This is a genomic window from Pseudomonas sp. NPDC087697, assembly GCF_044743155.1.
Taxonomy (GTDB): domain Bacteria; phylum Pseudomonadota; class Gammaproteobacteria; order Pseudomonadales; family Pseudomonadaceae; genus Aquipseudomonas.
Genome location: NZ_JBIUVW010000004.1, coordinates 57672 through 115342, shown reverse-complemented (window position 1 = coordinate 115342; position 57671 = coordinate 57672). Strand labels below are relative to the sequence as shown.

At 59.4% G+C, this 57671-nt stretch carries 46 protein-coding genes (2 of these 46 cut by a window edge); 19 read left to right on the top strand and 27 right to left on the bottom strand.

Annotated elements, in window-relative coordinates; all coding sequences use genetic code 11:
• The 10 genes from ACIPIN_RS04940 to ACIPIN_RS04895 form a co-directional block, all read right to left on the bottom strand.
• Positions 1–1893: the 5' portion of a multidrug efflux RND transporter permease subunit gene (locus tag ACIPIN_RS04940; protein WP_401116086.1), read on the bottom strand. 1134 nt of this gene lie to the left of the window's left edge; the window shows 1893 of its 3027 coding nt (coding positions 1–1893); it begins with the start codon at positions 1891–1893; its stop codon lies off the left edge, out of view.
• A gap of 13 nt (positions 1894–1906) precedes the next feature.
• Positions 1907–3058 (bottom strand): efflux RND transporter periplasmic adaptor subunit, encoded by a 1152-nt coding sequence (locus tag ACIPIN_RS04935; RefSeq protein ID WP_401116083.1) that lies wholly within the window; start codon positions 3056–3058, stop codon positions 1907–1909.
• A 256-nt stretch (positions 3059–3314) separates the two neighbouring features.
• Entirely contained in the window at positions 3315–4412 is a 1098-nt protein-coding gene (locus tag ACIPIN_RS04930) for a DUF1513 domain-containing protein (RefSeq protein ID WP_401116081.1), read from the bottom strand.
• Between the two features lie 14 nt (positions 4413–4426).
• Complete coding sequence (locus tag ACIPIN_RS04925; RefSeq protein WP_401116078.1) at positions 4427–5491, bottom strand: imelysin family protein; 1065 nt, start codon at positions 5489–5491, stop codon at positions 4427–4429.
• Between the two features lie 44 nt (positions 5492–5535).
• Positions 5536–6963 carry a di-heme oxidoredictase family protein gene (locus tag ACIPIN_RS04920; protein WP_401116076.1) on the bottom strand — a complete coding sequence of 476 codons (1428 nt, stop codon included), beginning with the start codon at positions 6961–6963 and terminating at the stop codon, positions 5536–5538.
• 253 nt (positions 6964–7216) lie between these two features.
• Positions 7217–8557 (bottom strand): imelysin family protein, encoded by a 1341-nt coding sequence (locus tag ACIPIN_RS04915; RefSeq protein ID WP_401116073.1) that lies wholly within the window; start codon positions 8555–8557, stop codon positions 7217–7219.
• A gap of 290 nt (positions 8558–8847) precedes the next feature.
• Positions 8848–10899 carry a putative bifunctional diguanylate cyclase/phosphodiesterase gene (locus ACIPIN_RS04910; protein WP_401116071.1) on the bottom strand — a complete coding sequence of 684 codons (2052 nt, stop codon included), beginning with the start codon at positions 10897–10899 and terminating at the stop codon, positions 8848–8850.
• A gap of 331 nt (positions 10900–11230) precedes the next feature.
• Positions 11231–11827 carry a superoxide dismutase gene (locus ACIPIN_RS04905; RefSeq protein ID WP_401116069.1) on the bottom strand — a complete coding sequence of 199 codons (597 nt, stop codon included), beginning with the start codon at positions 11825–11827 and terminating at the stop codon, positions 11231–11233.
• Between the two features lie 186 nt (positions 11828–12013).
• The gene (locus ACIPIN_RS04900) at positions 12014–12616 is read right to left on the bottom strand and encodes a LysE/ArgO family amino acid transporter (RefSeq protein WP_262113419.1); all 603 of its coding nucleotides are present in this window, start codon (positions 12614–12616) and stop codon (positions 12014–12016) included.
• A 5-nt stretch (positions 12617–12621) separates the two neighbouring features.
• Positions 12622–13023 carry an ACT domain-containing protein gene (locus ACIPIN_RS04895; RefSeq protein WP_401116066.1) on the bottom strand — a complete coding sequence of 134 codons (402 nt, stop codon included), beginning with the start codon at positions 13021–13023 and terminating at the stop codon, positions 12622–12624.
• A 96-nt stretch (positions 13024–13119) separates the two neighbouring features.
• Here ACIPIN_RS04895 and ACIPIN_RS04890 point away from each other — a divergent pair, with 96 nt between their 5' ends.
• The 3 genes from ACIPIN_RS04890 (at position 13120) to ACIPIN_RS04880 (ending at position 16057) form a co-directional block, all read left to right on the top strand.
• Complete coding sequence (locus ACIPIN_RS04890) at positions 13120–14019, top strand: LysR family transcriptional regulator ArgP (protein WP_401116063.1); 900 nt, start codon at positions 13120–13122, stop codon at positions 14017–14019.
• Between the two features lie 96 nt (positions 14020–14115).
• Positions 14116–15114, top strand: a complete 999-nt coding sequence (locus ACIPIN_RS04885) for an NAD-dependent epimerase/dehydratase family protein (RefSeq protein ID WP_401116060.1) — start codon at positions 14116–14118, stop codon at positions 15112–15114.
• A 100-nt stretch (positions 15115–15214) separates the two neighbouring features.
• The gene (locus ACIPIN_RS04880; RefSeq protein WP_401116057.1) at positions 15215–16057 is read left to right on the top strand and encodes an ATPase; all 843 of its coding nucleotides are present in this window, start codon (positions 15215–15217) and stop codon (positions 16055–16057) included.
• A 136-nt stretch (positions 16058–16193) separates the two neighbouring features.
• Here the strand turns inward: ACIPIN_RS04880 and ACIPIN_RS04875 are convergent, their stop codons facing one another.
• Complete coding sequence (locus ACIPIN_RS04875) at positions 16194–17711, bottom strand: MDR family MFS transporter (protein ID WP_401116054.1); 1518 nt, start codon at positions 17709–17711, stop codon at positions 16194–16196.
• 79 nt (positions 17712–17790) lie between these two features.
• Complete coding sequence (pobA, locus tag ACIPIN_RS04870) at positions 17791–18984, bottom strand: 4-hydroxybenzoate 3-monooxygenase (RefSeq protein WP_401116052.1); 1194 nt, start codon at positions 18982–18984, stop codon at positions 17791–17793.
• 177 nt (positions 18985–19161) lie between these two features.
• On the opposite strand from pobA, the gene ACIPIN_RS04865 reads away from it, so the two are divergent.
• A complete protein-coding gene (locus ACIPIN_RS04865; RefSeq protein ID WP_401116049.1) occupies positions 19162–20058 on the top strand; it encodes a helix-turn-helix domain-containing protein in 897 nt (298 codons plus the stop codon).
• Between the two features lie 9 nt (positions 20059–20067).
• On the opposite strand, the gene ACIPIN_RS04860 is transcribed toward ACIPIN_RS04865, so the two are convergent.
• Together ACIPIN_RS04860 and ACIPIN_RS04855 are read right to left on the bottom strand one after the other, a co-directional pair.
• Entirely contained in the window at positions 20068–20241 is a 174-nt protein-coding gene (locus ACIPIN_RS04860) for a hypothetical protein (protein WP_020723547.1), read from the bottom strand.
• Between the two features lie 199 nt (positions 20242–20440).
• Positions 20441–21346 carry a LysR family transcriptional regulator gene (locus tag ACIPIN_RS04855; RefSeq protein WP_401116046.1) on the bottom strand — a complete coding sequence of 302 codons (906 nt, stop codon included), beginning with the start codon at positions 21344–21346 and terminating at the stop codon, positions 20441–20443.
• Between the two features lie 115 nt (positions 21347–21461).
• On the opposite strand from ACIPIN_RS04855, the gene ACIPIN_RS04850 reads away from it, so the two are divergent.
• From ACIPIN_RS04850 to ACIPIN_RS04835, 4 genes are all read left to right on the top strand, one after another.
• Positions 21462–22346 carry an MBL fold metallo-hydrolase gene (locus tag ACIPIN_RS04850; protein WP_401116044.1) on the top strand — a complete coding sequence of 295 codons (885 nt, stop codon included), beginning with the start codon at positions 21462–21464 and terminating at the stop codon, positions 22344–22346.
• 155 nt (positions 22347–22501) lie between these two features.
• A complete protein-coding gene (locus tag ACIPIN_RS04845; RefSeq protein ID WP_401116042.1) occupies positions 22502–23116 on the top strand; it encodes an NAD(P)-dependent oxidoreductase in 615 nt (204 codons plus the stop codon).
• A gap of 477 nt (positions 23117–23593) precedes the next feature.
• Positions 23594–24832: an alpha-xenorhabdolysin family binary toxin subunit A gene (locus ACIPIN_RS04840; RefSeq protein ID WP_401116039.1), complete on the top strand. Its 1239-nt coding sequence runs from the start codon at positions 23594–23596 to the stop codon at positions 24830–24832.
• Positions 24833–24865: 33 nt separating this feature from the next.
• Positions 24866–25888 (top strand): alpha-xenorhabdolysin family binary toxin subunit B, encoded by a 1023-nt coding sequence (locus ACIPIN_RS04835; protein ID WP_401116036.1) that lies wholly within the window; start codon positions 24866–24868, stop codon positions 25886–25888.
• A gap of 70 nt (positions 25889–25958) precedes the next feature.
• Here the strand turns inward: ACIPIN_RS04835 and ACIPIN_RS04830 are convergent, their stop codons facing one another.
• The gene (locus ACIPIN_RS04830; protein ID WP_401116034.1) at positions 25959–26858 is read right to left on the bottom strand and encodes a LysR substrate-binding domain-containing protein; all 900 of its coding nucleotides are present in this window, start codon (positions 26856–26858) and stop codon (positions 25959–25961) included.
• A gap of 159 nt (positions 26859–27017) precedes the next feature.
• Here ACIPIN_RS04830 and ACIPIN_RS04825 point away from each other — a divergent pair, with 159 nt between their 5' ends.
• From ACIPIN_RS04825 to ACIPIN_RS04800, 6 genes are all read left to right on the top strand, one after another.
• Entirely contained in the window at positions 27018–28655 is a 1638-nt protein-coding gene (locus tag ACIPIN_RS04825) for a 5-guanidino-2-oxopentanoate decarboxylase (protein ID WP_401116032.1), read from the top strand.
• Entirely contained in the window at positions 28652–30100 is a 1449-nt protein-coding gene (locus ACIPIN_RS04820) for an aldehyde dehydrogenase family protein (protein ID WP_401116029.1), read from the top strand. The genes ACIPIN_RS04825 and ACIPIN_RS04820 overlap by 4 nt, the downstream gene beginning before the upstream one ends.
• 217 nt (positions 30101–30317) lie before the next feature.
• Positions 30318–31421 carry an ABC transporter substrate-binding protein gene (locus ACIPIN_RS04815; protein WP_401116026.1) on the top strand — a complete coding sequence of 368 codons (1104 nt, stop codon included), beginning with the start codon at positions 30318–30320 and terminating at the stop codon, positions 31419–31421.
• 194 nt (positions 31422–31615) lie between these two features.
• Entirely contained in the window at positions 31616–32524 is a 909-nt protein-coding gene (locus ACIPIN_RS04810; protein ID WP_401116023.1) for an ABC transporter permease, read from the top strand.
• Positions 32521–33369 carry an ABC transporter permease gene (locus tag ACIPIN_RS04805; protein WP_401116020.1) on the top strand — a complete coding sequence of 283 codons (849 nt, stop codon included), beginning with the start codon at positions 32521–32523 and terminating at the stop codon, positions 33367–33369. The genes ACIPIN_RS04810 and ACIPIN_RS04805 overlap by 4 nt, the downstream gene beginning before the upstream one ends.
• 158 nt (positions 33370–33527) lie before the next feature.
• Positions 33528–34583 carry an ABC transporter ATP-binding protein gene (locus ACIPIN_RS04800; protein WP_401116018.1) on the top strand — a complete coding sequence of 352 codons (1056 nt, stop codon included), beginning with the start codon at positions 33528–33530 and terminating at the stop codon, positions 34581–34583.
• Between the two features lie 134 nt (positions 34584–34717).
• On the opposite strand, the gene ACIPIN_RS04795 is transcribed toward ACIPIN_RS04800, so the two are convergent.
• Positions 34718–35647: an AraC family transcriptional regulator N-terminal domain-containing protein gene (locus ACIPIN_RS04795; protein ID WP_401116015.1), complete on the bottom strand. Its 930-nt coding sequence runs from the start codon at positions 35645–35647 to the stop codon at positions 34718–34720.
• Between the two features lie 338 nt (positions 35648–35985).
• Here ACIPIN_RS04795 and ACIPIN_RS04790 point away from each other — a divergent pair, with 338 nt between their 5' ends.
• A complete protein-coding gene (locus tag ACIPIN_RS04790; RefSeq protein ID WP_401116012.1) occupies positions 35986–36351 on the top strand; it encodes a putative quinol monooxygenase in 366 nt (121 codons plus the stop codon).
• Between the two features lie 9 nt (positions 36352–36360).
• Positions 36361–36624 (top strand): hypothetical protein, encoded by a 264-nt coding sequence (locus ACIPIN_RS04785; protein ID WP_401116009.1) that lies wholly within the window; start codon positions 36361–36363, stop codon positions 36622–36624.
• Between the two features lie 9 nt (positions 36625–36633).
• On the opposite strand, the gene ACIPIN_RS04780 is transcribed toward ACIPIN_RS04785, so the two are convergent.
• From ACIPIN_RS04780 to ACIPIN_RS04740, 9 genes are all read right to left on the bottom strand, one after another.
• Positions 36634–37266 carry a flavin reductase family protein gene (locus ACIPIN_RS04780; RefSeq protein WP_401116006.1) on the bottom strand — a complete coding sequence of 211 codons (633 nt, stop codon included), beginning with the start codon at positions 37264–37266 and terminating at the stop codon, positions 36634–36636.
• A gap of 211 nt (positions 37267–37477) precedes the next feature.
• Positions 37478–37843, bottom strand: a complete 366-nt coding sequence (locus ACIPIN_RS04775; RefSeq protein WP_401116003.1) for a hypothetical protein — start codon at positions 37841–37843, stop codon at positions 37478–37480.
• A gap of 388 nt (positions 37844–38231) precedes the next feature.
• Positions 38232–39551, bottom strand: a complete 1320-nt coding sequence (locus ACIPIN_RS04770) for an MFS transporter (RefSeq protein WP_401116000.1) — start codon at positions 39549–39551, stop codon at positions 38232–38234.
• Between the two features lie 322 nt (positions 39552–39873).
• Positions 39874–41208 (bottom strand): sigma-54-dependent transcriptional regulator, encoded by a 1335-nt coding sequence (locus ACIPIN_RS04765; RefSeq protein ID WP_401115997.1) that lies wholly within the window; start codon positions 41206–41208, stop codon positions 39874–39876.
• On the bottom strand, positions 41202–42968 hold the full coding sequence (locus ACIPIN_RS04760) for an ATP-binding protein (protein WP_401115994.1): 1767 nt from the start codon (positions 42966–42968) through the stop codon (positions 41202–41204). Before ACIPIN_RS04760 ends, ACIPIN_RS04765 begins: the two co-directional genes overlap by 7 nt.
• 120 nt (positions 42969–43088) lie before the next feature.
• On the bottom strand, positions 43089–43313 hold the full coding sequence (locus ACIPIN_RS04755; protein ID WP_401115991.1) for a hypothetical protein: 225 nt from the start codon (positions 43311–43313) through the stop codon (positions 43089–43091).
• Positions 43310–45850, bottom strand: coding sequence for an RHS repeat-associated core domain-containing protein (locus tag ACIPIN_RS04750; protein WP_401115988.1), 2541 nt, complete (start codon positions 45848–45850; stop codon positions 43310–43312). Before ACIPIN_RS04750 ends, ACIPIN_RS04755 begins: the two co-directional genes overlap by 4 nt.
• Positions 45847–50376 (bottom strand): SpvB/TcaC N-terminal domain-containing protein, encoded by a 4530-nt coding sequence (locus tag ACIPIN_RS04745; RefSeq protein WP_401115985.1) that lies wholly within the window; start codon positions 50374–50376, stop codon positions 45847–45849. Before ACIPIN_RS04745 ends, ACIPIN_RS04750 begins: the two co-directional genes overlap by 4 nt.
• Before the next feature lie 224 nt (positions 50377–50600).
• A complete protein-coding gene (locus ACIPIN_RS04740; protein ID WP_008156025.1) occupies positions 50601–52124 on the bottom strand; it encodes a fumarate hydratase in 1524 nt (507 codons plus the stop codon).
• 495 nt (positions 52125–52619) lie between these two features.
• Between ACIPIN_RS04740 and ACIPIN_RS04735 the strand changes: the two genes are divergently transcribed.
• The 3 genes from ACIPIN_RS04735 to ACIPIN_RS04725 are packed head-to-tail and all read left to right on the top strand — an operon-like array spanning position 52620 to position 55429.
• Positions 52620–53726, top strand: a complete 1107-nt coding sequence (locus ACIPIN_RS04735; protein ID WP_401115981.1) for a diguanylate cyclase domain-containing protein — start codon at positions 52620–52622, stop codon at positions 53724–53726.
• Positions 53719–54654 carry an iron-sulfur-binding ferredoxin reductase gene (locus ACIPIN_RS04730; protein ID WP_401115978.1) on the top strand — a complete coding sequence of 312 codons (936 nt, stop codon included), beginning with the start codon at positions 53719–53721 and terminating at the stop codon, positions 54652–54654. The genes ACIPIN_RS04735 and ACIPIN_RS04730 overlap by 8 nt, the downstream gene beginning before the upstream one ends.
• 28 nt (positions 54655–54682) lie before the next feature.
• On the top strand, positions 54683–55429 hold the full coding sequence (locus ACIPIN_RS04725) for an enoyl-CoA hydratase-related protein (RefSeq protein WP_401115975.1): 747 nt from the start codon (positions 54683–54685) through the stop codon (positions 55427–55429).
• Positions 55430–55471: 42 nt separating this feature from the next.
• Here the strand turns inward: ACIPIN_RS04725 and ACIPIN_RS04720 are convergent, their stop codons facing one another.
• Positions 55472–56695, bottom strand: a complete 1224-nt coding sequence (locus ACIPIN_RS04720) for a hypothetical protein (RefSeq protein ID WP_401115972.1) — start codon at positions 56693–56695, stop codon at positions 55472–55474.
• Between the two features lie 329 nt (positions 56696–57024).
• Positions 57025–57671: the end of a pyruvate kinase gene (gene pyk, locus ACIPIN_RS04715; protein ID WP_401115969.1), read on the bottom strand. The gene runs 805 nt beyond the window's last position; only the last 647 of its 1452 coding nucleotides appear in the window; its start codon lies beyond the right edge, outside the window; its stop codon occupies positions 57025–57027.

Genomic DNA, 57671 nt, shown 5'->3' with positions numbered 1-57671 from the left:
CTTTTTCTGCACCTCCGGCAGAATCTGCATCTGGGTTCGTTTGCGCTCATTCCAGGGTTTGAGCAGGAAACCGCCAATACCTGACTGCACGCCGTTGAATCCGTTGATCTGGAAGGATGAGTAGTACTCGGGAAACGCCTTGAAGATCGCGAGGAATTCATCGGTGTAGGTATTCAGGTAGTCCAGGTTGGCCGGTTGCGGAGCGTTGGCCAACATGAAAATGATGCCCTGGTCCTCATCCGGTGCCAGTTCCGATTTGGTGAACTTGAGCAGCACCGGGATCAGGCACAGCACGATCACGGCAAACACCAGCACCACCGGCCGGGTGTTGAGTGTGCCGTGCAGGACGATCTGATAGCGACGCTTGAGCCCCTCGAAAATCAGGTCGAGTCGATGGGCCAGGCCTGACGGGTTTTCATCGTGGCGCAAGAGCAGGGCGCACATCATCGGCGACAGGGTCAGGGCGACGATCCCGGAGATCACCACGGCACCGGCCAGGGTCAGGGCGAATTCCTTGAACAGGGCGCCGGTCAGGCCCGTCAGAAAGCCGATGGGCGCATAGACCGCCGCCAGGGTGATAGTCATCGAGACCACCGGCATCGCGATTTCCTGGGCGCCTTCGAGAGCCGCATCCAGCGGCGTTTTACCCTCTTCGATGTGTCGGTGAATGTTTTCCACCACGACGATGGCGTCGTCCACCACCAGGCCGATGGCCAGCACCATCGCCAACAGGGTCAGCAGGTTGATCGAGTAGCCCATCAACTGCATGAAGAACATCACGCCGATCATCGACAATGGAATGGTCACCACCGGGATCACCACCGAGCGCAGCGCGCCGAGGAACAGGAACACCACGACAATCACGATCATCACGGCTTCGAAGAGGGTTTTCACTACTTCGTTGATCGAGGCCTGAATGAACAGCGTGGCGTCGTAGGCGATTTCGGCCTTGAGGGTGGGGGGCAGCTGGGATTCCAGCTCCGGCATGAGCTTGCGCACTTCCTTGATCACGTCCAGCGGGTTGGCGGCCGGTGTGGCCTTGATCCCGATGTACACCGACGGTGTACCGCCGAAGGAACTGACGGTGTTGTAGTTCTCGGCGCCCATTTCCACACGCGCCACGTCGCTGAGCAGCACCCGGCTGTCACCTTCGGTTTTCAAGGGGATCGCGGCAAAGGCTTCGGCGGTCTTCAAGTCGGTGTTGGCGTTGATACTGGTGACGACGTACTCGCCTTTGACTTCACCGGCGGCGGACAGAAAGTTGTACTGGCGCACGGCGTTGGTGACGTCACTGGCGCTCAGGCCGAAACCGGCGAGTTTCACCGGGTCGAGCCACAGACGCATGGCAAACACCTGGTTGCCGAGAATGGCAGCTTCAGCCATGCCGGGCAGGGTGGCCAGCTTGGGCTGGATCACTCGCGACAGATAGTCGGTGATCTGTGGGTTGTTCAGCTCCTCGCTGAAGAAGCTCATATACATCAGCGCCGAGGCACCTGCGGCTTCTTTGCTCAACACCGGGTCTTCAGCGTCTTTGGGCAGCTTGTTCTTGACCTCGTTGGCCTTGGCCAGCAACTCGGTGAACAACCGGTCGCTGTTGGAACCGATACGCGCATAGATCGAAATCACCGAAAAGTTCTGCCGGCTGACCGAGGTCATGTAGTCGATACCTTCGGCACTCGCCAGGCTTTGCTGCAAGGGTTGGGTGATGTAGCCCTGAATGGTTTCGGCGTTGGCGCCTGGGTAGGCGGTGGTTACCGTGATCAGCGCGTTCTCCATCTGTGGATACTGGCGCAGCGGCAGTTTGCTCCAGGCCTGGAAGCCCAGCAGCACAATCAGCAGGCTGACCACGGTGGCGAGCACCGGGCGGCGGATGAACGGATCGGTAAAAGCCATGGGAATTCCTTGATCAGTTCGTGCGCGGTTGGCTGGTCTGTTCGGCTGGCAGGTTCTTGTCGGGGCTGATGACAATGTGCGTGCCGTTGTCGAGTTTGATCTGACCGGCGCTGACCACTTGCTCGCCGTTCTGCAGCCCTTTGTTGATCAGCACCATACCGTCGCGGCGCTCGCCGGTTTCGATGAAGCGTCGCTCGGCAATCAGGATGGGTTGGCCCTTGTCGTCCTTCTCGACGTTGCCGTCCGTAGCTTTCTTCTGGGCGACCACGTAGAGCGAGTTGCCATAGAGGGTGTAGGTGATCGCGCTTTCCGGTACCACGATCTTGGGTTGTGGGTCGGGCAGCATGACCAGCAGGCTGGCGAACATGCCTGGCAGCAATTTGCCGTCCGGGTTGGCCAGGGTGGCGCGTACCAGAATGTTACGCGTGCTGTTTTCGACCTTGGGGTTGATCGCGCTGATGGTGCCTGGGAAGTTCTGTGTCGGGTAGGCCGAGACGGTGACCTGTACTGGCTGGCCGAGGGCGATTTTCGGTACTGATTGTTCCGGTACATAGAAGTCGACGTAAAGGCTGCTCAAGTCCTGCAGGGTGGCAATGACCGTGCCGCTAGGGAGGAAGTCACCGACGTCCACCTGACGAATGCCGATGGTGCCGCTGAAGGGCGCGACGATGTGTTTTTTCGCCAGCGCCGCCTTGAGCTGGTTGACCGTGGCCTTGCTCTTTGCAAGCACCGCGGTGAGCCGGTCGAACTCGCCCTTGGAGATCGCCTGACTGCCGACCAATTGGCTGCCACGACCGTAATCCAGTTGCGCCAGGCCTAGGTCGGCCTGCGCGGTTTCCAGCAGGGCACTTTCAACCGCGCTGTCGAGTTGCACGATCGGCTGGCCGGCCTTGACCTTCTGCCCGGACTCGAACTGCACGTCCTTGACCGTACCGGCGATTTCCAGACTCAGATTGACCCCTTGCAATGCCTTGAGGGTGCCGACCGTGGGCAAGCGGGTTTGCCAGGGCCGTTCGGTGGCGGTGGCCACGGCAACGCTCACCGCTGGTCTTGGCACAGCGAAGGTCTGGACCATCTTGTAGATGGAGAAGGCTTTGTAGCCTCCCAGCATCAGGACGATCAACAGGACAACACCCAACATGATCAGCATGCGGCGGCGCAGCATATTCCACTTCCTTGGAAAAAAGCCGAGGAAAAATCAGGTGAGACAGGCCGAACATTACTCCGTGTGTGCCGGTGATTCCAGATAGCATTTTTCGGCGATCCCGCCTGATCCGTAGCAGCTGGCGCAGCCTGCGTTCGAGCGCGAAGCGGTCGTAAATCCTGCCGTCACGGTTAATCTGAAACACCGCGGCGCATGATTTTACGACTGCTGCGCAGCCGAACGCAGGCTGCGCCAGCTGCTACGGGGATTGCGTGATTCAGACCAGATGCAGATGGTTATCCCAGAGCCCGGCGGGGAGTTCGAGGGGCTTGGCCAGCAGCGGTGTCTGGCGACAATCATAGAAACGGCAACGCCCTTGCCCCGAGGTCACGACAAAACCATCGGCCACTGCACCGACACCGGCGCAGTCGGGCAGCGGTGCATCGAGGCGCACTTCGCCGCTGTCCATGTCCCAGATGAAAAAGCGGTTGCCGCGCGGTGCGGTGAGCGCCACCAGCCGCAAGTCACTGTGCACCGCGACGCTCGCGGTGTAGTGCCCCATGGCCTGCAACTGGTGCTCGGCGACCGGGAACGCGACAAAGGGCTGGCCGGGACGCTTGATCGCCAACAGCTCGGATGATTCGTGCGCGGCCCCCATGAACTGCTGGCCGGTGACGATGGTGCCGTCGCTGGCGATCCCCATGTGGCGCACGCTGTTCATCTGCTGGGCCAGGGTTTCCTTGCTCAGCAAGGTGCCGTCACGCTGCATCAGTACCAGGCTCGGCTCCATGGCGTTGAGGTTCATCTCGACCCGGCTCTCGGCTTCGGTACGAATCCCGCCGTTGGCCACCACCAGGGTTTCACCGTCAGGCATCCACGACACCTGATGCGGGCCGATACCGTGGGTAGAAATCTCACCGCTGTGAACCAACCGTTCACCCTCGAAACGGTACACCCCGAGCAGGCCGCGACCTGGCTCGGTGGTGTCGTTTTCGGTGGCGTACAGCCAGTCACCGCTTTTGTGAATGACCGCGTGGCCGTAGAAGTGTCGGTTCGGTTGCGACACCACGGTTTGCAGCAGTGTGCCGTCACGCAGATCGACCAGATAGCTCTCGGTGCCCGGCCGGCGGGCGACGAACAGGGCAATCGGCAGCGTCGGGTGGTTGATGATGTCGTGGCAGCGCTGGCCGACTTCGGTGGCGAATACCCGAGTGCCGTCCAGCCGATAGCCGACGGCGTAATGTTTACCGTCGCTGTCGTCGCGGGCCGAAAGCAGCAAAGGACCGTGGTCCTTTTGCTGGAACAGCTTCCAGCCGCCCAGCGTCACGGCGCCCAGCAATAAACTGCCTAAAGTCAGAGCCTGGCGTCGCAGCATGGAGCTAACCCTCATCAGTCACCGTCGTTGGCGTTGAAGCCCAGTTGGATGCCCAGCGCCTTGGCCAGATCACTTTCGTGCAGGCGATGGACGACGTTGAGGCTGTCGTAGAGGTCGTTCAGTTGCTGGCGACCGGCATCGTCCGTGAGCATTTCGGTCAGCGAGCGCTGGTTGCTTTCGAACAGTTTCAGTGACGCGGTGTAGGCAGCATCGATCTTGTCAGCCAAAGGCTTCTGCGCGGCCGGCAACAGACCACGCAGGCCCTTGTTGTCGACACCCACCCAGACCGTCCGGGCGGCAGCCAGACTCGCTTCCATGCTTTGCAGCGACGTATGACTGCGCCATGCGTCCGCCTGGAACGGCTGAGGGATGCCCTTGGTCTGACGCCCCATCGGCGTGCCGAGTTTTTTCTTCAGGGTATCGAGTGCCGTCACTTGAGCGCGCAGCAGATCGGCGATGGCTTCGTGGGAGTCGGCGTAACGCTGGTTCGGGAATTTGCTCAGTTGCGCGAGCATGCCGTCGTTACTGTTCCAGCTGGTCAGAATCTCTTCGGCCAGCTGTTTCTGACGTTCGCCGATGGCGGTCAGCAGTGGGCAGTAACGGGCTTTTTGAGCCGCGTCGGCAACGTTGGTCTTGTCGTCGAACAGAATGTACTCATAGGCCGAGAGGCCCTGCACGACGACGCTGGATTTAGCCAGCGCAGCGGCATCGATCTGAGGTTGTGCGGTGACCAATTGCTCGACTTGACGGCCGACCAGGTTTTTCTTGTCCGGCCAGAACTGCACCTGCCAGGAGCGATTGCCCTCGGCCAGCGGGCCGACGAGCAACGGCTGCAACTCGGCCCAGGCTTTTTGCGCGTGAAGGAAGTCGGCGCGAGCGGTTGCAAGGTCTGCCTTGCCTTCGCAGTAGGCCAGCGCACTGACGGCCAATTGGCGGTCGGCTTCAACCCAGCGGCTGTAGGTTGGCAGGATCACCTGTTTGGCGATGGCTGCCGACGTGACGGCTTGAGGATCCTGAGGCGAACAGGCACCCAGGGCGAGTGCGGCAAGGCTGGTGAACAAGAACTTGGGACGGAACATGTCGGGCTCCCTTTTTATATGGGCAAAAGCTTATGGGAAATGCGTTAAAGAGAGTTCAAAAAGGCCAGCAACGCAGCGCGCTGTTCGGTATTGAAAGCTAAAACCTGCTGCTGCGCCGCGTGTGCTTCACCGCCGTGCCAGAGCACGGCTTCGAGCAGGTTGCGGGCGCGGCCGTCATGCAGAAACTGAGTGTGGCCACTGACCGTCTGCGTCAGGCCAATGCCCCACAGCGGCGGTGTGCGCCAGTCGCGGCCAGAGGCCTGGAATTCGCTACGGTTATCGGCCAGGCCTTCGCCCATGTCATGCAGCAACAGATCGCTGTAGGGGCGAATCACTTGATTGGCCAGTTCAGGTTCTGCGGCATTCGCGGCGGTGGTGAATTTCGGTGTGTGGCAGGACTGGCAACCGGCCTGATAGAACAGGTTTTTGCCGGCCAGGACCTGCGATCCATTGACGTCACGGCGGGCAGGAACAGCCAGGTTACGGCTGTAGAACAGCACCAGGCGCAAGATGTTGTCGCTGACTTCCGGCTCGCCATTCGGACCATTGCCATTGGGCGCCTGCAGGCAGTCAGTCTGGGCCTGGGTGCAGTCATCAAACGGTCTCAGGCTGGTCGTGAGGCCCATATCACCGGAAAACGCGTGAACGTTTTGCTGATTGAGATTCGGTTGCCCGGCTTTCCAGCCAAAGCGGCCCAAAACGGTCTTTTGCTGCGTGTCATCCCAGACCCGGTTCGGACGTCCGGCGATGCCGTTCTTGTCTTTAGCCTGCGCATCGGCATTGGCCAGGATATCCGCGTCGGAGATGGCTTCGAGTAGCCCGAGGCCAATCATCGGCGGAGCGACTCGTGCGGAAAAACGCGTGTCGGGATGCATCGGGCCGTAGCCCAGTTGGGTGATCAACAGTTTGGGTTTGCGCAGTTCGACTTCGGTGCCATCGGTAAAGCGCACAGGGACCGGATCGTAGTCGACGCGAACCTTGCCTTCGGGAGCGACGCCGGGCACGGCCATGTCCTGAAGTTGCCCACCGTAGACTGGCTCAGGCACCACCCCCATTTGTTCGATGACCTTTACATAGGCCGCAGCGTTGGGGATCGACAGACGCACCAGCATCGACACGGCGTTATCGGCGTCGGCAGTCGGCGGATGACCACGCCCGTCCTTGATGTGGCAGTTCTGGCAGGCGTTGGTATTGAACAGCGGGCCGAGGCCGTCGCGAGCGGTGGTGGTCGACGGGGCGATCACCCACGGGCTGCGGAAGAAACTGTTGCCGACGCTGAAGTCCAGCCGACGGGTCGGCGAGAGGTTGGCTGAAGGCTGGGAGAATGCGTTCCGGTCGGTCTTTCTGACGGTCGCCGCGCCGCCGGAGCGAGCTTCACCGGGTTCGGCCTTGGTAAAACGCGGGGCGTCATCGCAGGCACTCAGGCCCAGGGCCAGAATCAGTGCAGACAAACGAAGAGGCAGCGAGGGCATCAGCAATCCTGAAAGACGGGCAAAACAAGGGCGCAAAGTCTAACAGGGCAGGGGAGTTTGAATAAGAGGAATTATCGTTTGCTTTCATCTGTAGGAGCAAAGCTTGCTCGCGATAGCGGTAGTCTGTTCAAAATAAATGTTGGCAATGATGGCCCCATCGCGAGCAGGCTCGCTCCCACAGGGAGTTGCATTCAGGCAGGTATTAAAAAGGCGACCCGAAGGTCGCCTTATTCATTCACTCAGCCAGCGCTGATCAGAACTCGTGATCAGCGTTGTCCGGGTTCAGGTCGCTGATCCCCAGTTTGCCGGCAGCCTGTTCGATCGAGGTGGTCTGCTTGACCAGCGCCGCAATGGCGTCACGCACAATCTGCTTACCCGCGGTGTTGCCGGCAGCGATCAGTTGGTCGTAGTGCTCACCCTTGTTGGCGTGATCAACCATGACCTGCATCCTGGCTTCGGTGGCGGCCAGGTCGGCCTTGAGCGCAGCATCGGCAGCCGGGTCGGCTTTGGCCACCAGCGACGACAGGCTGGCACCGGTCATCTTGGTGCCGTCTGCGCGGGTGTATTCGCCCAGGTACACGTTACGAATGCCCTTGGCATCGTAGAAGTGCGAGTTGTGGGTGTTGTCGCTGAAGCAGTCCTGTTCGTCTTCCGGGGAGTTGGCTTCCAGGGAAACTTTCATGCGCTCGCCCGCCAGTTCGCCCAGCGAGAGGCTGCCCATGCCGAAGAGCATCTTGCGCAGACCGCTTTCAGCTGGTTCTTCTTCCAGCTCGGCGCGGTAGTTGTCGGGCACGTTCGGCTTCCAGTTGCCGACCATTTCTTCCAGGTCGCTGACCAGCAGCTGGGTCACGGCTTTGAGGTAGGCGCGACGACGATCGTTGTGGCCACCGGTAGCGCCGGCGCCTTCCAGGTAGTCCGAAGCAGGGCGGTTGCCGGCACCAGGGCCGGTGCCGTTCAGGTCCTGACCCCAGAGCAGGAATTCGATGGCGTGGTAGCCGGTCGCGACGTTCGCTTCGGAACCGCCCAGCTCGTTCAGGCTGGCGAGTTTTTCCGGCGTGATGTCGGTCACGTCGATCTTGTCTTCGCCAATCTGAATAATCGGGTTGGCGATGATGTTGGCGTTGGCGCCCGGGTTACCCAAGGCGGGCTCGTAACTCTTGTCGACGTAGTCGATCAGGCCTTCGTCGAGCGGCCAGGCGTTAACCTGACCTTCCCAATCGTCGATGATGGTGTTGCCGAAGCGGAACGCTTCACTCTGCAGGTAAGGCACGCGCGCGGCGACCCAGGCAGCACGAGCGGCTTTCAGGGTTTCGGCATTCGGCTTGGCGAGGAAGGCGTCGATAGCGGTTTGCAGGGTTTTCGCGGTGGATTCGGCATCGCTGAAGACCGCAAAAGCCATGTCGGCGTAGTGCGCGACAACGGCTTTGGCAGCGGCTTCATCGACTTTGCCAGTGTCAGCAGGCGCAGCAGGTGCTGCGGTGCTGGCGGCCGGAGTAGGTGCTTGAGAAGCAGCCTTGTCTTTGCCTTCGCCGCAACCGGCGAGGGAAATAGCGATGGCCAGCAAACTGGCGGTAGCCAGAGGCATACGAATCATGGCGAACATCCTGCTTCGGTAAATAATGGACAGGCGCGGGGGTGCGCAAATCATGCGACATGATGCGAAAGATTTGCATTATGTGTAAAGGGCTGTGATTGGAAATATTTCTTGTTTACGAGGTAGTTGCGCCTGCACATGACCTGTAGCAGCTGGCGCAGCCTGCGTTCGGCTGCGAAGCAGTCGTGAAATCAGGCACTGCGTTGTGTCAGGCTAATCGCGGCGTCAGTATTTACGACTGCTTCGCAGCCGAACGCAGCCTTCGGCAGCTGCTACGGGACAGAGTCAGATCACAGGATAGCGGCGTTACTGCGTTGGGCCTGTTTCAAATAAGCGCTCAGTTCTCGTGCAGGCAGCGGTTTGCTGTAGAGATAGCCCTGACCTTCGTGACAGCCTTCGGAGATGATGTAAGTCTCTTGCTCGGTGGTTTCCACGCCCTCGGCGATCACCTGCATGCCAAGGCTTTTGCCGAGCTGGATGATCGCACGAACGATGGTTGCATCGTCGTCGTCATCGAGCAGGTCCTGAACGAAGCTCTTGTCGATCTTGATCTTGTCCAGCGGCAGGCTTTTCAGGTAACTCAGCGATGAGTATCCGGTCCCGAAGTCGTCGATAGCGATCAATGCCCCCGAACGGCGCAGGCTGAGCAGGTGCTGTGCGGCGGTGCTGATGTCTTCCATCAGGCCGGTCTCGGTGACTTCCAGCTCCAGGCTGCGCGGCGGCAGGCGATACATTTGCAGCAGGTTGTTGACCACCCGCGGCAGCTCGGCGTGGTGCAGTTGCACGGTGGACAGGTTGACCGCCATGCGCAGGTCGCTGAACCCCTGGTCGTGCCATTCGCGCAGCTGTCGGCAGGCCTGGTCCAGCACCCATTCGCCGATGGCGATGATCGTGCCGTTCTGCTCGGCCAGCGGAATGAACAGATCCGGCGGCACCAGTCCGTGTTCCGGGTGTTGCCAGCGAATCAGCGCCTCGACCCCGACCACCCGGTGATCGCGGTAGCTGATCTGCGGTTGGTAAACCAGATAGAACTGATTGCGGGTGAGGGCGTCGCGCAGGTCTTTTTCCAGTTCACGGCGACGGCGCATTTCGCTGTCGACACTGGCGATATAAAACTGATAACGGTTGCGCGAACGGGTCTTGGCCAGGGTCATGGTCTGTTCGGCTTTCTGCAACAGCTTCTCGGTGCTGTCGCCATCTTCCGGGAACAGGGTGATGCCGATAGTTGCGCGCAGGCGGATTTCCTGATGATCGAGGGCAAACGCCGCTTCCAGATCATCAAGGATGCTTTGCGCCAGCTCGGCAGCTTCGTAGGGTTGCTCGATATCGGCCTGAACCAGCGCGAACTGATCGCCTCCGAGGCGGGCGAGCGCGCCGAGACGACCGCTGTGGGCACGCAGACGGTCGGCCAGGGCCAGCAGTAATTGGTCGCCGGTCTGGTAGCTGAACTGCTCGTTGATGCCCTTGAAATCGTCCAGGCCCACACATAACACCGCGACCCGTCGCTGCAAGCGGCCGGCGTCGACCAGAATCTTGTCCAGTTGCTGCTGCAATTGCTGACGGTTCGGCAGGCCGGTGAGGAAATCGTATTGAGCCATGCGCAACAGGCTGTTTTCGGCTTCGTGGCGCAGATGGGTATTGCGTTCGATGGACTCAAGCAACTGGTTGGCGGTGTTGATCCAGATCCCCAGTTCGTTCTTTTCGTGGCCCTTGAGCTGCGGAATCTTGTGTTCGCTGGGGCGGTCGGGGTTGACGTTGGTCAGGTGTTCGATAATCCGCGACAGCGGTTTGGTCAGCAGCCAGTGATAGACCAGGTACAGCACCAGGCCCATGGCCATGGCCCGAAACACGCCGGAAATGAAGATGATCACCGAGCTGACAATAAAGCCCTGGCCGTAGGTGGCGGTGTCGAGGGTGATGCTGAGATCGCCGTAATATTCGCTGTAGGGGCCACGACCCACCAATTGTGTGGTGAACGTGCGCTCCTGACCCAGAATAAGGTCGGTCAGCCAGCGGCTGCTGGATTGCTGCAAGTCACGGGATTTTTCCGCGAGCATGGTTTCGTTGGGATGGCCGATGGAGGCCATACGCACGGCGTCGTCCTGGAACAGGCCTTCGATAACCTGCATACCCATTTCCCGATCGAGGCTGTATACCGCCTGGGTCGAGGGGTCACGGAACATGTCGAGGATGCGCTGGGCATCATTGGCCACGGCCTGGCGTGTTTTATAAGCATCGAAAACGATCTGCGCGCAGCTCAAAACTACGCCGACGATCAATGCCGACAGGAGCACGACCCGGAGCAACTTCACCGACAAGCTGTTTTTGAGTTCCAGCTTCAAAGGGTAATTCCTTGTTCCGTGCGGGTAACGTCAAGTTGCCATGAGTATTGGCAATCCCGTGATGGCAGTCAAAGGGACAATCAAGCCGTGTAGATTTTGTCTGCCGGCTTGGCCGCATTTCCGGGTAACCGGCAATTGGAGCCCATTAGTAGTGTTTCGGTAGGCACCTCCTGCAACTTGAGGGGCAGGGGAGAATATTTGTGTCTGGTTGATGGTAGACGGCTATGGCGTTGGGGCAAGGGAGCGCTTGTTTTCGGAGGGGCAGGTGACGTTGACTTTGCACAGATATAAAAAAACCCGGCAATGCCGGGTTTTTTCACTGCAAGCAGGCTTAAGCAGTGAAGGTTTTGCCTTCGAACTGCTCAGCCACGAACTTCCAGTTGACCAGGTTCCAGAACGCTTCAACGTACTTCGGACGCAGGTTGCGGTAGTCGATGTAGTAAGCGTGTTCCCAGACGTCGCAGGTCAGCAGCGGGGTGTCGCCGCTGGTCAGCGGGTTGCCGGCGCCGATGGTGCTGGCCAGGGCCAGGGAACCGTCAGCTTTTTTCACCAGCCAGCCCCAACCGGAACCGAAGGTGCCGACCGAAGTCTTGGTGAACTCTTCTTTGAACTTGTCGAACGAACCGAAAGCAGCGTTGATCGCTTCAGACAGTGCGCCGGTTGGTTGACCGCCAGCGTTTGGCGCCAGGCAGTTCCAGTAGAAAGTGTGGTTCCAGACCTGAGCGGCGTTGTTGAAGATGCCACCCGAAGAAGTCTTGACGATTTGTTCCAGGGTCTTGCCTTCGAACTCGGTGCCTGGCACCAGGTTGTTCAGGTTCACGACGTAGGTGTTGTGGTGCTTGTCGTGGTGATATTCCAGAGTTTCCTTGGAAATGTGCGGCTGCAGTGCATCGTGTGCGTAAGGCAGTGGCGGCAATTCGAAAGCCATGATGATTCTCCTAATCAGGTCAGTTGCGGTGAGCGCAAGGCCGATCACGGGCGGCCAGACAAGCGCCGGGGAGTTTGTACTCTTTGCGGCGCAGGTGTCGGATCATAGCACCGGGGGTGCGGCTTAACCACGCAACAACTGTGTGGAATAGAGGTTCCAGAGCTGTTTGGAATTATCAGGCGTAGATCAGGCGGCGGTGATTAACTGAAATGCCACTGTGAACATCATCACGGCCACCAGCAGGTCGAGAATCCGCCAGGTGCTCGGGCGTGCCAGCCACGGTGCCAGCCACGCGGCGCCCAGCGCGAGGGTGAAAAACCACAGCAATGACGCACTGGCCGCGCCCACCACATAAGCGCCCGGCACTGTTTGTTGTGCTCCGAGAGAACCGATCAGTAATACGGTGTCCAGATACACGTGAGGGTTGAGCAGCGTCACCGCCAATGCGCTGAGCATCACCGCTCGCAACGAACGTACCGTCTGATTCTCGCCCTGTTGCAGACTTTGCTTCGAGCAGGCGCGACGCAGTGCCAGGCTGCCGTACCAGAGCAGGAAGGCCGCGCCGCCCCAACGGGCGATGGCCAGCAACAACGGGTTTTGCGCGAGGATCGTCGCCAGCCCGAACACCCCGGCGGCCACCAGTAATGCATCACAGGTCACGCAGAGCGCGGCCACTGGCAGGTGATGTTCGCGGCGCAAGCTTTGCGCCAACACGAACGCATTTTGCGTACCGATCGCCATGATCAGTCCCGCAGCGACCAACAGGCCGTTCACATAGCTTTGCCACATAAGGTTTACTCCGCGTTTGCCGCGAGTTGGCGCAGTACTGATATCGCGCGTTGGGCGTCGGCCTGGCCGACAAACAAATGGTCGTGGTAATAGCCGGCAATCACGTTGCAGCTGATACCGGCCTGGCCGAGGGCTGTGGCGAATGCGGCGGTCAGGCCAACGGCTTCGAGGGCCGAATGCACGTTGAGGGTGATCCACGCCGCCAGGTAATCGAAGCTGAGCCCGGCCTTCTCGGCTTGCGAGCGCTCAAGGATCACCGTCAGGCCTTCTTGTTCACGGAAGCTGCCGATGATCTCGCAGTCCTTGGGCAGATGGCCGTCGCGAATCGTGCAAAACACGTATTCGCCGTCGTTGAGCTGCGGGCTCATGCTGCGCAGCAGGGTGTTCAGTGAGGTTTCGCCAGCCATGTCGCTGATCCTTGTTCAAGAGTTCGTGCTGGTCATTCTCCTGTTCCTGGATGTATAAGAAAAACCAATATTACTGATCGCTCATTAGGAAAACTGATGTTCGACTATAAATTGCTGTCCGCCCTTGCTGCGGTGGTTGAGCAGGCCGGGTTCGAGCGAGCCGCTCAGGTGTTGGGGTTGTCGCAATCGGCGATCTCCCAGCGCATCAAGTTGCTCGAAGCGCGCATTGGCCAGCCGGTGCTGGTGCGGGCCACGCCGCCGGCGCCGACCGAGATTGGCCGGCGTCTGCTCAACCATGTGCAGCAAGTGCGTTTGCTGGAGCGTGACCTGCAAAGTCTGGTGCCGGCGCTGGACGAAGAAGGCTTGCCGGAACGCCTGCGCATCGCCCTCAATGCCGACAGCCTGGCCACATGGTGGGCCGACGCGGTGGGCGATTTTTGTGCCGAGCAACATCTACTGCTCGACCTGATAGTGGAAGACCAGACCGTCGGCCTCAAACGCATGCGCGCCGGTGAAGTGGCAGCGTGCGTCTGTGCCAGCGAGCGTCCGGTCGCAGGCGCCCGCAGCGTGTTGCTGGGCGCCATGCGTTACCGAGCGTTGGCCAGCCCGGCGTTTATTGCCCGGCATTTCCCCCAAGGGGTCAGAGCCGATCAGTTGGCCCGCACACCGGCGCTGGTGTTCGGCCCGGATGATTTTTTGCAGCACCGCTACCTGGCGTCATTGGGCGTGGACGGTGGTTTCGAACATCATTTGTGCCCGTCATCCGAAGGCTTCATTCGCCTGGCTGAGGTCGGTCTAGGCTGGGGGCTGGTGCCGGAGTTGCAGGTGCGCGAACAACTGGAACGCGGTGTGCTGGTGGAGTTATTGCCAGATAAACCGATCGATGTGCCGTTGTACTGGCATCATTGGCGCAATGGTGGCCAGTTACTGGGGTTACTCACCGAGCATCTGGTGCGTTTATCTAAACAGTGGCTGGTGCCCTGGGAGCAGCGGTAAGCGTCAAGCTGCAAGCCGCAAGTAAAGAGCTTGCGGACCGGTTTTAACTTGCAGCTTGTAGCTTGTCGCTAGGAGCTGCATCTGTAGGAGCAATGCATGAAAATTCTGGTCACCGGCGCAAGCGGCTTCATTGGCGGGCGCTTTGCGCGATTCGCCCTGGAGCAGGGCCTGGACGTGCGGGTCAACGGCCGTCGGGCCGAAGGCGTCGAACATCTGGTACGGCGCGGAGCGGAGTTTGTCCAGGGCGACTTGAGTGATCCAGAACTGGTTCGCGAGCTTTGCGCGGACGTCGAAGCCGTGGTGCATTGCGCTGGCGCAGTGGGGCTTTGGGGGCGTTATCAGGACTTTCATCAGGGCAACGTGCTGGTCACCGAAAACGTCGTCGAAGCTTGCCTGAAGCAAAACGTCCGGCGGCTGGTGCACTTGTCGTCACCCTCGATCTATTTCGATGGCCGCGATCACCTGGGGGTGACCGAAGAGCAGGTGCCCAAGCGCTTCAAGCATCCTTATGCGGCGACCAAATACCTGGCCGAGCAAAAGGTCTTCGGTGCTCAGGAGTTCGGCCTCGAAGTACTCGCCCTGCGTCCGCGTTTCGTTACTGGCGCGGGTGATATGAGTATCTTTCCGCGTTTGCTGAACATGCAGCGCAAAGGGCGTTTGGCGATCATTGGCAACGGCCTGAACAAGGTCGATTTCACCAGCATGCAGAACCTCAACGAAGCCATGCTCAGCTGTTTGCTGGCGGCAGGGTCCGCGCTTGGCAAGGCCTACAACATCAGTAACGGTGCGCCGGTGCCGTTGTGGGATGTGGTCAATTACGTGATGCGCCAGATGGAAGTCCCACAGGTGACTCGCCACCGCTCCTACGGTTTGGCCTACAGCGTTGCGGCGCTGAACGAGGGCTTTTGCGCACTTTGGCCGGGGCGTCCGGAGCCGACGCTGTCACGCTTGGGCATGCAGGTGATGAACAAAAACTTCACCCTCGATATCAGCCGCGCCCGGCATTATCTCGACTACGATCCCAAGGTCAGTCTGTGGACGGCGCTCGATGAATTTTGCGGCTGGTGGAAAGCCCAGGACCCGGGCACAAAATAAACACTGAACCGAGCCAGCGGATCAAGGTCGATCAATGCGGCGAGTTCAGGGTTTATACTCGTCGCATTTAGCCATTATTGTGGTTCAGAAAGGTTACCTCATGTCCATGCGTAACGATGCCAACGACGACTTCGATGATGTACCGAGCCTGCGTGCCGACACCCTCGATGACGACGATTTTCCGATCACCGCCTCTCCCCGTGAACACACCAGCGTGCATGCGCGAGCCGCGACCAAGGTCAAAGGCCCGAGCACTGGCCCGTTGTGGGCGTTGGTCGGCGCATTGGTTTTCGCCTTCGCCGGCCTTGCCTGGTGGAGTTTTCAGCAGATCTCGCTGATGGAACAGCAATTGGTCGCGACTCAGGAAAGCTTCGCACGTATCAGCGAGGAAGCGGCGGGGCGCTTGCAGGACATTTCCGGCAAAGTGGTCGCCAGTCAGTCGAACGTCACCAGCGACAGCGAAGCGCTGAAACTGCAAATCAAGCAACTGGAAACCAGGCTGCTGGAGCAGAACCAACAACAGCAAGGCGTGGTCGGTCAGACATCTGACCTGGACAAGCGCCTGGCGCAGATCGCTGCACAGAGCGTTGAGCAGCACGCCGTCAACACACAGTTGCAAACCGAGCTGAAAGCCCTGAGCGCTGACCTGACGACCCTGAAAAACACCCCGACCGACACCAACAAGTTCGACGCCCAACTGAAAAGCCTAAGCGCCGATATCGCCGCCTTGAAGAAGCAGGGCAACCCGAGCGCGGCCATCGACCGTCTGGAGCAAGAGCTGGTGGTGATCAAAAGCCAACAGGACAACCGCCCGGCCGCAGCTCAAGGCAGCAACGCCAACGTCGCCGAATTCGACGCCTTCCGCGGTCAGGTCACGCGCAACATCACTACCTTGCAAAGCCAGATTCAGAATCTGCAGCAGCAGATCAGCGCTCGACCTTGATATTGTGATCTCTGACCGACCGCATTCGCGAGCAAGCCCGCTCCCACATTAGATCAGTATTTGTCCGAGATTTGGCGAACATAGACGATCAAGTGTGGGAGCGGGCTTGCTCGCGAATGCGGGCGACTCGGTCTTTCTACCGGACCTTATCTTCCCGCCCGCGCAGCAACATGTTCGGCATCGAGATGGCCGCTGCCAGACCCAACAACGACACCGCCGCGCTGACCATCAGCAAATGCCGGAAGGTCAGCAGCAGCTCGGCGCGCAAGGCGTTTTGCGCGTCGCCCGGTGCCGCGTTCAGACCATCGAGCAGCACGTTCCCGGAGCTGCCCTCGGCGATCAGCGACGAGCCGGTCAAATGGGCGAAGCTCGAATCCTGCAACAGCGCCAGTAACAAGGCCGACATCAACGCCACTCCCACCGCGCCACCGAGTGAGCGAAACAGGTTGGTGGTGCTGGTGGCGACACCAATGTCCCGTTGTTCCACCGAATTTTGCGTACCGACCAATGAGGTCGGAAATTGCATGCCGGCGGCGATGCCGCAGAGCAACATGAAGAAGCTGCTGATGATCATCGCTTGCGGCGGGCTGAACGCCATGCCGAGAATCGCGATCGGGGTGAGCAGGGCGCCTGTCAGGATCATCGGTTTGTAGCGACCGGTCACCGAGGTCCGGCGACCGGCGAAATAGGCACCCATCGGCAACCCCATCGCCAGCGGCAGCAGGTGCAGCGCCGCACTGTCGGCCCCGGCCCCGGTGACGCTCTGGAAGCGCAACGGCATCAGTACGATCAGCGAAATCGCCTGGAAACTGGTGAAGAAAATTGTGCACCAGCAGAGGATCGCGTTGCGATTGGCGAACAAGTGCATCGGCAGCAATGGCTCGCGCGCCCGGCGTTCATGCCAGACGAACAGCGCCAGGGTCAGCACCGCACACGCCAGCAACCCGAGCACTTCGCTGCTGCGCCACGAATGTCCCTGGCCGATCTGAGTGATGCCCAGCAGCAACGCGGTCAGGCCGATGATCATCAACAGCGTGCCCAGGTAGTCGATGATCGGCTTGCGCTGCGGCACCGGCAAACCCACCAACGTACGGTTGGCCACCAGCCAGGCGCCCAGGCCCAGCGGGAGGTTGATCAGAAACACCCACCGCCACGACAGGTACTCGGTCATGTAACCGCCGAGCACCGGCCCGGCCACGCTGGCCATCGCGTACATGCTGCTGAAATAACCCTGATAACGTCCGCGTTCGCGGGGCGGCACGATGTCGCCGATGATCGCCTGGCTGACCGAAATCATCCCGCCAGCGCCGATACCCTGAATGATCCGCGCCAGCACCAACTGCTCCATGCTCTGGGCCATGCCGCAAAACACTGAGGCCAAAGTGAACAGCCCCATGCCGAACAGCATCAGCCGCCGACGGCCATAGAGGTCGCCGAGCTTGCCGTAGATCGGCACTGCCACGGTCATCGCCACCATGTAGCCTGCGATCACCCAGGCCAGCAGGCTGACATCCTTGAACTGGGCAGAAATCGCCGGCATCGAGACGGCGACGATGGTTTGGTCCAGCGCGCCGAGAAAGATCGCCAGCATCAAGGCGATCAGCACGCTGCGGATGGCCGGTTTGGTGGAGTCAGGCTGGTTCAGATTGGTCACGGGTAAAACCTGTGGGCAGTGATTAACCCGCAAGGAGCAAGGCGAGCGGGGATGCTCGCCAGTGTAAGTCGATAGCCTGCTATTCGATAGCCTCGTACGGAAGCCCGACGTAATTTTCTGCAATGGTTTTTCGCCCGGCTTCGGAGTCGACGAAATACTCAAGCTCCGACTCGCTGATGCGCTGGCTGAAGGCATCGCTGCCTTCGAAGGTGTGCAGCATCGAGGTCATCCACCAGGAAAAACGTTCGGCCTTCCAGACCCGGCGCAGGCAGATTTCGGAGTACTTCTCCAACAGTTCGGTGCGGCCATCGCGGTAGACCTTGAGCAGGATGTTGAACAAGGTACTGACATCGCTGGCGGCCAGGTTCAGGCCTTTGGCCCCCGTGGGCGGGACGATGTGCGCGGCATCGCCGACCAGGAACATCCGCCCGTACTGCATCGGCTCGACCACAAAACTGCGCAGCGGCGCGATGCTCTTTTCGATCGACGGTCCGCTGACCAGCGTGTCGGCAAGCGCCTGCGGCAGGCGCGATTTCAACTCCTCCCAAAAGCGCTGATCGGACCAGTCTTCGACCTTCTCGTCAGAGGGCACCTGCAGGTAGTAACGGGTACGTGTGGTCGAGCGCATGCTGCACAACGCAAAACCGCGAGCATGCCGGGCGTACACCAGTTCATCGTGGACCGGTGGGGTGTCGGCGAGAATGCCCAGCCAGCCGAACGGGTAGACCCGTTCGAAAACTTTCAGCGTGTCGGCGGGAATCGACTGCCGCGCCACGCCATGAAATCCATCGCAGCCGGCGATGTAATTGCAGTCCAGGCGCCAGGTTTCACCGTCCTTTTCAAACGTCAGGAATGGCTCAGCGGATTTCATCTCGTGGGGCACCACGTTACGGGCTTCGTACAGGGTCGATGCACCGGCCAACTGCCGGGCGGCCATCAGATCACGGGTGACTTCGGTCTGGCCGTAGATCATCACGGTTTTGCCGCCGGTCAGAGCCTGCAGGTCGATGTGTACCTGGCGTCCACCGAGGGCCAGCTGGAAGCCGCCATGCACCAGACCTTCAGCGTCCATGCGCTGGCTGACCCCGGCCTGGCGCAACAGATCGACCATGCCCTGTTCCAGGACCCCGGCGCGGATTCGTCCCAGTACATATTCGGGCGTCTGTCGTTCGACAATGACCGTGGCAATGCCGGCGTTGTGCAACAACTGGCCGAGCAGCAGGCCAGAGGGGCCGGCGCCGATTATAGCGACTTGGGTTTTGAGGATTTTCATTGTTGTTATGGCTCGCAAGCTTCACACGGACAAAGTCGGTGAATGGTTTTTATGAATCGAGTGCTTGCATTTTTCTCTTGTGAGTCTGTCAATTGAAGGTGAAAACTGAGCCGATACCTGTACATTTCGCCAATCGGGGCGATTATCGCCCGTTACGCTGAGGCCTGGACTGAAGTTATGAACAAGCCTGCCCTTCCTTCGATTCCTGTATTCAAACTCTATGGCGAGAGCCTGGACTGGCCGACCCCTGACTTGTTGCATTGCGAAACCATTTCCAAACGCAGCCGCGAACACCAATGGGAAATCAAACCCCATCGGCATGCCGATTTATGCCAATTACTGTTTGTGTACAAAGGCCAGGCAGAGCTTGAGATCGAGGGCCAGCGTACGCAGCTGGGCGAAGCCGCGATCCAGATCCTGCCACCGCTGTCGGTGCACGGCTTTCGTTTTTCCGAAGATGTGGAAGGGTTTGTGGTAACGCTGGCTGCACCGCTGGTGGCTCATCTTCAAGCGCAGCTGGGCAATTCGGTGAATGCCCTGGCGATGGCGGAGAGTTACTCGGCCGGTAGCGACGCGGACTACCTCAACAGCCTGTTTTCAGCCCTGCAGAATGAATACGTCGGGCACCAGCCCGCACGCGAAATGCTCATGCATTCTCTGGTCAGCGTGATCATGGTGTGGGTCAGCCGTCAGGTGATCCAGCGCCGCGCCGCCAGTCAGCGACCACAGCGCGCGCGGGAATACCTCAACGGGTTTATTCAACTGGTGGAAGAGAATTATCGCCAGCACGTGAAGGTCGAGGATCTGGCACACCGGCTGGGGATTTCCGTGTCGCACCTCAACGGCACCTGCCGCGAACTGGCCGGGCAACCGGCGTTGCAGATCATGCACGAGCGTCAGTTGCTGGAGGCCAAGCGGCTGCTGACCTACACCAGCATGACCATTTACGAGATGTCCGATGTGTTGGGTTTCTCCGACCCGACCAATTTCACGCGCCTGTTTCGGCGCCGCGTCGGGATCTCTCCGAAGGCGTTTCGCGATCGCTTGAAAGCCGATCAGGACAGCGAGGACTAGGGGCCCTCGTTACTTGAGGTTCAGGGTCGCGGTGTGTGGAATGCAGCGCTCGAAGTTGCAACTGGCGTACTCGCGCGGCAACTGCCGGGCCTGTTCAACGCGGTAGGCCGCGGTGCCATACAACGCCAGCGCGGCGGTGCAGGTGATAAAGATCGCGAGATACCTTCTGGTTTTGACGTTCATGGCGCTGACCTCTGAACCAGTACCCCTTATTTTTCAAGGGGTACTGATATCAGCATAGGTCAGCGGTGGTGAGTTGCCATAAACCCCCGCGACAACCACCCATCTGTGCGCCACCCCTGGAATCGTAGGAGCATGGCTTGCCAGCGATGGCGCCCGTGAGATCGCCATCGCCGGCAAGCCGTGCTCCTACGGGTTGTGGTTACAGCCCCACATCCCACGCAGGTTCTTCGGGAAATCTCGATACCAGAAAATCCAGCATGCTGCGCAGCGCGGCCGGCATGTGTTTGCGTGAGGCGTACACCGCGTACATGTTCATCTGTCGCGGTTCGGCGTCAGGCAACAGGCGTACCAGTTCGCCGCTGTGGATATGCACGCCGGCCTGGTAGCTGGGCAGCATCGCCACGCCGGCACCGGCCATTGCTGCGCGCAGCAGAGTGCTGGCCTCGTTGGCGCTGATGTTGCCTTGAACCGGCACCGAAACCTGCTCACCGTCCTGCTCGAAATGCCAGAGGCTTTTGCCAAAGTAGGAGTGGGTCAGGCAATTGTGCTGGCTCAAGTCTTCCACCCGTTGCGGCGTCGGATGTTCGCGCAGGTAGGCGGGGGAGGCGCAGATCACTGAGCGACAAACCGTTAGCCGCCGAGCGATCAGGTTCGGGTCCAGGTCGTTGCTGGTTCGGATCGCCAGATCGATACGCTCGTCCACCAGGTTCACTGTGCGATCGAGCATTTGCAGGTCGATGCTGACCCCGGGAAAACGTTTGACGTAAGCCGCCATGGCGTCGGCCAGTTGCGCCTGACCGAACGAGGTGCTGACGCTGATGCGCAGCAAGCCGCGTGGCGCGTCGTCCGGTTCACTGACGGCGGCCTGCATGTCGCTCGACAGATCGAGCATCTGCCGGCAGCGCGGAAGGATCTCGGTGCCGGCGGCGGTCAGGCTCAGCTTGCGCGTGGTGCGGTGCATCAAGCGCGCCCCGACCCAGTCCTCCAGTTCAGCCAGGTAGCGCGACACCACCGGGCGCGACAGGTCCAGATGATCGGCCGCGGCTGACTGGCTGCCGAGGTCGACGACGGTGACGAACACCCGCATTGCTTGAAGACGATCCATGATTTGCCCGCTTTCAGAAACAAACTATGTTCAAGCATCGCATTTTTTGTAGCGAGTCAGGCAACTAAGCTCTGTCCCATCGTCAAACACGGCCTACGGAAAACGGAGCAACACCATGATCGGCTTCACTTCACTCAAGCGTCTGTTACTCGCCAGCGCCACCCTGGGCTTTGCCGCTCATGCGGCCGCCGCCACCCCGGCACTTACCCTGGATGTCTATAACCCAGGCACCGCCGCTATTTTTCCGGTGACCTCGGTACTGGTCAGCGGCGAGAAAGAAGCGATTCTGGTGGACGCGCAATTCGGCAAATCCCAGGCCGAGCAAGTGGTGGAAAAAATCCGCGCCAGCGGCAAGCAACTGACCACCATCTACATCAGCCACGGCGACCCGGATTACTACTTCGGCCTGGACACCCTCACCGCCGCTTTCCCAAAAGCCAAGGTGCTCGCCTCGCAGCCGACGGTTGATCACATCAAGGCCACCGTTGAAGGCAAAGTCGCGTTCTGGGGGCCGAAAATGGGCGCCGACGTACCGGCCAAAACCATTGTGCCGGGCGTGCTCAAGGGCCACAGCCTGACCCTGGAAGGCAAGAAGCTCGACATCATTGGCCTGGACGGCAAACAACCGGACCGGACCTTTGTCTGGATCCCGTCGATCAAAGCCGTGGTCGGTGGTGTGGTAGTGGCTGAAAACATCCACGTGTGGATGGCCGACACCCAAACCGCGCAATCTCACGCCGATTGGTTGACTACCCTGAAGACCATCGAAAGTCTGAAACCGAACACCATCGTTCCAGGTCATTACCTGGGTGATAGCGCACGTTCGCTGGCCGCTGTGCACTTCACCGCCGACTATATCAAGGCCTTCGATGAGGAAACCGCCAAGGCCAAAGACTCGGCCGAGCTGATCGCCGCGATGAAAAAACGCTATCCGAACCTCGGCGAAGAAAGCTCGCTTGAGCTGAGCGCCAAAGTCGCCAAAGGCGAGATGAAGTGGTAAGTCGTTTCACCCCCTGTGGCGAGGGAGCTTGCTCCCGCTCGAGGGCGTAGCACTCGTAAAATTTGCAATGAGTACGAAGCTTTTGGGGCTGCTACGCAGCCCAGCGCGAGCAAGCTCGCTCGCCACAGGTCACACCCCAACCATTGGAGAATGTCATGAGCAAGATCGCAATCATTGGCGCCACCGGCCGTGCCGGTAGCCAACTGCTGGAAGAAGCCCTGCGTCGTGGTCACAGCGTTACGGCTATTGCCCGCGATACCTCGAAAATCAGCCCGCGTGCCGGTGTCGTCACCAGGAATGTTGACGTTGCCGATGGCGCAGCATTGCAAGCGGCGGTTGCAGGTGTTGATGTAGTGATCAGCGCGGCACACTTTTCGACGATCCCGGCCAACGCGATTATCGAACCGGTCAAAAAGGCTGGGGTGAAGCGTCTGCTGGTGGTCGGTGGTGCCGGTTCGCTGTTGGTGCCGGATGGCAGCAAAGTCATCGAATCCCCGAATTTTCCTGAAGAGTACAAGGCCGAAGCCACTGCCGGTGGCGTCTACCTCGACACCTTGCGTCAGGAAAAGGATCTGGACTGGACCTTCCTTTCACCTTCGGCGCTGTTCGTCGAAGGCGAGCGTACCGGCATCTTCCGGGTGGGCAACGACGATCTGCTGGTGAGCGCCGAAGGCAAGAGCTGGATCACCTTCGCCGACTACGCGATTGCGATGCTTGATGAAGTCGAGAAGCCAGCGCATAGCCGTCAACGGTTTACCGTTGGTTACTGATCTGTCGCCAAAGCACGGACTATCCCACGGGTGGTCCGTGCTTTTTGCTATTCGCTGATTATTAATGCTGAACGAATACTGCTCGGCAATGGGAGTGGCATCGATTAAAACTTTTTTTTGTCGCTAGTGTGAGATTTAATATTGAAAAATAAGATGGCGAGTAATGGATTTTGTTGCATTTTGTTTTTTGAGAATTGTTAAGTATTGATTTTGTTTTACTTCGACTGTGTACCCGCGGAAGTTTTGGATGGAGTTGAGTTGTATTTGTCAGTGTGTTGTTTTTCTAAATGTTTTCATTGTTAACGCTTCGTGTTATGACGGTTTTTATTCCTACGATGTGTGGCGCGGGCGGATAACTTGTGGCTTCGCTTGTACTCTATTAGTGTTGTGTTCTGGTTTTGGTGGCGAGGCACGCGACCAAGGCTTGTGACAAGGAGATTGTTTGAGGCAGTTGCCCTCACTATATGGAGGTGGTTAATGATTGTAGAAACGAAGATGGAGCTTCAGGAGCGGCTGAAGTTGACTGCGCATCAAGCGGTTGCCGGGATGGAAGGAATAAGTACTGTAACGGATGCGGCGAAATATGTACCGGTTCAATACTTTGGTGTCATGGCCGGCGAAAGTGGACCCTCCTATCGGGGTGGAACATTTATTGTTCAAAAACATAACATTGTGGCCATTAAACGTTATGTCAACGCCGCCTTGGCATTACCAGTCGATCTGACTGCGATTGAGCGTCAGTTGGGCTACATCAGCTCAGATAAAGAGGGATTGGAACCGGCAGACATACAGAGCCTTCATCAGAAGATTCACCAGCATGCACTGTCCTGGGGAACCCTTGAGCGTGATACCAAGGATCTTGGAGGGCGGCTGGATCTCTTTTCCAGCGGGTTCATCAATACCGGAAACCTGATAGTTGGGCATCTTAAAAGCTTTCAGGGGTACAGGGATCTGACCGGTACGATTGACACGTTGACGGAGGAGGAGCGGGCCCAGATGGCTGCAATCCCGCTAGGGAATTCGTCTACCGAGAAGGTCGAAAGCCTGAACAGATACTTCACTCGGATGAAAGGCGATATCGAGAGTTTCTGTCGCAGGATCAGCGCGGTAAAGGCACTGGCGACGGAGTTCTCCCGCAAGATTACCGAAGACCTGTTGCCTCTCGTCAAAGCCAAACTCAGCGATGTGGAGCGAGCCGGTTTTGACCAAGTCGTAGAGGAGGAGCAACTGAGAGTCGACATAAAAGATCTGGATGAGCGTATTGCCGAGAAACTCAAGGAGTACGACAGTCTGGTGGGGTATGCCTTTACCGGATTGGCATTTGGCCCCATTGGCGTTGCGATCACCGGCGGCATTTTTGGTTCGAAGGCAGAAGCTACCAGGGCTGAGAAAGACAGCTTGATCGAGGTGCGGGATAGTTCGCTTCAGAAAATGGGTAAGGCGCGCTTGTCCAAACTGCTGATGGAGCTGCGCATACGGTTGGAAAATATGAAGTCGCAGATGATAGATGCCGAACAGGGGGCAAAAAATCTGGAAGACGTCTGGGCCATTATCTGGATGAATGTCGAGGAATCTCGAGTGCGGCTGTCTGAAGTGGATAACGCATTTGACCTGAGTTTGCTGGTTCTGGATATTCAGGGGGTGGTGGCACCTTGGGAAACCATTAAAGGCCATGCCGCAAATTTGTCTTCCGTTTTTAATTCGGTTGTGGATTAAGTTATAACTAAGTTGAGTGCAAGGAAGAATTTTATGACGATTCATGAGTTTAAGGGTCTGTTCAGTTATGCCGTGCCTGATGCAACGGTAATGAAACAGGCTAAAAGTCAGTTTGACTTGAAAGTGGCGGATAGAACATACGCATTTGCCCCAGCGATACAGGAGAAAGTCGAGGACCTGCGCGCACAAATCAACGACACAGATCATCAACTGTTTGAACACATCAAGAGGGCGCAGACCTCCCTGAACAATGTAAGTTTTGAGAGTACTCTGGCGCGTATCGCGGAGATCGAAGGGAACGTGCAGGCTACAGCCGCCACACGTGCCAAAAAAATTGAAGAACTAGTAACGTATTGCATGCAAAGGGTCAACAGTTCGCTGGCGCCGGTGCTTGCGGCCCAAGACCATTTATCTCGAGAGCTATCAGAAATTGGCAGCATCACGTTGGTTCAGGAGGGCGCGCAGTGGGGCCATCCCTACGAGGCAAGGCGTGAGGCGCAAGAGCGCAGGCGCCTGGTGCTCAATTCCGATCTCAACGAACTTGCAGAAGAGAAACGCAGGGTCGACGAGGCGCTGCAACAGTTCAAGTCCCCCACCTGGATCGACATCTTCAAGGGCATGATCCCAACGGCCCAGGAAATCGAGGCAGCGCTCAAGCTGGTCAGCACCAAAAAGCCTGATCGTGAGTTCCTGGAACTTGCATTGAAAAGGCTCAATGGCAATCTCGATGGCATCGAGCAAGGGCGTCAATACGTGAATTTCGTGGAGGCGCGAGACGCTATCCACAAGCGTATTGATGGGCTACGGATTGAGGTCAAGGACGTTGAAAAAGAGCTGCTTGAATTGAGCCGAACATTGAACAAACTCAATGAGATCGGCGCCCTCGACCAATCCAGGCTGAGCTGGTTGCAAGAGGCACAAAAGGTCTCCAGGGCCTATGAGCATTTCCTGACGACGACCCAACCGGAAATGTTTCGCGATGCAGTGTCGATCAAAGAGATGGCAGCACGTTATGGCGCCATGCTGGGCTATCTGAAAGCGATTAAAAAAGCCTGATCGAGTCAGGTGTGGGTGAAAGCGCTCCGTGCTGAAACTGAGTGCTTTCATGCCTTGGGCATGGGCGGCTTTATGGGGCCTGCATGCCCGGGTCCCCATTGGCCTGCACCACCAACCACTCCAACAACTCACGCAGTTGCAGTGACGGTCCCGGTTTGTGTGGAAACACCAGGTAATACCCCAGTCCTGTTTTCACCTTCAAATCAAAGGGCGTGACCAGCCGTCCGGCACTCAGGTCTTCGCCGATCAACGACCAATCCCCAATCGCCACGCCCATCCCCTGAGACGCCATCGACATGGCCAGGTCCAGTGTTTCGAACTGCTGTCCACGGGCACTGTTGCCCAGTTGGACGCCTGCGGCGTTGAGCCAGATTTTCCAATCGCGCTGATCGCGTGTTGGGTGCAGCAGCAAATGTTTATCCAGGTCTGACGGACTGTGCAGCGGCACCGGGCCGTCGAGCAGTGGCCGAGAACAGACCGGCGTCAGTTGCTCATCAAACAGATGCAGTGAAGCCAGTGAGCTGTCCGGCGGCGCGCCGTACATGACGGCGGCGTCGAACTGTTCGCGATGAAAGTCCACGCCATGCTGCACCGTGGTGGTCAGTTCCACCGGCACGTCCGGGCGTTCCTTTTGCCACTGTAGCAAACGCGGCAGCAGCCAGCGCATGACGCAGGTCGGTGCCTTGAGCTGCAGTGTTTCGCGGTGCGCGCCCACCTGTTCTACCGCCTCATCGATCAAGCCGAACACCTGCTGGATCCGTGGCAGCCACTCAAGCCCCTCGGCCGTCAGGCTCAAACCGCGCGCCTGGCGGTGAAACAGCGTGTAGCCCAAATGTTCTTCCAGCCCGGCGATCTGCCGGCTCACCGCGCCCTGAGTGATGTGCAGCTGCTCGGCCGCCCGCGTGAAATTGCAGCACTGGGCCGTGATCAGAAACGTGTGCAGCGCGGGAAGTGGTGGAAGTCGTTTCATGGGACGCCAAGGCATGAGGTGAGGACATGGCGAGTATGACTTTTTATCGATTGTTGCGGCTACCCGCTGACCGTTCCAATAACGCCATACCTGAGCACCGCTGCGCGCCTTCAAATGCCGCGCGGGGCCAGCGTCTCAACGAACAAGAAGGGCAAAGACATGGCGACGTGCGGCGAAGTATTGGTCAAGTTACTCGAAGGTTACGGGGTCGAGCAGGTGTTCGGCATTCCCGGCGTGCATACCGTTGAGCTGTATCGCGGGCTGGCCCGTTCGAGCATCAACCACGTTACTCCGCGTCACGAGCAGGGTGCTGGCTTCATGGCCGACGGTTATGCACGCACCAGCGGCAAACCGGGTGTGTGCTTCATCATCACCGGCCCCGGCATGACCAACATCACCACCGCGATGGGCCAGGCCTACGCCGACTCGATCCCGATGCTGGTGATCTCCAGCGTGCAATCGCGCAGCCAGTTGGGCGGTGGGCGCGGCAAGCTGCATGAGCTGCCGAACCAGGGCGCACTGGTGGCCGGTGTTGCGGCGTTCTCCCATACGCTGATGTCCGCAGCGGAACTGCCGGGTGTGCTGGCCCGTGCTTTCGCCTTGTTCCAGGCCGGCCGTCCGCGTCCAGTGCACATCGAAATCCCGCTCGACGTGCTGGTCGAAAACGCCGATGCCTTGCTCGATAGCCAGCCAGTGAGCATTGCTCGCGCCGGTGCGGCACCGTCAGCCGTGGCCCGGATGAGCGAACTGCTGGCCAACGCCAAACGCCCGTTGATCCTCGCCGGTGGCGGTTCGATTGATGCGGCGGCCGAGCTGACCCGGCTCGCCGAATTGCTCGACGCACCGGTCGCACTGACCATCAACGCCAAAGGTATGCTGCCGTCGGCTCATCCGTTGTTGATCGGTTCGACCCAGACCCTGGTGGCCACTCGTGCCTTGGTGGCGGACGCCGATGTGGTCCTGGCGATCGGCACTGAACTGGCCGAAACCGACTACGACGTGACCTTTGCCGGTGGCTTCGAAATTCCAGGCACCTTGCTGCGCATTGATATCGATCCGGACCAGACCGTGCGCAACTACCCGCCGAAAGTGGCTCTGGTGTCCGACGCACAAAGCGCGGCCCAGGCATTGCTCGACGGCCTGGCCAAACATTCGCTGGCCGAGCGTTGCAGCGATTGGGGCCAGGCCCGCGCCGCCAGCTTGCGTGCCGAACTTGAAACGATCTGGGACGCGCCAACCCGTGCCCAGACGCTGTTCCTGCACACCGTGCTGGAAGAATTGCCGGAAGCGGTATTCGTCGGCGACTCGACCCAACCGGTGTACACCGGCAACCTGACGTTCAACCCGGAACGCCCACGTCGCTGGTTCAACTCGTCGACCGGTTACGGCACCCTCGGCTATGCCTTGCCGGCGGCCATTGGTGCATGGCTCGGCGGTGGTCAGGAGCGCAACACTCGTCCACCGGTGGTGTGCCTGATCGGCGACGGCGGTTTGCAATTCACCTTGCCGGAACTGGCCAGCGCGGTGGAAGCACGCACCCCGGTCATCGTCCTGCTGTGGAATAACCAGGGCTACGAAGAGATCAAGAAATACATGGTCAACCGTGCAATCGAGCCGGTTGGCGTCGACATCTACACCCCGGACTTCATCACTGTGGCCAAAGGCCTGGGCTGTGCGGCACAAGCCGTCAACGGTGTTGAAGAGCTGCGCGTTGCGCTGCGTGCGGCGACTGATCGTCAGGGCCCGACCCTGATCGAAATCGACCAGACCCAGTGGATGACGGCGGTGTCGGCATGAGCTTTCCAATCACCCTGGACGGTCTGTACATCAATGGCCAATGGTCGGCTGGCGACGAGCACTTGCGGGTCATCAATCCGGCGACCGAAGCCCTGTTGACCACCGTCAAAGGTGGCGATGAGCGCTCGGTCAATCAAGCGGTCACAGCGGCCAGCGCGGCGTTTGCCCAGTGGTCGAAAACCACCGGTGCCGAGCGTGGTGCGGTGCTGCGCAAGATCGCCAATGGCGTGCAGGCACGTCGCGAGCGTTTGATGTACTTGCAGTCGAGCAACAACGGCAAGCCACAGTTCGAAGCCGGCATCGACGTCGATGATGTGATCGCCACGTTCGAGTATTACGCGGGGCTCGCCGAAGCGTTGGACGCAGGTCAAGACCGCGTCGTGGACCTGCCGAGCGAAGACTTCGCCGCCCGTGTGCGCCGTGAACCGTGCGGCGTGGTCGGGTTGATCGTGCCGTGGAACTTCCCGATGGTCACCACCGCCTGGAAGCTCGCGCCAGCCTTGGCGGCCGGTTGCTGCGTGGTGCTCAAGCCTTCGGAAGTCACGCCGCTGCCGGAGCTGGAACTGGCGGCGATCATCGCCGAGAGCGGCTTGCCCAACGGTGTGTTCAACCTGGTCTGCGGTACGGGCCTGGCGGTCGGTGCGCCGCTGTCGGCTGATCCGCGCGTGGCGAAAATTTCCTTCACCGGCAGCAACGCGGTCGGCGTTCAGGTCATGCAGCGTGCGGCGGAAACCGTCAAAGGCGTGAGCCTGGAACTGGGCGGTAAATCCTCGCTGCTGGTGCTGGCCGATGCCGACCTCGACCTCGCCGTAGAGCTGGCCAGTGGCGGTGGTTTCTTCAACGCCGGGCAGATGTGTTCGGCCACCAGCCGGGTGTTGGTCGCCGATGAGTTGGCGGATGAATTCCTGCTGCGTCTGACGGCGCGGGCCGAGGCGATTCGCGTGGCTGACCCGTTTGATCCCGAAGTTGAAATGGGCGCGCTGGTCAATCAGGCGCAATACCAGCGCGTGCTGGGACACATTGATCGCGGTTTGAGCGCAGGCGCCCGGTTGGTCTGTGGCGGTGAACGCCCGGCCGATCTGCCACGCGGTTATTTTTTACGGCCGACCATTTTCACCGAAGTGCCCCTCGACAGTGCGCTGTGGTGTGAAGAGATCTTTGGCCCGGTGCTCTGCGTGCGCAGTTTTGCCACGGAGCAAGAGGCAATCGAGTTGGCCAACGACAGCCAGTTCGGCCTGGTGGCCAGCGTGGTCAGCCGCGATGCGGTGACCGCCGAACGGGTCGCGAACGCCTTGCAGGCGGGGCTTGTGTGGATCAACGCGCCGCAGGTGATCTTCCCGCAGACCGCCTGGGGCGGCTACAAGCAGAGCAGCATCGGCCGCGAGTTGGGGCCATGGGGCCTGCAGGCGTTTCAAGAAATAAAGCACGTGATTCGCGCCGTCTGATAGCTCGAAATTGGCCCACGCATGCCTCGAAACGAGGCATGCGTCTGGGACATGGCACCAATGATTTTTTTTCGATTGTTGCGCGTTTTGCGTGACCTCAGGATGAACCCGCAGACCTCGCTACAGCCCTTGTATCACGGGGGCTTGCAGCGGATCGAATAGCGCGGGCGCAAGGGATGCACCTACCTCATACCTACAACAATAAAGGGAGTCCTTCATGGGCGATCATGATCTGAACAGAAGACAATTCATCAAGACCGTAGGTGTCGCGTCGGTTGCCGCGGCCGCCATGAGCATGCCGTTCATTCGCGCCAACGCCAGTGACACACGTTTTCAGGGCAAGACCCTGCGACTGTTGACCTGGTCCGATGACACCGGGCTTGCCGCACTGCGCAATATCGCCGCGACCTTTGAAGCCAAAACCGGCGCCAAGGTCATCGCGGACCGTACCGGCAGTACCTCGGAAATGGTCGCCAAACTCAAGGCCGGTGGTGATCGTCCGCAATACGACATCATCACCCTGGCGGGTGTTGGCGCTGAAGGCCTGGCCGCCGCCGGTTTGCTGGAAAAGCCCGACCTCAACCGCATTCCCAACCTGATCGACGTACCGGAGAAATACCGCACCGGCGCCAACGGTCATGGCATCGGTTATCTGCTCTGGTGCAACAGCCTCGTCTACAGCACCCGCACCCTGAAAGAGGCCCCGGACAGCTATGCCTCCCTGTGGGACGCGGACCTGGCACCGAACATCTTCCTGCCGCCGCCGAACTGGACCGAGGCCATGGACCTGATCATCATCGCCGCCAAACTGGCCGGTGGTGATGAACACAACATCGAACCCGGCTTCAAAAAACTCGCCGAGCTCAAGAGCCGCGTGGTGACCCTGGGTGAAAACCCGAACCAGATCGCCGAACTGTTCCGCACCGGCTCCCTGGATCTGGGTGGTCTGTACGCTCCGGCGTTCTTCCCGAAACAGATCCGCGATCCGAACTACGGCCTGAGTGCAACCTTTGGCATGAAGGAAGGTTTCTACACTGACCTGATGCAGTCGGTCATGCCGAAAAACCGCCCGGGCGATACCGACCTGGCCTACGCCTTCATCAACCACTCGCTCGACCCACTGGTGCAGGGCAAGATGGCCGAAGACATCTACAACGGCCCGGTCAACGCCAAGGCAATCATCTCTGCCGAGGCGCGCAAGAATCCGTTCATCCTGACGCCAGAGCAGATTGCCGAGAAGGCGATCATGCACGACAACGCCTTCCTGGCGACTGTGCATGACCAATGGATTCGTCGTTACACGGAAATCTTCTCTTCCTGACCGAGTGTCGAACACAGCACTTTGGAGCACCACACAACCCCTGTGGGAGCGAGCTTGCTCGCGATGACTGCTCATCAGTCGACATTGATGTCGACTGACAGTCCGCTATCGCGAGCAAGCTCGCTCCCACAAGGGCCAGTGTGGATTCAAAGCGTGTGTTCACTCAGCTGTCTTCCATTGACGAGACCATTGCTATGGAACACCAACCTCTGACCCACCCGGTCGGCGTAGCTGTCGTGCGCCCGAACCGAGGCGTTTCGCCGACGACGCGCGCCTGGTTTTTTCTGTCGCCATCGATGCTGTTTCTCGGTGTGCTGATTGCTGCCAGCCTGCTGGTGTTGCGCATGAGCGTGGGCACCAAAGGCGCGGAATGGACCGGTTTCAGTCTGGCCAGTTATGCCCAGCTACTGGAACCCTATTACCTCAAATCACTGCTGCTGACCTTGCGTCTGGCGTTGTTCAGCGCGGTGATTGCCGTACTGCTGGCGATCCCGGTGGCGTACACCATGTCGCGGCTCACTTCACCCTTGCTGCGCCGGATGTTTCTGGCCGCGGTGCTGTTGCCATTGCTGGTCAATCTGTTGCTGCAAAGCTACGGCTGGCTGGTGATTCTCGGCCCGGGCGGAATGCTCAATCAGGCATTGATGGGCCTTGGCTTGATCAAGCGTCCGATCATGCTGCTGTACAACCAGAACGGCGTATTGATGGGCCTGGTACAAACCGCATTTCCGTTGGCCGTGCTGCCGATTGCCAGCGCCATGCGCGGTGTCGCGCGGACCTACGAAGAAGCCGCAGCGACCCTCGGCGCCAGCCGCATGCAGGTGTTTCGCCAGGTTGTGCTGCCGATGAGCATGCCAGGCATCATCACCGGCGCGACCCTGGTGTTTGCCTACAACGCCAGCAGCTTCGTAGTGCCTTTGCTGCTCGGTGGCCGGCGCGTGCCGATGCTCGCGGTGATGGTGCATGACCAGATCGCCCCGCTGATGAACTGGCCCGCCGCTTCTGCTGCCGGCGTCGTGCTGATCATCACTACGCTGGCCATCATGACCTTGTCCGAATACATCACCGGCCGTCGTCGGCGCATGCTGGAGGCTTCGCAATGAGCACTTTGATCAAAAAGCGCCAGTCGCTGTTGCCGGGCGATACCGGCAAGTTTGCCGGTGTATTGTCGGGTTTCATCCTGCTGCTGGCGGTGCTGCCGATCCTGACGATGATTGTCATGTCGTTCAGTGGCGCATCGAACCTCGACTTCCCGCCCAGCAGCTATAGCCTGCAATGGTATCGGGCAGCCTGGCACACCTTCGTGTCGCCGGACGCCAGCGATGTGCTGAGCCTGGGCAAGGCCATGACCACCAGCCTGATGGTGGCGTGCCTGACCATGGTCTTTGCGACCATCATCGCAGTGCCGGCGGCCTATGCGCTGACCCGTTGCGAGTTCCGTGGCAAGGCCGTTGCGCTGCAATTGATGTCGCTGCCGTTGGTGTTCCCGATGGTGGTACTGGGTCTGGCGCTGTTGCTGGTGTTCGACAGCCTGCCGTTTCAGATGACCACCTCGAGACTGGTGATTGCCCACGTCATTCTGGCCTTGCCGTTCGTGGTGAAAAACTGCACCGCAGCGATGCTCTCCATCGGCAGCGAAGTCGAAGAGGCCGCGCAGATGCTCGGCGCTTCACCGCTGCGGGCGATAGTCGATGTGGTGGTGCCGTTGATGAAGTCGGGCATCCTCGCCGGGATGCTGCTGGCGTTCATCGTCTCGTTCAACGAGTTCACCGTGACCTACTTCCTCTACACCATCGATGTCATGACCGTGCCGATCTGGATGTACAGCCGCACTGTGTCGTCGCTGGACCCAACCGTTTTCTCGTTTGCCGTGCTGATCGTGCTGATCGACTTCGTCCTGATCTGGGCGTTGGAGAAGCTAGTCGGTGAAGGTGGCGTTTCGTTCTAGCTTCTGCCTGGAGGTGCCTGCGCTCGATCATGCTGCGTTAAAAGTCAGCTCAGAATGCTCATTGACTAAAGTCAACTCCGCTTCTTCGCAGACTTTTGCCTTGCCTGATCATCGCTCGGCGACCTCCAGCCAGAACCTTTATTCTTGAGGTAATTAACATGACTGGTCTGATTCTGGAAAACGTCGAGAAACGTTACGGTACGGCGTGCGCGGTCAAGGACGTCAATCTGCACCTGCCCGAGGGCAAACTGGTGTGTTTTCTCGGCCCTTCGGGCTGTGGCAAAACCACCTTGCTGCGGATGATCGCAGGTCTGGAAACCCTGAGCGGCGGCGAGATTCGCCTGGACGGTGAAGACATTGGCCATACGCCGGCGCACCTGCGTAACTTCGGCATGGTGTTTCAGTCGCTGGCGCTGTTTCCGCACATGACGGTCGGCGAGAACATTGCCTATCCGTTGAAACTGCGTAGCGTGAGCAAGGCCGATCAGCAGGCGCGGGTTACTGAATTGCTGCAATTGATTCAGCTGCAAGAGATGGTTGATCGTCCGGTGTCGAAACTCTCCGGTGGTCAGCGTCAGCGCGTGGCGATTGCCCGGGCGATTGCCACGCACCCGAAAATTCTCCTGCTCGACGAGCCGCTGTCGGCACTGGACGCCAAGCTGCGCGAGTCGATGCAAGTCGAGATTCGTCAGCTACAGCAGCGCTTGAACATCACCACCATCATGGTCACCCACGACCAGCGCGAAGCCATGACCATGGCCGATATCGTGGTGGTGTTGGGCGAGAATCGGGTGCAGCAGGTCGGCACGCCGATCGAGATCTACCGCCATCCGGCCAATGAATTTGTCGCCGACTTTATCGGCTCCGGGAACATTTTCCCGGCCACGGCATTGGGCGATGGCAGAATCGGTTTGCCCGGCGGTGATGCCCTTCAGGTACCGATTTGCAGCAGCATCGTGGTCGGCGAGAAGGTCAAGATGCTCGTGCGTCCCGAAGACCTGCAACTGTCGCATCCGCAGGAAACAGCGGGTAATCGCCTGCTGGGCAGGGTGACGTTTGTGCGGGATATCGGTGCGACCATCGAGACCACGGTCGAGTGCTCGGGGGTGTCGCTGACGGCGTTGAGCACGCCGTGCCAGGGTATCGGCCTGAGCATCGGCAACCCGGTGTCGGTGACCATTCCATCCGAAGCCTGTCGCGTGCTCGGCGCCTGATACCACCACACACAACCCCGCACCCGTAGGAGCAAAGCTTGCTCGCGATGAACGATGACGCGGTCAACAAGTGAAACCGCGGCGCCTGCATCGCGAGCAAGCTTTGCTCCTACGGGCGTTGTGTGTGGTGTTGGTTAGACAGACATCCGCAACCGCGCCAGATCCCGCAACGGTGGCGCGCCAAACAGCCGGCTGTACTCGCGGCTGAACTGCGAGGGGCTTTCATAGCCCACGCGGTAACCCGCCGCCGAGGCGTCGATGCCTTCGGCGAGCATCAAGCGCCGCGCCTCTTGCAGGCGCAGTTGCTTCTGATATTGCAGTGGACTCATGGCCGTCATTGCCTTGAAACGATGGTGCAGGGTCGACACGCTCAGGTTCACTTCCTTCGCCAACTCATCAATGCGCAACGGCTGCTCGTAGTTGCCGTTGAGCCATTTGATCGCCTGACTGATGCGATGGCTCTGGCTGTTGGCGACGGCAATCTCATATAGCCGGTGACCCTGCTGGCTGCGCAACAAGCGATAGAGAATCTCCCGACGAATCAGCGGCGCGAGCATGGCGATGTCTTTCGGGGTGTCGAGCAGGCGCGCCAGACGCAGCACTGCGTCGAGCATCGGCTGATCCAGTTGTTCGACATACAGGCCGCGTCCGGCAGGGCGGGTTGGGACGCCCATTGGCCCTGCGTCGGCGATCAATGCGGTGATTTCCGCCGGATCGATATCCAGGCGCAAGGCGAGGATCGGATGGTCCGGCGAGACATCGACCACCCGTCCGCTCAGCGGCATCGAGACCGAGACCACCAGGTAGTTCAGCGGGTCATAGTTGAAGTATTCGTCGGCCAGCCGAACTTCCTTGCGGCCCTGAGCCATGATGCACAGTGCGGGTTGCGCGAGCACCGGGGCGAAGTCATGGGATTGGCCGTGACGTGACAAAAACAACGAACCAATGGCGGTCGCGTAGCTGCCGTCTTCGCCGGTATTGCGGCGGATGATTGCCGAGAGCTCCGCACGCTGTTTTTCCATCTCGGCGTCCAGCGGGGCGTGAGTATGATCCGGAGGCGACATGCGAAACATCCTCGGCAAGGTTGATGAGATGGGCACAGCTTAAATTTGTGCAAGCCAGTGTGGTAGGCAAATCCTGCGCAAAACTTGCCTGATTCTGCTGCGCTGTTGTATTCGGCATAGAGATCGCGAACATAACGCGAGAAAACTTGCTTGAAACACCTCTGTCACTTTTATCGACCGGGTTTTTCGCAGGCGGAGCGCAATCGGTATTCGGGTGCAGGATTGTGCAATAAGCCGGCAGGAATCGACTAACGGGCCATTCGCCAGGGACTTTATCTTTGACCCTGTCGCCACCTGCCCGCAGGTGGCTGATCGTTTACACCCTGGGAGAGTCGAACATGTCCATGCAGATCCCCGTCAGCCATATGGCTTTTGTCCGTGCCCGAGCGGGCCGTTCGCTGGAGTTGGGCGCGCGTTTGAGCAGCCTGATCGAACCGTCGCGTCAAGCAAGCGGTTGCCTGCACTTTGCCTTGCAACATTCGTTGTGCGATCCCGAACTGTGGCTGGTGTCCGGTTTCTGGGTCGACCAGCAGGCCATGACTGCCTACTTCAGTACCCCGGCCATGCAGATATTTGCCGAACTGGTGCAGGAACTGGTAGTCAACAGTCTGGATTTTCACACCTTCAGCGAAGTGTCTGCGGCTCAGGCTCGCGGCGAATATCCGCAGTTGAACACCGCGCCATTGCACCAGTTGGCCAGTTGAGGGTTTAGAATGGCCGACTTTCCATTGGCCAGGATCCGCGACATGGCACGTAAAGAGTTTGCACAGTTCGAAGCAGTTTCCGCCGTAGTACCGGGTGAAGGAGGCTATAGCGCCGCCATCGCCGTCAAAGCCCTGGGTGGCTCAGGCGCCCCGCGTTTTCACAAAATCCTCGATGACCAGAAATTCAAGACCGCCTTCGAAGCCGATCAGGCTGCCGAGCAGAAGCTTGAGCAGTTGACCGACGTCGCTGAAGACGGCGAGCTGGTCTGGTAGTAATTTCGCTTATGCCCTGGTCGCCCCCGGGCGGTACATCTTGAACAAGGCCTCAGGCCCCAGCTGGAAATAATCCGCCGGCCCACCGCCGCGCAGAATCGGTTCTGCCGCGGCAGTGTCGTACACCCCATCCTTTAACAGCCACTTGGCGATATGCACGGCGACTACTTCGCCGAGGATCAGCCAGCTCGGCACCACTTCCTTGTTCGCGCGTTGCAACTGAATGATCTGCGTAACCTTGCATTCGAAGGACACCGGGCTTTCGGCGACCCGTGGCACCTGAATGATTTTCGACGCTGCTGGCGTCAGCCCGGCCAGTTCGAATTCGTTGATGTCGGCCGAGACCATCGCGCAGCTCTGGTTCATCTGCTCGGCCAGCGGACGGGTGGCCAGGTTCCAGGCGAATTCGCCGGTTTGTTCGATGTTGTTCAGGCTGTCTTTACGGCCAACGCTTGAGAACCCGATGATCGGCGGGATGTAGTTGAACGCGTTGAAAAAGCTGTACGGCGCCAGGTTCAGCCGACCTTCGGCGTCTTGCGAGGAAATCCAGCCGATGGGCCGAGGACCGACGATGGCATTGAACGGGTCGTGGGGCAGACCATGGCCCAGGGCAGGTTCGTAGTAGTGGATGTCATCGGGCATTGCATGGGTTCCTGAATACAAGACTTGGAAGGTGAAGGCCATAGTGCAAGGGCTGGTGGCTTATTTCCAGTTGTCATGGTGCATCAAAACAATGAGATCCCCTGTGGGAGCAAGCTCGCTCCCACAGGGGACGTGTTGGTCTCGGATATTTATTATCCCCCAGAAACAACTAAGCCCGGCCGAAGCCGGGCTGTGAAGTCTGCCCAAGGTGTTAGCTGATAGCGGCGGCAGTACCGGTGCGGTCAAAACCATCAGCGGCGATAGCGCCAGCGGTACCGGTGTGATCAAAGCCGTCAGCAGCGACTTTGGCGGAGCCGGTGCGATCGAAGCCGTCAGCAGCGACTTTGGCGGAGCCGGTGCGATCGAAGCCGTCAGCAGCGACTTTGGCGGAGCCGGTGCGATCGAAGCCATCGGCGGCGAAAGAGGCCGAGCCAGTGTGATCGTAACCATCAGCAGCAACAGCGGCGGAACGTTCAGTTGTGAAAGCGGCAGAACCGGTGCGGTCATAACCGTCGGCGGCGAAGGTGTTGGCGGTCAGTACGGAGAGGGTCAGAGCGAGGATCAGTTGGGTTTTCATGATGTGTACTCCAGGTTCGTTTGCGTGTTGTGCGTTGGGTATGGCGTTCATACTACGCATGTAAATTTGATTAAAAAGCGCAAATAAATGCTTAAATCAATCTGATTTATCGATGCTTGTTCCGTCGCAGAATATTTTCAGACGCTGCTTGGAAGCCTGCATTCTGTATACGTGCGAGACGTCGATATGGATTCAGATGGCAGCAGAATGTCGACTGGGCATTAACCGATCATTAATCAAACCGAGTCGCAGCCATCGCGAGCAGGCTCGCTCCCACATTTAATCTGCGGTGAACACATAATTTGTGAACGCTGGAGATCCAGTGTGGGAGCGAGCTTGCTCGCGATGGGGCCATGGCAGTCACCGTTGCAGTGACTGCCAAACGCGGTCAGTCAGTCTCGATCCGCGAGTGTTTGCGGGTGTCTTTCATGGTTACGTACACCAGCAACGACACCGCAATGCAGGCCGTGACATACCAGTAGTAACCGGTTTCCATGCCGATGCTCTTGAACCACAGGGCGATGTATTCAGCGGTACCGCCGAAGATCGACACGGTCAGTGCATACGGCAGGCCTACGCCCAGTGCGCGGATTTCGGTTGGGAACAGTTCGGCTTTGACCACCGCGTTGATCGAGGTGTAGCCGCTGACGATGATCAGCGCCGCCATGATCAGGAAGAACGCGCCCCACCAGGTCTGGATGGTGTGCAGTGTGGTGAGGATCGGCACAGTGAACAGGGTGCCCAGAACGCCGAAGGCAATCAGGATCGGCCGCCGTCCGACTTTATCCGACAAGCCGCCGATGATTGGTTGCAGGCACATGAACAGGAACAGCGTGGCCGCCGAAATAGTGGTGGAGTCGGAGATGCTCATGCCGACCGTGTTCACCAGGTACTTCTGCATGTAGGTGGTGTAGGTGTAGAAGGCCAGGGTGCCGCCCATGGTCAGGCCGACCACGGTCATCAGTTCCTTGGGATGACGCAGCAGGGTGCGCATCGCGCTTTCTTTGGACTTTTCTTTCTTGGTGAACGACTCGGTTTCTTCCATCCCGCGACGCAGGTACAACGCGACGACGGCACACAGCGCGCCGATGGCAAACGGAATGCGCCAGCCCCAGTCGTACAGCTGTTCGGTGGTCAGGGTTTGCTGCAGAACGATCAGCACGCCCAGCGCGATGAGCTGGCCGGAGATCAGCGTGACGTATTGGAAGCTGGAGAAGAAGCCGCGACGTTCCTTGGTCGCCATCTCGCTCAGGTAAGTCGCCGAGGTGCCGTACTCGCCACCCACCGACAAGCCCTGCAGCAAGCGGGCGAATACCAACAGGATCGGTGCGCCGACGCCGATGGTTTCATAACCCGGGCTCAACGCGATGACCAGCGAGCCAAAGCACATCAGATACACCGAAGCCATCAATGCCGCTTTACGGCCGGCGCGGTCGGCATACAGGCCCATCAGCCAGCCACCAATCGGGCGCATCAGGAAGCCCACGGCGAAAATCGCGGCGGTGTTCAGCAGTTGGGCGGTGGTGTCGCCTTTAGGGAAAAAGGCTTTGGCGAAATACAGCGAGAAGGCGGCGTAGACGTACCAGTCGTACCACTCGACCATGTTGCCGACAGAGCCGCTGAAGATCGATTTGATGCGGCTGGCGGTGGTCTTTTCTTTGGCAGGCACAGCTGCCGACCCAAGAGGCAGGGTTTGCGAGTTATCCATGACGGATCCTTCATTTAATTGTTTTTGTGGAGCGCGCGTAAACGCAGCCTGCGTGGGCTATAGCAGGAGCTGTGCCAGTTGGGAGAGGGCCGGTTTAGAGGGGGTGGCAGGTTTTGGTGAGCGGAAATCCGCTTATTTGGAAATGGGTGTGAGCGAAAATCCGCTTATTCAGTTCATTAATTTGCGTTGTCTGTACTGGCCTCATCGCGAGCAAGCTCGCTCCCACATTGGTCCTATGTGAAGCACAAATAGTGCACACACCGAAAATCTACTGTGGGAGCGAGCTTGCTCGCGATGAGGCCCGTGCTGACACTACAAAAAATCAGCTTTCTCGCAGAAACATCTCTCGGGTCAGGCCATGCCGCTGCATCTTTTCATTGAAGGTTCGGCGCGGCAGTTGCAGTTCTTCCAGCACGGCTTTGATGTCGCCTTTGTGCCGGGTCAGCGCGGCCCGCAGGCAGTGCGCTTCGAAGGCTTCCTGCTGGGCGGCGAGGGATTGGCCGGGTTCGATGCCGACCGGTTCCGGTTCCCCCAGGCCCAGCACCTGGCGCTCGGCGACGTTGGCCAATTCGCGCACGTTGCCCGGCCAGTCGTGGCTCAGCAACCGACTCAACTGCGGACCACTCAGTGGTGGAAAGCTGCGTCCCAGCCGTTGCGCGGCGGCTTGTGCGAAATGCTCGAACAGCAACGGAATGTCCTCACGCCGTTCGCGCAACGGCGGCAAGCGCAGCTCCGCGACATTCAGCCGATACGCCAGGTCTTCGCGAAAACGCCCGGCGCGGGCTTCGTCCAGCAGGTCGGGTTTGGTCGCGGCGATGATCCGCAGGTCCACGTGAATACTCAGGTTGGAGCCCAGCCGTTCGAGCTTTTGCTCCTGCAACACCCGCAGCAATTTGACCTGTTGAGCCAGCGGCATGCTTTCGATTTCATCGAGGAACAAGGTGCCGCCATCGGCGTATTCAAGCTTGCCGATGCGCTTGCCCTGAGCGCCGGTGAAGGCGCCGCTTTCATGACCGAACAGCTCGGCTTCGAACAACTGCTCGGGGATCGCCGCACAGTTCAACGCCACGAACGGCTTGTCGGCACGCGGACCAAAATCATGCAGGCAACGGGCGACCAGCTCTTTGCCGCTGCCGGTTTCACCACGGATCAGCACGTTCACCGGTAGCGCCGCGAGGTCCAGCACCTGCCGGCGCAGGGTCTGCAAACCACGGGAGACGCCAAGCAGACTGGCGTCGAGTTTGCTGCGGTTATCGGCCTGTTCGTGCAGGGCGCGGTTTTCCAGCACCAGTCGACGTTTGTCCAGCGCCCGGCGCAGGCTGCTGAGCAAGGTCTCGGGGCTGAAGGGTTTTTCGAGGAAGTCGTAAGCGCCATCGCGCATCGCTTCGACGGCCATCGGCACATCGCCGTGACCGGTCAGCAGAATCACCGGCAAGTCCGCGTCCAGCTGTTGCAGCCGAGCCAGGAGTTCCAGGCCGGTCATACCGGGCATGCGCACATCGCTGAGGATCACCCCGGGAAAATTCGCCGGCAGTTGCGCCAGGCATTCATCGGCGCGGCTGAACAGCTGCACCTCGAACCCCGAGAGGCTCAGCCATTGTTCGACGGCATCGCGAATACTGCGTTCGTCATCGACCACCATCACCGCGTTCAACATTGAATGTGTGCCTCCAGATCGATGGGCAAAGTGAGGGTGAAGACTGCGCCGTCGTCCTGGTTCTCGGCACTCAGGCGGCCGCCGAGTTCATGCACGATGGCGAACGAAACCGCCAGCCCAAGGCCCAGGCCATCACCCACCGGTTTGGTGGTGAAGAACGGATCGAAGACATTCGGCAGGTCCTGCGGCGCAATACCGCCGCCGCTGTCGGCGACCGTCAGGCGCCACAACTGTTCATCGGCTTCAAGGCGGATCTCCAGGCGCTTGAGCGGTTTGTCACGCATCGCATCGAGGGCGTTGCGCAGCAGATTGATCAGCACCTGTTCCAGGCGAATCGCATCGCCGCGAACCCAGGCCGGGCGACTCAGGTGCAATACGCAGTCGATCTGTTCATCGCGCAGCCGAGTGTCGAGCAACTGCAGAGATTGATCGACCACTGCCGCCAGGTCCAGACGCTCGCGCAAACCGCTGGGACTTTTGCGGGCGAACGTCTTGAGGTGACCGGTGAGGGCTGCCATGCGCGTCAGCATCTCATCCACCGGCTTCAGCGCTTTATAAGCGTCGTCGACCCGACCGTGATCGAGCAACAGGCGCAAGGTTGCGAGCTGCATGCGCTGGGCGGTAAGTGGCTGGTTTATTTCATGGGCCAGGGCTGCCGACATCTGCCCCAGCGCCGCGAGTTTGGCTGATTGCACCAGACCGTCCTGCGCGGTGCGCAGATCGCGAGTGCGTTCCTCGACCAAGCGTTCGAGCTCTTCGCGACTGCGCTGACGTAGCTTGGCCAGACGCCAGCGTTGGCTGAGGAACAGCAGCAAGAACACCAGTGTCAGCCACACCCCGGCGGCGGCCAGCCCGGCGTTACGCAAATCTTCGAAGGCCACCTGCGGGCGCCGCAACAGGTGCAGGGTCCAGCCTTCGGCGCTCAGGGGCAGCGATTCCCACAGGTAATCGGCCGCACCGTCTGGACCGTCGACGCGGGCCAGATAACTGTTCTCGTCAAAGTGCCGAATCGGTTGATGGTCGAGCGGGGTCAGCGGTTGCTTGTCGTATTGGCGCGTGGTTTTAAGCTCGGCGCGATCAGTGTCCGACAGCGTGCCCAACAGCCGATAGCGCCACCCCGGCTGGTTGGCAATAAACACAATGCCTCGCGCATCGCTGACCAGCAGGGTGTCGCTGCCCTGACGCCATTCGCGCTCCAGCTCCGGAAACTCGAGCTTCACCACCATGGCGCCGAGAAACTCGCCGTTGTCACCGGTCACCGCACTCGACAGAAAATAGCCGGGAATCCCGCTGGTCACGCCCACCGCGTAAAAGCGCCCGGAGCCTTGGCTGCGGGTTTGGCTGAAGTAGGGGCGAAAGCCGTAATTGTGGCCAACGTAACTGCTGGGCAAGCGCCAATTGCTAGCGGCCACGGCCAGGCCGGTGTGATCCAGCAGTTCCAGGGTGGACGACTGGGCCGCACCGTTGATCTTCTCCAGTTTGCGGTTCAGCGCGTCTTGCTGCTCCGGGCTCACCGGGCCATCGAGCGCCGAGCGCAGTTCCGGGTCCAATGCGAGCACGGCGGGCAGGGTGCGGTAGCGTTCGATCAGGGTGTGCAGGGAATTGGCGTACAGCGCCAGTTGCTGATTGGCGCGGGCGGCGTCTTCAATTTGGGCCTGGCGTTCGGCGTGGCGTATGGCAACACTGGCAGCCAAGGCTGCGCCTGCGAGGATCAGCAGGGTATACAGCGAAAAACGCAGGGTACGAGAAGTCGGCAGCATGCTGTAGGAAACAGGCAGGAATAAGGACGGGCACCATAGCATGGAGCGCTACCGGAATTCGGCGCCAGATCAATGGCACGCGGCACACTCCCGGCAGAGTCTGCCGATCGGCTTTACCGATCAGCGCTGCCGGGCCGTACGCGCTTGCTTGAGCAAAAATTGATTGTCGGTCGTTCTCATCTCCTTGTAATAGGCCATGCCCTTTTCGGAGCGGTCTATCAAATCCAGGACGGTTCTGGTTTGTTGCTGCAAGGTGGCCCGGTGAATCGGCTCAAGCATGCTTTTGGGCGTCATGTAGTTCACATTGGGTAATACGTCAGCGGGATTGATGGCATCGGTTTTCAATGCGTCAAATCCTGCTTCAGCAGTGGCCCCGCGTTGTTTGACCGTTGTTTGACCGTTGTTTTCCAGTCGATGAGCATGTTTTCGATCTTGTCGATTTTAACGGGGTCCAGTCCGTTCTTGATGTCTTCGGCTTCTTGAACCCTGGACCCGAGTGCCAGCATCGCGCTGACGCCAGGAACCACCGAACCCACCACTCTGTTGAAAAAAAACGAGACTCCACTTTCAATCGAAATACTTGAGTCGCTGCTTACGGCGAGGCCGGCCCTGCGGTCAATTTCATCAATGGTCATTGATGAGGTCTGCGGTATCAGTGGCCCGACCAGTCTGAAGGGTGAAGCGATCGGTGCCAGTGAGTCCCCCGCCAGATCACCGCCTGCGTTACCGCCAATAAAACCAACGGCAAAGGGATCGATGTTCACACCGGCATTAGGCAGGAGCGCTCCCACAGCTTCACTGCCGTAAAAACCACCAAAAAAACCGGCAGCAGCGCTTATTCCTTCGCCGACGGTGTTTTTCAGTAACGCTTTCCCGATGCCGGATTGATTGATGATGTTGTCGATTTGCCCAAGTGTCTGCTCGGCGTCTGCGGCGAGGGTCGATATGAACATTGAATAGCTATAGATATAGGCTTCTTCTTTTTGGCCTCCGGTCTTGTCCACATACAACAGCGGATTGTTCCCCACCATCGCATACAGATTCAGCCCATCCACATCCCCTCCCGGATCGGCGCTGACCCAGCGCTGCAACCACGGCGCGTAATACCGGGCGCCATAGTAATAGAGCCCACTGACATCCATTTCCTTGCCTGAATAACGGAGGGTCTTGTAATCGGCCTCTACCGCCGAGCGCCCCGCGCACCAACAGGTGCCGCCGTAGGCGTAATAGAACTCCAGGCTGATCACTGCGCCGTCGCGATCCAGCTCCAGAGCGATGGAACCCAGATGATCACCGAGGTGGTAACGCAGTTGATCAGGCTCGATGTCGGCGGGTTTTCCAGTGACCCAGTGCAGGCAACGGACACTGCCCACGCCGGTCGACAGGGTGATGACGTGCAATTGCTGGCCGTCGCTGCGGGTGCGGATTTCCAGTCCTGGCAGATAGCACACGTCATGGAAGTGGTTAGCGGATGGGGTATGCCACACGTGATGTTTGTAGACCCGCATGCCCTGGCTGTAGAGGTAGGTTTCTTCATCGTCGGGCAGGCCGTTGCTGTGTTCGAGTAAGGTCACTTTGGCCAGTTGGTCACGGGGATTCCAGCTCAGGGGCTGACCGCGTTGCAGTAATAACTGGTTGCCGTGGGGGTCGAAGCGCTCATCGAAAATCGGCTCCGGATCATCTTCTTCCCAGCGCACGCCACGGTTGCTGTGTTCATCGATGCGCATTTGGCGAGTGAAGTTGTTGCCGTCACGGCGGTGACACAATGTCGTCAGGTTGTTGCCCTGATCGTAGTCGTAGTGCTCGGTGTAGTTGAAGCGGCGACCAGGGTCGATGGGTGTGATCAAGTCTGGCAAGCCCGGCTGAAGATTGGGTTTCTCAGCCTCGAAACCGCTCGCCCACGTCAGCCGGTACAGCGAGTCATAGGCAAACTCGCGATGACTGTCGACGCGCTGGTTGGCGAAGAACACCGTGCTCAGCGTGTGGTCCTCGATGCGCAGCACGTTACCCACGCGGTCATGGACGTATTCGAGGTTTTGGCACAGCGGTTTGCCAGGCTTTCCGGCTTTGAGCGTATGCAGTCGGCCGTCGATGGGGTCGTAGCCCCAGGTGCTGATCACGCCGTTGCCGGCGCGCTGTTCGACGATCTGGCCGGCAGCGTTGTACTGCGTATCGCTGAGGATATCTTGACGTGGGCTGTCGGCGTCGAGTTGAAGCCTGACCTGCTTGAGTTGCCCGGCAATGTCGTAGCGCGTGTGCTGCCGATGGCCGGCGGCATCGGTCTGGGTCAGCAGCGCGCCGTTGGCGCTGTAGTGTCGGCTGCTGGTGTAGTGATTGTTGTCGGGAAAGGTGCGGGTTTCACTCAGCGTCTGACCATGCAGGCTGAAGCCACTGAAACTCAACACACCTGCGCGATCGATCTGCTCGAGCATCTGGCCGCGTCGATTGTACTTGGGGTCGGCAGAGGCGTCGGCGTAGGTAAAGGTTTCGACGTTCGGTTGAGCGTTTTCCTCAACGGCTATCACGCGCAATTGATTGTCGTAGGTGGTTCGCCAGTGATTGGCGCGCTGATCCCAGCGTTGCAGGACTTCACCGGCCAGTCCGGCCAGACTCAGACGCCGACCGGAATCGACACTGTCGACCCTGAGCGCTTCGCCTGACAGCCGATAGACTGTGGCCAGGTTAGGTCTGGGGGCGTTGCCGAACAGCCGCGGGTCCCATTGCGCGATCAACCGGCCATCAGCGTCATGGATTTGCCGGGTGACCAGGGTCTGAGCTGTCGTACCAACTTTCTTGCGCAGGTATTCGACCTGCCGAACGGGCAAGCCACGGCTGTCGTTGACCTTCAGGGTCGGTGTATGGCGATGCACCTGAAGGCTCATGGCGTGTTCCGGTCCTGGCGTTTATCGGCTTCAGGTTCATGGGTGTCGTTGAAGTCCTCGCTGGTCTGATACCAAGGGCTGTAGGCCTGGCGAGACACATAGCCTTTGGCACTGATGACTTTGACCGGCCGGCCCAACGGGTCATAAAACTGTTGGTCGTGGTAGCCGACCTCGCGAAACGATGCGTCGTTGATGTAACGATGGGCGTCGGCAAAGTAGGGGCGGTAGACCCGCACGGCCAAGCCCTTGTTGTTGTATTCCACCCGCTCGCTGACACGCCAGCGCGGGTCGGCATGACACTCCTGCGGTTCGCCGGTTTGCGGGTCGAGCTCCAGTTCGCCTTGCGCATTGACGACCCAGGCCATTCCCGGCTCAACCAATTGCTTGGTTTGCAGGGGGCGGCCAAAGCCATCGACGCAGGTCAGTAGCATCTGGATCTGCTGACCCGTTTCGGCGTCCGGATAGTCATCGGCAGTCAGCACCAGACTGTGCACGGGTTCACGGGGAGTGCTGCGGATCAGTTCCAGCAGTGCCTGTTCGGCCGCTGTTCGGGCCTTGAGCCGGGCAAGACGCGCGCGCGCGCCGGCGCGAATGTGCAGGGACGGCAGAATGTAGCTCTGTGCGATCCACTGGGCCAACTGATCAGGGTCTACGTGAGCCGAATCGGGCAGCACGCCCATCCAGCTGTGCAAATCCTTGCGTAATACACTGGCCGCTCTTTGCAGTGCTTCTTTCGGGTTCTGGATGGCTGCGCCAGGGCTGGCGTCTTCAGGGCGCTGATGTTGATCGAGGGGATCGAAACCGACGTCCGCGCCATTTTCAGAGCCAAAGAAACTCGTTGCCAGCGGTTGCCCGGAGGGTTCGTAGAGAGCCTCCTGACGATTGTCATTGGCATCAATGACGCGTTTGGGCTGGAGTGCGTGATAGTCGTATTCGGCGCGGGTTGTGCAGCCATCCGGCAGTTCGACGCGGGATGTCAGCAGGTGGTAGTCGTCATGGCTGACGTGAGTCACCCCGTGACTGGCGGTCGCATTGAATTGCAGCACCTTGTAGAAACCGTCGAGATCGGCGTAACGGGAAAAACCGTTCAGTCCCGACCACAGGTTTTCCTGCTTGTCCTCTTCGGCGTCTTTATCGAGAAACAGCTTCATGGGCAGGAAGCCGATTTTCTTCAGTTCCGCCCGGATGTCGAACGGTGGGGGCAAGCTGTCGTAGGCCGTCAACGCCGTCTTGTCCAGCGCCGCCAGCTCCAGAGGGCCAGCCAATGCCTGGAAATGGGCGCTGCCGTCAGGCAACAGGCTGCCGTCGGTAGACAGATAGCTTTGTCGCGACAACTGGCTCAACAGCCGCAACGCTTTCCATTCCTCCCACATATGGGATCGGCTCAAACATTCATAAGAAACCTCTTCGGGTTTGAGTCCCGTAGGCAGCGATCCTATGGGCAGCTCCAACACATTGAGGCGTTGGCGCCACGGCAGACCCAGTCGCCAATCTTGAAACCCGTCCAGGTGAATGAGCTCAGCGCGTGATTCGCTCAGGTAATAACGCTGTTGAGCGTCATCGTGGGCATCCAGCCACCATTGAGCCTCATCGGGATCGGTAAAGGGCGGTTCGTCCCGTTCGGTTTTGCGCCGTGCATAGCTGACGGTCAACGTTTGAACAGGCGTGCCGAAACGGTCCCGTCGCAGGGTGATTTCATGCCGACACAGCGGATCATCGGCATGGCGTTCGTATTGGTAGCTGATCTTTTCGAGCAGCAATGGCAAGACGATCGCATGGGGATGATGCGGGGCCATGGGCCGCAGTTCACGCACCAGATAACGTGACTGCTCCACCGAATAGGGAATGGCCGCTGCGCGGTCTTTCTGTAGCCCGAAGACTTCCGCGCGCAACACCGAACCGCTCAGGCTTCGGGCGATTTCGTGCAGTGTGTCCTCGTCGGTGGGTTCGATGAGTTCATCAATACCGTCGTTCTCGTGGAAGCGACTGATCAGCGTGTCACCCAACGGATGGGCCTGGTGGTCGCCATTGAAGTATCCCTCGCAAGGCTCGTCCACCAGGCGTCCGGTATGGAACCAGGTACGGGTCAATATTGGCGCGGTAAAGCCGCTCTCACTTTCCTCCGGGCTGGTTTCGCTGTCGGTCTGGTGCAGCCGGCCAAAGCCACGAAACTCACGGTCATGGCTGTCGTAATAGCCATGGAAATAGTTGAAGAACTGCTTCAGGCAGTTACCGGTAATCTCGTCGAGCTGGCTCTGCTGGCTGACTACCTGAACCGGGAACGGCAGGTAGCAGGGCGGCGGTTTATCGGCATCCGGCCATTGTCGTTTTTCATCCAGCCACTCTTGTGCCGAGCTGCGATAGCGCACGGTTCCACTGCAACCCATGTTGTTATTGGTCATGACCAGCGCATAAGGCCGCGCATCGACAAAATCGTAACGCCAGTGTCGTGGCGATGGGTGCGGTATTGTGAGGATCAAACTGGCGCAGCCGAGCCCTTGCAAGTCGACGAAGTTGACCTGGCTCAGGGTGTCGTAGCGCACGCCCTCGGGCCAGGCCACGCTGATCGGTGTCTGTTCAAGCCGGTTGCCGCCGCGATTGAGGTAGATATCGAAGTGATCCGAATGCAGATAAATCAGCGACGGGGCACCGCTGCCATCGAGGTCGGCTATTCGCCCCCGCGCGGCATCGAACTTTCCGTACTCGAAGGGCAGCGTGCCCATGACGAACCCTTTGCCAAAGCGCCCATAGCCCAGGTTCGGCCAGCATTTGATCTCGTCGTGGCGAATGCGGCACAGGTCGGGTAGATCGCTGCCGAGCATATGGCCCAGAAACACCAGTTCGCTGCGTGAATTGCTGAACAACGGCAGGCTGTCGTCGTTGGGCTCGTGGGGTACATCCTGCCCGGGCGCAAAGCCGTCTTCGCGAAGGTTGGCGTAAAGACGCACGCTTTTGGGGCCAATCAGTGCCAGTGAGCTGAGGCCGTTTCCCGTCAGGTCGCCGAACTGCGCCAGGGCGTTGAAAAACTCCAATGGGAAGGCACTGAAGAGGCTGAACGGCGACCAGCTCCGGTCAGGCTTGAGCGCATAAAAACCACTGAAGGCCGGTTGCGCAAAGATCCAGTCGAAACGGCCATCACCGGTCAGGTCGTTGAGCGACTGCTTCACCGGTTTGCTGCCATCGGCGACCGGAATGGTCGGCAATAGCTGCCACGGGCCGTAGCTTATTTCATCAGGGTGGTTCGACCCTCGCAGCGGTTCACGGTAGTACCAGCTCTGGTCGTATTGGCAGAGGAAGCCCGGCACACCCTCGCCATACAGGTCGAGGCAATGATGCTGTTGCCCGTCCTGGATACCGGGCATGTGTTCGAAGGGGAAGAACGGCGTGGATTGGGTGTTGATCTCGAATGGCGAGTGGTCGAATTCCATCGGCGGCATGTGTTCTACCGCACCACTGGCGTCATAGGCTTGATAGTGCGCGGCGCACAGCTGGCTATAGAACGCCGGCTGCGGGTGATACTCCAGCAGCAGGCGTTTGACCAACGCGGGATTTGGCCCCAGTTCAGTGGGGAAATGGTGAAACATCAAGATCTGCTGGCACAGGCGTCGGGTGCTCAACTCGAAGCCGTAGCCATAGGAGAAGAAGGGGTCGCGGCGAGTCAGCCACTCACCGATGTCATCGTCAGGTTGTGGAAACGGTTCCCCGTAAACCGGTTTTTCACTCCAGTCGAGCGTGCGTTCGCCGTAGTCGAACAGCAGATGAAAGTGCCATTCCAGCGCGGCCGGGTTGTCCACGGTCCAGGCATACAGATGCTCGCTGGCGCTGAAATTGCCGTAACACACCCGCCGCAGATAGCACTGAGCACGGTAATCGTGGGGTTGATCATCGAGCGGGTCTTCGGGCTTGTACTCGTAGGCGATGTGTTCGCCATGGGCGTTCATGCTTTCGAGCAACAGCCAGACCCCAACCCGTAACCCGTCGTGCGGATCAGCCCGTCGCGAAGCCTCGGTCTTGCCGTAAATGTGCACACTGCCGTCGGCCCCGTGCACCAGCCAAAAAGGTGGCTGTTGAGTGCTCGGCTGCCAAAGCTCGATCAGATCGAAGGCGCTTTCGACCCGAGGCCAATAACGGACCACGATATGCTTGCCGACGGGCTCGTCGTTGTAGTGATCTTCCGGTCGCGACTGGATGTGCCCATCCTTGTCGCGCTCGGGCATCCACTCATCACCGCTGGGCCCGACGATGGCGTCGTCTTCAAGGTAGCGCGGCACGCCTTTGCTGGTCTGGCGAGTAATGGCATTGACGGTCAAGCGCCAGCCGATGCCGAACGGGCCATTGCCCGCCTGGCTGTCGTAACTCAACCCCAGTGCCGGATCAAAGCCGCGTCCCGGCGAGATCGGCAACGGCAGCTCGAAAGAAGCCTTGCCGCTGGTGCCAATGGCGCCCCAGCTTTTGCCGATGGTGGTAATCGCGGCACTCTTGGCAATGGAAGGAGGGGTAATGCTTTGGGAGGCTTGATCTTCCATGGACTGATCCTGTTCCAGCCTGGCGAGTGGATGACTCACGCTACCAAGTTGGGCACACGGCGTAACCTGTCATACCTGACAGGTTGGAAGGGTTTCTCTAGAACAAATAAGCTTAATTGATGAGTTTATTATCGCCATTCGTGCGTATCGCCTCGGACGACAGGCGAAAAAAAGCCGCACTGTTTTTGCAAATAGTGCGGCTTTCTTTACCAACGGTTAAAGGCTTACTGCACTTCTACCGCCAGGCTTTCACTGATTTTCTTCTGCCAGATGGCCGGGCCGGTGATGTGCACCGACTCGCCCTTGCTGTCGACCGCAACGGTCACGGGCATGTCTTTGACGTCGAACTCGTAGATCGCTTCCATGCCCAGTTCGGCGAAAGCCACCACGCGGGATTTCTTGATGGCTTGCGCCACCAGGTAAGCCGCGCCGCCCACTGCCATCAGGTAAACAGCCTTGTGGTCCTTGATCGCTTCGATCGCGGTCGGGCCGCGCTCGGATTTGCCGATCATGCCCAGCAGGCCGGTTTGCTCAAGGATCTGGCGAGTGAATTTGTCCATCCGCGTCGCGGTGGTCGGGCCAGCCGGGCCAACCACTTCTTCACGCACCGGATCAACCGGGCCGACGTAGTAGATGAAGCGACCCTTGAGGTCCACCGGCAGGGTTTCACCCTTGTTCAGCATCTCGACCATGCGCTTGTGCGCGGCGTCGCGACCGGTGAGCATCTTGCCGTTCAGCAGGACGGTTTCGCCCGGCTTCCAGCTCTGCACGTCTTCCGGGGTCAGGGTGTCGAGGTTGACGCGACGAGCCGAAGGGCCGGCTTCCCAGACGATTTCCGGGTAGGCGTCCAGCGGTGGCGCTTCCAGCGAAGCCGGGCCGGAACCGTCGAGCACGAAGTGCGCGTGACGGGTGGCGGCGCAGTTGGGGATCATGCACACCGGCAACGAAGCGGCGTGGGTCGGGTAATCCATGATCTTCACGTCGAGCACGGTAGTCAGGCCACCCAGGCCCTGGGCGCCGATGCCCAGTTGGTTGACCTTCTCGAACAGCTCCAGACGCATCTCTTCGATACGGTTGGATGGGCCGCGCTTTTTCAGCTCGTGGATGTCGATGGATTCCATCAACACTTCCTTGGCCATGACCGCAGCTTTCTCGGCGGTGCCGCCGATGCCGATGCCGAGCATGCCTGGTGGGCACCAGCCAGCGCCCATTTCCGGAACGGTTTTCAGCACCCAGTCCACGATCGAGTCGGACGGGTTGAGCATGGCCATTTTCGACTTGTTCTCGGAGCCGCCGCCCTTGGCTGCCACGTCGACTTCCACGGTGTTACCCGGAACGATCGAGTAGTGGATCACGGCCGGGGTGTTGTCCTTGGTGTTCTTGCGAGCGCCCGCCGGGTCGGCGAGGATCGAAGCACGCAGGACGTTTTCCGGCAGGTTGTAGGCGCGACGCACGCCTTCGTTGATCATGTCGTCCAGGCCCATGGTCGCGCCATCCCAGCGCACGTCCATGCCCACGCGGACGAACACGGTGACGATGCCGGTGTCCTGGCAGATCGGGCGGTGGCCGGTGGCGCACATGCGCGAGTTGATCAGGATCTGCGCCATCGAATCACGGGCTGCCGGCGACTCTTCACGCAGGTAGGCCTCGTGCATCGCCTGGATGAAATCCACGGGGTGGTAGTAGGAAATGAACTGCAGGGCGTCGGCAACGCTCTGAATCAGGTCGTCTTGCTTGATCACGGTCATGAGTCGCGCTCCTCTAAAAGACGGGAACATTCAATAAGGTGCTTGCAGTTGGGGTGCATCGGTCGGCTGCAAACACCTTTCAAGGCACGCCGGGGTTGCTGGCGCGACGCTAAAAAGGCGCGGCAGTATAACGCGCCTCGAAGCCGGGCACACCCGCCGGCAGTCAAACCAAAGTCGCATAGGGTCAAGCACAGCTCAGATGTTGGCAAAGACGCTTTCTGTGGCGAGGGAGCTTGCTCCCGCTGGACTGCGCAGCAGGCCAAAAACGTCCCACCTGCAAGTGTCAGGTACACCCAGCCAGCCAGATTTACGGCCGCTTCGCAGCCGAGCGGGAGCAAGCTCCCTCGCCACAAAGGTTTGCCTGGCCTACATTGCATCACGCGTGGCTTATCACCTCAAAATTGAATGGTCATTTTTGGGACGCAACACTAAAGTGGCATCTGGCCTTTAGGGTAGGACACTCTTATCAGCCCCCTTTGCACGGTGAGTCAACGATTGGCCCATAACGCTATCCAGAGTCTGTTGCTCAAGCGCTTTATTCTGGCGACGGGCACCTATGCGCTGGCGTTATTGCTGCTGTGGCTGGCGATACTCAGCGGACATTATCAAGGGCCGGTGCGCGGTGCGTTGATCGGTACAGTGCTGGTAATGCTCAGCCAGTCGGTGTTGTTCGCGGTGTTTTACACCGGGCGCAATCAGCGTTTCGCCGACCCCAGTCTGACTGAAGTTCAGGTGCTGCTGGGGCTTGGCTGGCAGACCTGGTTGATCGCTCATCTGGACTCGGCCCGTGGCGCCTTTCTGGTGTTTTACCTATTGATCCTGTTATTCGGCCTGTTCCATCTGCCGCGCCGGGCGTTTGTCCGATGTGCGGTATTGGTTTTTATCAGCTTTGCGAGCGTCAATCTCTGGGAAGGCTATCACTTCGAACTGGCCGACCCTGCGCTGGCGGCGCTGCAAGTCTGCGTGTTGTTCATCGTGCTGGTCTGGCTGGCGCTGTATGCCAACTACGTTCAGACTTCGCGGCAGCGCATGCGCCAGCGGCGGTTTGCCTTGCAGGCGCATCAGGACACGTTGCGCGGGATGATGCGCCAACTTGAAGACCTGGTGGCCACCGACGAACTCACCGGGTTGTTCAACCGCCGGCATTTTCTACGCCTGGCCTCGCGCGAACTGCACAGCATGGAAGAGGGTGTGGTGCATGGCCTGGCGCTGGTTGACCTCGACCATTTCAAACGCATCAACGATCGGCATGGTCACGCGGCCGGCGATCAAGTGTTGCAGGCGTTCGCCGCCGTCGCCACGGCCTGCCTGCGTGAAGACGATGTACTGGCGCGTTATGGCGGCGAGGAGTTTGTGTTGTTGCTACCCGATTGTGACCCCGAGCGCCTGACCTCCTGTTGCGAGCGGCTGCGCATTGCCTTTACCGAAGTCGAGTTGATCGGCCTGAATGTGCGCGACCTGAGTTTGTCCGCCGGCATGACCTTGCTTGAACCGGGTGACAACCTGGATGACGCCTTGCAGCGTGCCGATCAGGCGCTATACCGCGCCAAGCGCGACGGTCGCAATCGCTGCGCCGCTGCCTGGGAAAACGTCGATGCCTGAGTTGCGAGTGGGCGAGCAGCAGTGGTCGGTGGCGGCGGGCAGCAACCTGCTCGATGCCTTGAACCAGAACGGCATGCATGTGCCTTACAGCTGCCGCGCCGGCAGTTGCCATGCGTGCCTGGTGCATTGTCTTAAAGGCGAGGTGAGCGACCGGCGTCCCGATGCGCTGAGCGCCGAGCAGCGTCAACAAGGTTGGCGCCTGGCCTGTCAGTGTGAAGTCGTCGATGACCTGCAGGTGGCGGTGTTCGATCCACTGCGTGACGGTTTGCCGGCCACTGTCGAGGCTGCCGATTGGTTGAGTCCCAGTGTGTTACGCCTGCGTTTGCGGCCTGAGCGCCCCTTGCGCTATCAGGCCGGTCAGCATCTGGTGCTGTGGGCCGGGAACGTGGCGCGGCCGTATTCGCTGGCCAGCCTGCCGCAGGAAGATCGTTTTCTGGAGTTTCACCTCGACTGCCGCTTGCCGGGTGAATTCAGCGATGCGGCGCGCCGTTTGAACATCGGCGACCCGATCCGTCTGGGCGAATTGCGTGGCGGTGCATTGCATTACGATCCCGATTGGCAAACCCGGCCGTTGTGGCTGCTGGCGGCCGGCACCGGGTTGGGGCCATTGTTCGGCGTGTTGCGTGAAGCGCTGCGTCAGGATCATCAGGGCCCCATCCGGGTGATTCATCTGGCCCATGATGCCAGCGAGCATTACCTGGCCAAACCCTTGGCGGCGCTGGCCGCACACCGTCCAAATCTTAGCGTCGAGTTGCTGACGGCGGCTGAGTTGTCGGCGGCTTTGGCGCAATTGCGCCTTGTTTCCCGGCAAACCCTGGCTTTACTCTGCGGGTCACCCGAGAGCGTCGATGCCTTCGCCCGGCGCCTGTATCTGTCGGGGCTGCCGCGCAATCAACTATTGGCCGATGTATTCGTGCCTCGCGGTTGAACGCGAAATCACTTTCACGAGACTCACCATGACGAACGCCATCCTGCTGGAACGTGAGCGCGGGCTGCTGACCTTGCGCCTCAACCGCCCGGACAAGAAAAACGCCCTGACCCGCGCCATGTACAGCCAGTTGGCGGACGCCCTGCAACAGGCCGACGCCGACCCTGAGATCAACGCCATATTGATCACCGGCAGTAGCGAATGCTTTACCGCCGGTAACGACATCGCCGATTTCCTCGAAGAACCGCCGAGCGACCTCGCAAGTCCGGTGTTCCAGTTCATGCGCAGCCTGCTGGAATGCCGAAAACCGGTGATCGCCGCCGTGGCCGGCGCCGCTGTGGGGATCGGCACGACTTTGCTGCTGCATTGCGATCTGGTGTACATCAGCGCGGATGCCAAGTTGCGCATGCCGTTCGTCAACCTGGGACTGTGCCCGGAGTTTGGTTCAAGCCTGATCCTGCCGCGCTTGCTCGGGCAGGCCAAAGCCGCCGAGCTGTTGCTGCTGGGTGCGGGTTTCAACGGTGAACAGGCCGCCGCCTGGGGCATCGCTACCCAAGCGTTGCCCAATGGCGAGGCCGCACTGGCCAAGGCCCGAGAGATGGCGCAGCGCTTTGAAGCACTGGCACCGGAAGCGGTGCGCATCAGTAAACAACTGATGAAAGCCCCGGACCGCGAGCAACTGCGCAAGGTTATTGAGGAGGAGGGCAACCTGTTCACTCAACGGCTGCGTTCGCCGGAAGCGATTGCGGCATTGTCGGCATTTGTCCGTCGCTAGAAAGGCACCCTCCGGCAGGCGAAGGGTGCCTTTGAGGGGCGCCTATCCCTGTGCGACGTTCAGGAAGCGGGCGACGACGGCTGCCTTACTGAACGGACCGTCGTTACCTACGACGAGGATCTTCCCGTTCTCTTGAAGACTCATGGCATTGGCAATGGCATATGCATCTTCAAAGATGATGTGGACCCAACCGGTACTGTGTCCGAAATCCCGGTCCAGTGTTCCGTCACTCAGGTAACGTGCGACACCGAACCCAGGAGTGCCAGTTTTTGGCAACCATCTGCCCGAGGCGGTGATTTTCCCTTCCGATACGCCTACACCGAAAAACATCAGACTGTTTTCTTCTTCAAAGGCTTGAATCAGGATCTCCCCGTCATTGAACCCTGGGTCTAGTTGGCCATCGTTTGCAAAGCAGGCCAGCACGCCACGACGAGGGAAATGAGAGTGGCTCCAACCCGCGACAATTACCTGCCCTTCGGGAAGAGCAGACAACGCCATGAACTCGAAACTAAGTTCGGTGATCGCGAAGCCGTTTTTACCGAAAGAGGTGTCGAAGCTGCCATCCTCATTGAGGCGAGCGACCATGCCACTACCCTTCAGTGTTCCGCACACGGTGATTTTTCCGTTCTGCACCAGAACATCCTTGATGGTGCTATTGCCCCAGTGTTGATTGGTAACGGCGACATAACCGGTGTTATTGAAGCTTTTATCAAACGAACCGTCATCGTTGAGCCTGATCAGCACGGCAACCGTGGCAATCCATATCGGCATGTAAACCTCCGTGACGACATAGATTTTTCCATCGGCCAGCGCACAAGGGCCTGCGTTGCCGACGCCAGTCGTCGTTACCTGCGCAGCACCCAGTCCAAGGCTGCCGGCAAGGTTTGAAGGGAGTCTGACGGTGAGTCGGCCCCCGACGCCAAAGTCTGTATCCGGACGCCCATCGGCATGAAGGCGAGCCAATACATTCTCACCTTTTTTCATATCGACACCGCTCAGCAGGATTCTTGCTTGACCATTGATCTCCAGAAAATGAATCTGATGCAGATGAGTGTCCTGCATGGGTTCAAAACGCACGACTACGTATCCATCCTTGCCGAACGCTGTATCTAAAGTGCCGTCTTTGTGCAGGCAGGCAATACCTAACTTGTGGATGGAGTCATCGCCTTCGGAGTCGACACCGCCACCGACGTAGATCCTGCCGTCGGGACCTTCGGCAATACATTCGCCTAAAGTATCTCTGGCATTGGGAAAGCGCAGAATCACCTTACCGTCTTTCTTTACCGAATTCCGGGTCGAGATCACCGGCAGCGCGAGCGGTCAGTGCTGTGTATTGGCTCATCGTTCTATTCCTTTAATTGGAGTGAGTTATCCGTCGAGGGCTGCCAATGACGAGCCGTAACAGCCAAGCGTGAGAAAGCCTTGATAACAGCGATAGCAGTAGGACGAGAACGATTAAAGGGGCAGGGCAGAAGAACTGTCTACTGTCAGATCTGACAGGTGTAAATCGGTGAAATCACCTATCTGACTGGTTTAAAACGAAAAAAGCCCCGTCATTCACATGACGGGGCTTTTGCGTTTCAGCGATCCGGAACTCAGACCATCTTGTCGCCAACGTGCAGGATCTTCATGCCGTTGGTGCCGCCGATGGTGTGGTAGCTGTCGCCCTTGGTCAGGATGACCCAGTCGCCTTTCTCGACCACGCCGAGTTTGAGCAACTCGTCGATCGCGGCCTGGCTGACTTGCTCAGGCGGCAACGATGCCGGGTCGAACGGTACGGTGTAGACGCCGCGGAACATCGCCGCACGGGCCTGGGTTTCGCGGTGCGGGGAGAACGCGTAGATCGGCACCGAGGAACGAATGCGCGACATGATCAACGGCGTGTAGCCACTTTCGGTCAAAGCGATGATCGCCTTCACACCCGGGAAGTGGTTGGCGGTGTACATGGCCGCCAGCGCGATGCTCTGGTCGCAGCTTTCGAACACTTTACCGATGCGGTGGCTGGAGGTTTTGCTGGTCGGGTGCTTTTCAGCGCCGATGCAAATCCGCGCCATGGCCTCGACCGCTTCGAGCGGGTACTGGCCGGCGGCGCTTTCTGCCGAGAGCATCACCGCGTCGGTGTAGTCGAGCACGGCGTTGGCCACGTCGGACACTTCAGCGCGGGTCGGCATCGGGTTCTGGATCATCGACTCCATCATCTGGGTCGCCACGATCACCGCTTTGTTGTGGCGGCGTGCGTGCA

What these genes read in the sequence shown, in the direction of transcription:
- ACIPIN_RS04935 (WP_401116083.1), bottom strand. Translation starts at nt 3,058, where the DNA reads ATGCTGCGCCGCCGCATGCTGATCATGTTGGGTGTTGTCCTGTTGATC.
- ACIPIN_RS04930 (WP_401116081.1), bottom strand. Translation starts at nt 4,412, where the DNA reads ATGCTGCGACGCCAGGCTCTGACTTTAGGCAGTTTATTGCTGGGCGCC.
- ACIPIN_RS04925 (WP_401116078.1), bottom strand. Translation starts at nt 5,491, where the DNA reads ATGTTCCGTCCCAAGTTCTTGTTCACCAGCCTTGCCGCACTCGCCCTG.
- ACIPIN_RS04920 (WP_401116076.1), bottom strand. Translation starts at nt 6,963, where the DNA reads ATGCCCTCGCTGCCTCTTCGTTTGTCTGCACTGATTCTGGCCCTGGGC.
- ACIPIN_RS04915 (WP_401116073.1), bottom strand. Translation starts at nt 8,557, where the DNA reads ATGATTCGTATGCCTCTGGCTACCGCCAGTTTGCTGGCCATCGCTATT.
- ACIPIN_RS04905 (WP_401116069.1), bottom strand. Translation starts at nt 11,827, where the DNA reads ATGGCTTTCGAATTGCCGCCACTGCCTTACGCACACGATGCACTGCAG.
- ACIPIN_RS04900 (WP_262113419.1), bottom strand. Translation starts at nt 12,616, where the DNA reads ATGTGGCAAAGCTATGTGAACGGCCTGTTGGTCGCTGCGGGACTGATC.
- ACIPIN_RS04895 (WP_401116066.1), bottom strand. Translation starts at nt 13,023, where the DNA reads ATGGCTGGCGAAACCTCACTGAACACCCTGCTGCGCAGCATGAGCCCG.
- ACIPIN_RS04890 (WP_401116063.1), top strand. Translation starts at nt 13,120, where the DNA reads ATGTTCGACTATAAATTGCTGTCCGCCCTTGCTGCGGTGGTTGAGCAG.
- ACIPIN_RS04885 (WP_401116060.1), top strand. Translation starts at nt 14,116, where the DNA reads ATGAAAATTCTGGTCACCGGCGCAAGCGGCTTCATTGGCGGGCGCTTT.
- ACIPIN_RS04880 (WP_401116057.1), top strand. Translation starts at nt 15,215, where the DNA reads ATGTCCATGCGTAACGATGCCAACGACGACTTCGATGATGTACCGAGC.
- pobA (WP_401116052.1), bottom strand. Translation starts at nt 18,984, where the DNA reads ATGAAAATCCTCAAAACCCAAGTCGCTATAATCGGCGCCGGCCCCTCT.
- ACIPIN_RS04865 (WP_401116049.1), top strand. Translation starts at nt 19,162, where the DNA reads ATGAACAAGCCTGCCCTTCCTTCGATTCCTGTATTCAAACTCTATGGC.
- ACIPIN_RS04860 (WP_020723547.1), bottom strand. Translation starts at nt 20,241, where the DNA reads ATGAACGTCAAAACCAGAAGGTATCTCGCGATCTTTATCACCTGCACC.
- ACIPIN_RS04855 (WP_401116046.1), bottom strand. Translation starts at nt 21,346, where the DNA reads ATGGATCGTCTTCAAGCAATGCGGGTGTTCGTCACCGTCGTCGACCTC.
- ACIPIN_RS04850 (WP_401116044.1), top strand. Translation starts at nt 21,462, where the DNA reads ATGATCGGCTTCACTTCACTCAAGCGTCTGTTACTCGCCAGCGCCACC.
- ACIPIN_RS04845 (WP_401116042.1), top strand. Translation starts at nt 22,502, where the DNA reads ATGAGCAAGATCGCAATCATTGGCGCCACCGGCCGTGCCGGTAGCCAA.
- ACIPIN_RS04840 (WP_401116039.1), top strand. Translation starts at nt 23,594, where the DNA reads ATGATTGTAGAAACGAAGATGGAGCTTCAGGAGCGGCTGAAGTTGACT.
- ACIPIN_RS04835 (WP_401116036.1), top strand. Translation starts at nt 24,866, where the DNA reads ATGACGATTCATGAGTTTAAGGGTCTGTTCAGTTATGCCGTGCCTGAT.
- ACIPIN_RS04830 (WP_401116034.1), bottom strand. Translation starts at nt 26,858, where the DNA reads ATGAAACGACTTCCACCACTTCCCGCGCTGCACACGTTTCTGATCACG.
- ACIPIN_RS04825 (WP_401116032.1), top strand. Translation starts at nt 27,018, where the DNA reads ATGGCGACGTGCGGCGAAGTATTGGTCAAGTTACTCGAAGGTTACGGG.
- ACIPIN_RS04820 (WP_401116029.1), top strand. Translation starts at nt 28,652, where the DNA reads ATGAGCTTTCCAATCACCCTGGACGGTCTGTACATCAATGGCCAATGG.
- ACIPIN_RS04815 (WP_401116026.1), top strand. Translation starts at nt 30,318, where the DNA reads ATGGGCGATCATGATCTGAACAGAAGACAATTCATCAAGACCGTAGGT.
- ACIPIN_RS04810 (WP_401116023.1), top strand. Translation starts at nt 31,616, where the DNA reads ATGGAACACCAACCTCTGACCCACCCGGTCGGCGTAGCTGTCGTGCGC.
- ACIPIN_RS04805 (WP_401116020.1), top strand. Translation starts at nt 32,521, where the DNA reads ATGAGCACTTTGATCAAAAAGCGCCAGTCGCTGTTGCCGGGCGATACC.
- ACIPIN_RS04800 (WP_401116018.1), top strand. Translation starts at nt 33,528, where the DNA reads ATGACTGGTCTGATTCTGGAAAACGTCGAGAAACGTTACGGTACGGCG.
- ACIPIN_RS04795 (WP_401116015.1), bottom strand. Translation starts at nt 35,647, where the DNA reads ATGTCGCCTCCGGATCATACTCACGCCCCGCTGGACGCCGAGATGGAA.
- ACIPIN_RS04790 (WP_401116012.1), top strand. Translation starts at nt 35,986, where the DNA reads ATGTCCATGCAGATCCCCGTCAGCCATATGGCTTTTGTCCGTGCCCGA.
- ACIPIN_RS04785 (WP_401116009.1), top strand. Translation starts at nt 36,361, where the DNA reads ATGGCCGACTTTCCATTGGCCAGGATCCGCGACATGGCACGTAAAGAG.
- ACIPIN_RS04780 (WP_401116006.1), bottom strand. Translation starts at nt 37,266, where the DNA reads ATGCCCGATGACATCCACTACTACGAACCTGCCCTGGGCCATGGTCTG.
- ACIPIN_RS04775 (WP_401116003.1), bottom strand. Translation starts at nt 37,843, where the DNA reads ATGAAAACCCAACTGATCCTCGCTCTGACCCTCTCCGTACTGACCGCC.
- ACIPIN_RS04770 (WP_401116000.1), bottom strand. Translation starts at nt 39,551, where the DNA reads ATGGATAACTCGCAAACCCTGCCTCTTGGGTCGGCAGCTGTGCCTGCC.
- ACIPIN_RS04765 (WP_401115997.1), bottom strand. Translation starts at nt 41,208, where the DNA reads ATGTTGAACGCGGTGATGGTGGTCGATGACGAACGCAGTATTCGCGAT.
- ACIPIN_RS04760 (WP_401115994.1), bottom strand. Translation starts at nt 42,968, where the DNA reads ATGCTGCCGACTTCTCGTACCCTGCGTTTTTCGCTGTATACCCTGCTG.
- ACIPIN_RS04750 (WP_401115988.1), bottom strand. Translation starts at nt 45,850, where the DNA reads ATGAGCCTTCAGGTGCATCGCCATACACCGACCCTGAAGGTCAACGAC.
- ACIPIN_RS04745 (WP_401115985.1), bottom strand. Translation starts at nt 50,376, where the DNA reads ATGGAAGATCAAGCCTCCCAAAGCATTACCCCTCCTTCCATTGCCAAG.
- ACIPIN_RS04740 (WP_008156025.1), bottom strand. Translation starts at nt 52,124, where the DNA reads ATGACCGTGATCAAGCAAGACGACCTGATTCAGAGCGTTGCCGACGCC.
- ACIPIN_RS04730 (WP_401115978.1), top strand. Translation starts at nt 53,719, where the DNA reads ATGCCTGAGTTGCGAGTGGGCGAGCAGCAGTGGTCGGTGGCGGCGGGC.
- ACIPIN_RS04725 (WP_401115975.1), top strand. Translation starts at nt 54,683, where the DNA reads ATGACGAACGCCATCCTGCTGGAACGTGAGCGCGGGCTGCTGACCTTG.